45 protein-coding genes and 1 pseudogene (1 of these 46 only partly in view) are annotated in these 57,671 nt (G+C 71.7%); 23 read left to right on the top strand and 23 right to left on the bottom strand.

The features are described from left to right. Positions 1–376: 376 nt before the first annotated feature. Positions 377–931 (top strand): hypothetical protein, encoded by a 555-nt coding sequence (locus WME98_RS01385; RefSeq protein WP_437331781.1) that lies wholly within the window; start codon positions 377–379, stop codon positions 929–931. Positions 932–982: 51 nt separating this feature from the next. On the opposite strand, the gene WME98_RS01390 is transcribed toward WME98_RS01385, so the two are convergent. After that, positions 983–1,648 (bottom strand): pectate lyase, encoded by a 666-nt coding sequence (locus WME98_RS01390; RefSeq protein ID WP_437953945.1) that lies wholly within the window; start codon positions 1,646–1,648, stop codon positions 983–985. A 39-nt stretch (positions 1,649–1,687) separates the two neighbouring features. Continuing rightward, a pseudogene (locus WME98_RS01395) lies at positions 1,688–2,128 on the bottom strand (pectate lyase); the annotation flags it as partial. A 580-nt stretch (positions 2,129–2,708) separates the two neighbouring features. Between WME98_RS01395 and WME98_RS01400 the strand changes: the two are divergent. Then, complete coding sequence (locus WME98_RS01400) at positions 2,709–3,128, top strand: VOC family protein (protein WP_437949618.1); 420 nt, start codon at positions 2,709–2,711, stop codon at positions 3,126–3,128. A gap of 102 nt (positions 3,129–3,230) precedes the next feature. On the opposite strand, the gene asnB is transcribed toward WME98_RS01400, so the two are convergent. Then, positions 3,231–5,081, bottom strand: a complete 1,851-nt coding sequence (asnB, locus tag WME98_RS01405) for an asparagine synthase (glutamine-hydrolyzing) (RefSeq protein ID WP_437949619.1) — start codon at positions 5,079–5,081, stop codon at positions 3,231–3,233. 542 nt (positions 5,082–5,623) lie between these two features. Here asnB and WME98_RS01410 point away from each other — a divergent pair. From WME98_RS01410 to WME98_RS01420, 3 genes are all read left to right on the top strand, one after another. Beyond that, a complete protein-coding gene (locus WME98_RS01410) occupies positions 5,624–6,382 on the top strand; it encodes a hypothetical protein (RefSeq protein WP_437949620.1) in 759 nt (252 codons plus the stop codon). Positions 6,383–6,385: 3 nt separating this feature from the next. Then, on the top strand, positions 6,386–7,984 hold the full coding sequence (locus WME98_RS01415) for an aldehyde dehydrogenase family protein (protein ID WP_437949621.1): 1,599 nt from the start codon (positions 6,386–6,388) through the stop codon (positions 7,982–7,984). A gap of 257 nt (positions 7,985–8,241) precedes the next feature. Then, positions 8,242–8,646, top strand: a complete 405-nt coding sequence (locus WME98_RS01420; RefSeq protein ID WP_437949622.1) for a RidA family protein — start codon at positions 8,242–8,244, stop codon at positions 8,644–8,646. Positions 8,647–8,712: 66 nt separating this feature from the next. On the opposite strand, the gene WME98_RS01425 is transcribed toward WME98_RS01420, so the two are convergent. After that, positions 8,713–9,693: a LysR family transcriptional regulator gene (locus WME98_RS01425; RefSeq protein ID WP_437949623.1), complete on the bottom strand. Its 981-nt coding sequence runs from the start codon at positions 9,691–9,693 to the stop codon at positions 8,713–8,715. 77 nt (positions 9,694–9,770) lie between these two features. Between WME98_RS01425 and WME98_RS01430 the strand changes: the two genes are divergently transcribed. The 6 genes from WME98_RS01430 to WME98_RS01455 all read left to right on the top strand — a co-directional run bounded on the left by WME98_RS01430 (position 9,771) and on the right by WME98_RS01455 (position 15,485). Continuing rightward, positions 9,771–10,199: a DoxX family protein gene (locus tag WME98_RS01430; RefSeq protein ID WP_437949624.1), complete on the top strand. Its 429-nt coding sequence runs from the start codon at positions 9,771–9,773 to the stop codon at positions 10,197–10,199. 58 nt (positions 10,200–10,257) lie between these two features. Next, complete coding sequence (locus tag WME98_RS01435; protein WP_437949625.1) at positions 10,258–10,842, top strand: malonic semialdehyde reductase; 585 nt, start codon at positions 10,258–10,260, stop codon at positions 10,840–10,842. Between the two features lie 66 nt (positions 10,843–10,908). Next, positions 10,909–11,682 carry a glutathione S-transferase C-terminal domain-containing protein gene (locus tag WME98_RS01440; RefSeq protein WP_061627553.1) on the top strand — a complete coding sequence of 258 codons (774 nt, stop codon included), beginning with the start codon at positions 10,909–10,911 and terminating at the stop codon, positions 11,680–11,682. Positions 11,683–11,932: 250 nt separating this feature from the next. After that, positions 11,933–12,709, top strand: coding sequence for a hypothetical protein (locus WME98_RS01445; protein WP_437949626.1), 777 nt, complete (start codon positions 11,933–11,935; stop codon positions 12,707–12,709). Positions 12,710–12,751: 42 nt separating this feature from the next. After that, entirely contained in the window at positions 12,752–14,515 is a 1,764-nt protein-coding gene (locus WME98_RS01450; RefSeq protein WP_437949627.1) for a hypothetical protein, read from the top strand. Positions 14,516–14,558: 43 nt separating this feature from the next. Continuing rightward, positions 14,559–15,485 carry an RNA repair domain-containing protein gene (locus WME98_RS01455; protein WP_437949628.1) on the top strand — a complete coding sequence of 309 codons (927 nt, stop codon included), beginning with the start codon at positions 14,559–14,561 and terminating at the stop codon, positions 15,483–15,485. Positions 15,486–15,493: 8 nt separating this feature from the next. On the opposite strand, the gene WME98_RS01460 is transcribed toward WME98_RS01455, so the two are convergent. The 9 genes from WME98_RS01460 to WME98_RS01500 form a co-directional block, all read right to left on the bottom strand. Further along, entirely contained in the window at positions 15,494–16,519 is a 1,026-nt protein-coding gene (locus WME98_RS01460) for a hypothetical protein (protein WP_437949629.1), read from the bottom strand. Further along, positions 16,516–17,373, bottom strand: coding sequence for a hypothetical protein (locus WME98_RS01465; protein WP_437949630.1), 858 nt, complete (start codon positions 17,371–17,373; stop codon positions 16,516–16,518). The genes WME98_RS01460 and WME98_RS01465 overlap by 4 nt, the downstream gene beginning before the upstream one ends. A gap of 4 nt (positions 17,374–17,377) precedes the next feature. Next, a complete protein-coding gene (locus tag WME98_RS01470; protein WP_437949631.1) occupies positions 17,378–17,731 on the bottom strand; it encodes a PAAR-like domain-containing protein in 354 nt (117 codons plus the stop codon). A gap of 20 nt (positions 17,732–17,751) precedes the next feature. Beyond that, the gene (locus WME98_RS01475; RefSeq protein WP_437949632.1) at positions 17,752–19,053 is read right to left on the bottom strand and encodes a DUF2169 family type VI secretion system accessory protein; all 1,302 of its coding nucleotides are present in this window, start codon (positions 19,051–19,053) and stop codon (positions 17,752–17,754) included. Positions 19,054–19,170: 117 nt separating this feature from the next. Next, the gene (locus WME98_RS01480; protein WP_437949633.1) at positions 19,171–20,043 is read right to left on the bottom strand and encodes an alpha/beta hydrolase; all 873 of its coding nucleotides are present in this window, start codon (positions 20,041–20,043) and stop codon (positions 19,171–19,173) included. A gap of 118 nt (positions 20,044–20,161) precedes the next feature. Beyond that, positions 20,162–20,758 carry a TetR/AcrR family transcriptional regulator gene (locus WME98_RS01485; RefSeq protein ID WP_437949634.1) on the bottom strand — a complete coding sequence of 199 codons (597 nt, stop codon included), beginning with the start codon at positions 20,756–20,758 and terminating at the stop codon, positions 20,162–20,164. A 40-nt stretch (positions 20,759–20,798) separates the two neighbouring features. Continuing rightward, complete coding sequence (locus WME98_RS01490; protein WP_061627543.1) at positions 20,799–21,017, bottom strand: ferredoxin; 219 nt, start codon at positions 21,015–21,017, stop codon at positions 20,799–20,801. Positions 21,018–21,057: 40 nt separating this feature from the next. Next, a complete protein-coding gene (locus WME98_RS01495; RefSeq protein WP_437949635.1) occupies positions 21,058–22,272 on the bottom strand; it encodes a cytochrome P450 in 1,215 nt (404 codons plus the stop codon). Between the two features lie 382 nt (positions 22,273–22,654). Continuing rightward, on the bottom strand, positions 22,655–23,695 hold the full coding sequence (locus WME98_RS01500) for an SMP-30/gluconolactonase/LRE family protein (RefSeq protein WP_437949636.1): 1,041 nt from the start codon (positions 23,693–23,695) through the stop codon (positions 22,655–22,657). A gap of 247 nt (positions 23,696–23,942) precedes the next feature. Here WME98_RS01500 and WME98_RS01505 point away from each other — a divergent pair, with 247 nt between their 5' ends. Next, entirely contained in the window at positions 23,943–24,890 is a 948-nt protein-coding gene (locus WME98_RS01505; protein WP_437949637.1) for a LysR family transcriptional regulator, read from the top strand. 470 nt (positions 24,891–25,360) lie between these two features. After that, on the top strand, positions 25,361–26,266 hold the full coding sequence (locus WME98_RS01510; protein ID WP_437949638.1) for an SDR family oxidoreductase: 906 nt from the start codon (positions 25,361–25,363) through the stop codon (positions 26,264–26,266). 220 nt (positions 26,267–26,486) lie between these two features. On the opposite strand, the gene WME98_RS01515 is transcribed toward WME98_RS01510, so the two are convergent. After that, positions 26,487–32,783, bottom strand: a complete 6,297-nt coding sequence (locus WME98_RS01515) for a pentapeptide repeat-containing protein (RefSeq protein ID WP_437949639.1) — start codon at positions 32,781–32,783, stop codon at positions 26,487–26,489. 617 nt (positions 32,784–33,400) lie between these two features. Here WME98_RS01515 and WME98_RS01520 point away from each other — a divergent pair. After that, positions 33,401–34,897 carry a sigma 54-interacting transcriptional regulator gene (locus WME98_RS01520; protein WP_437949640.1) on the top strand — a complete coding sequence of 499 codons (1,497 nt, stop codon included), beginning with the start codon at positions 33,401–33,403 and terminating at the stop codon, positions 34,895–34,897. A 23-nt stretch (positions 34,898–34,920) separates the two neighbouring features. On the opposite strand, the gene WME98_RS01525 is transcribed toward WME98_RS01520, so the two are convergent. From WME98_RS01525 to WME98_RS01550, 6 genes are all read right to left on the bottom strand, one after another. Continuing rightward, positions 34,921–36,705, bottom strand: coding sequence for a protein kinase domain-containing protein (locus WME98_RS01525; RefSeq protein ID WP_437949641.1), 1,785 nt, complete (start codon positions 36,703–36,705; stop codon positions 34,921–34,923). Positions 36,706–36,942: 237 nt separating this feature from the next. Next, the gene (locus tag WME98_RS01530; protein WP_437949642.1) at positions 36,943–38,586 is read right to left on the bottom strand and encodes a flavin-containing monooxygenase; all 1,644 of its coding nucleotides are present in this window, start codon (positions 38,584–38,586) and stop codon (positions 36,943–36,945) included. A 103-nt stretch (positions 38,587–38,689) separates the two neighbouring features. Continuing rightward, positions 38,690–39,859 carry an MFS transporter gene (locus tag WME98_RS01535; protein WP_437949643.1) on the bottom strand — a complete coding sequence of 390 codons (1,170 nt, stop codon included), beginning with the start codon at positions 39,857–39,859 and terminating at the stop codon, positions 38,690–38,692. After that, positions 39,856–40,401, bottom strand: coding sequence for a glycine-rich domain-containing protein (locus WME98_RS01540; protein ID WP_437949644.1), 546 nt, complete (start codon positions 40,399–40,401; stop codon positions 39,856–39,858). Before WME98_RS01540 ends, WME98_RS01535 begins: the two co-directional genes overlap by 4 nt. Further along, entirely contained in the window at positions 40,398–41,669 is a 1,272-nt protein-coding gene (locus WME98_RS01545; protein WP_437949645.1) for a hypothetical protein, read from the bottom strand. Before WME98_RS01545 ends, WME98_RS01540 begins: the two co-directional genes overlap by 4 nt. A gap of 131 nt (positions 41,670–41,800) precedes the next feature. Continuing rightward, on the bottom strand, positions 41,801–42,010 hold the full coding sequence (locus WME98_RS01550) for a hypothetical protein (protein ID WP_437949646.1): 210 nt from the start codon (positions 42,008–42,010) through the stop codon (positions 41,801–41,803). 540 nt (positions 42,011–42,550) lie between these two features. Between WME98_RS01550 and WME98_RS01555 the strand changes: the two genes are divergently transcribed. Together WME98_RS01555 and WME98_RS01560 are read left to right on the top strand one after the other, a co-directional pair. Further along, a complete protein-coding gene (locus WME98_RS01555; RefSeq protein WP_437949647.1) occupies positions 42,551–43,684 on the top strand; it encodes a hypothetical protein in 1,134 nt (377 codons plus the stop codon). A gap of 409 nt (positions 43,685–44,093) precedes the next feature. After that, positions 44,094–44,654 carry a pyridoxamine 5'-phosphate oxidase family protein gene (locus WME98_RS01560; protein ID WP_061627086.1) on the top strand — a complete coding sequence of 187 codons (561 nt, stop codon included), beginning with the start codon at positions 44,094–44,096 and terminating at the stop codon, positions 44,652–44,654. A 111-nt stretch (positions 44,655–44,765) separates the two neighbouring features. On the opposite strand, the gene WME98_RS01565 is transcribed toward WME98_RS01560, so the two are convergent. Continuing rightward, complete coding sequence (locus tag WME98_RS01565; protein WP_437949648.1) at positions 44,766–45,458, bottom strand: hypothetical protein; 693 nt, start codon at positions 45,456–45,458, stop codon at positions 44,766–44,768. A gap of 315 nt (positions 45,459–45,773) precedes the next feature. Between WME98_RS01565 and WME98_RS01570 the strand changes: the two genes are divergently transcribed. From WME98_RS01570 to WME98_RS01590, 5 genes are all read left to right on the top strand, one after another. Next, positions 45,774–46,778 (top strand): VOC family protein, encoded by a 1,005-nt coding sequence (locus WME98_RS01570; protein ID WP_437949649.1) that lies wholly within the window; start codon positions 45,774–45,776, stop codon positions 46,776–46,778. A gap of 26 nt (positions 46,779–46,804) precedes the next feature. Further along, on the top strand, positions 46,805–47,014 hold the full coding sequence (locus WME98_RS01575) for a hypothetical protein (protein ID WP_437949650.1): 210 nt from the start codon (positions 46,805–46,807) through the stop codon (positions 47,012–47,014). Continuing rightward, positions 47,007–48,026, top strand: coding sequence for a sensor histidine kinase (locus WME98_RS01580; RefSeq protein WP_437949651.1), 1,020 nt, complete (start codon positions 47,007–47,009; stop codon positions 48,024–48,026). Before WME98_RS01575 ends, WME98_RS01580 begins: the two co-directional genes overlap by 8 nt. 526 nt (positions 48,027–48,552) lie before the next feature. Beyond that, positions 48,553–54,063, top strand: a complete 5,511-nt coding sequence (locus tag WME98_RS01585; RefSeq protein ID WP_437949652.1) for a DUF4215 domain-containing protein — start codon at positions 48,553–48,555, stop codon at positions 54,061–54,063. 259 nt (positions 54,064–54,322) lie between these two features. After that, on the top strand, positions 54,323–55,114 hold the full coding sequence (locus tag WME98_RS01590) for a hypothetical protein (protein ID WP_437949653.1): 792 nt from the start codon (positions 54,323–54,325) through the stop codon (positions 55,112–55,114). A gap of 66 nt (positions 55,115–55,180) precedes the next feature. Here the strand turns inward: WME98_RS01590 and WME98_RS01595 are convergent, their stop codons facing one another. After that, positions 55,181–55,726, bottom strand: coding sequence for a hypothetical protein (locus tag WME98_RS01595; RefSeq protein ID WP_437949654.1), 546 nt, complete (start codon positions 55,724–55,726; stop codon positions 55,181–55,183). 24 nt (positions 55,727–55,750) lie between these two features. Next, the gene (locus WME98_RS01600; RefSeq protein ID WP_437949655.1) at positions 55,751–56,269 is read right to left on the bottom strand and encodes an ABC transporter substrate-binding protein; all 519 of its coding nucleotides are present in this window, start codon (positions 56,267–56,269) and stop codon (positions 55,751–55,753) included. A 192-nt stretch (positions 56,270–56,461) separates the two neighbouring features. Between WME98_RS01600 and WME98_RS01605 the strand changes: the two genes are divergently transcribed. After that, a complete protein-coding gene (locus tag WME98_RS01605) occupies positions 56,462–57,247 on the top strand; it encodes a phosphotransferase (RefSeq protein WP_437949656.1) in 786 nt (261 codons plus the stop codon). Between the two features lie 158 nt (positions 57,248–57,405). After that, positions 57,406–57,671, top strand: partial view of a hybrid sensor histidine kinase/response regulator gene (locus WME98_RS01610; protein ID WP_437949657.1) — the start only. It continues 838 nt past the right edge of the window; the window shows 266 of its 1,104 coding nt (coding positions 1–266); it begins with the start codon at positions 57,406–57,408; its stop codon lies off the right edge, out of view.

Genomic DNA, 57,671 nt, shown 5'->3' on the forward strand with positions numbered 1-57,671 from the left:
CCGACCCTCGCGAGGGGCGTCCTCGACCGCCCGAACCCCCACCTTTTCGTACCGACGGCAGAGGTGCCAGATGCTCTCGCGCCTCTGCTCCACGTGCGTCGCCAGTTCCTCCACGACCGTCGCCGGGTCTGCCATGGCCAAGAGCACCCGAGCTCGGCGAGCCACGCGTTGCTCGGTCCGTCCATCGCGCACCAGCCGCTCCAGGTACGCCCGATCCTCCTGCGACAGCTCGATCTTCCTGGGTGGTCGTCCTCGCATGCCGAAGCTTACGCCACCCCGGGGAATATGTTAAAAAACTTATCGAACAGTCCACTAGATGCTCGCGGCGCCGTCCACGCCTGGTGTAGATCCCTGTTCCCCTTCCAAGGAGACAACCATGAAGGCTCGGATGTGGCTGATGGCGCTCGCGATGATCACGGCTGCTGGATGCGGGAGCGACCGCGAAGAGGCGGAGAGCGCGACGTGTACGGGCGCAGGATGTGCGTGCAGCGGGTTCGACTGCGAGTGCGTGGCGGGCGCGGATTGCAAGACCGACTGCGGCTCGGAGGCGTGCGCGCTCGACTGCTCGATGGGCTCCAAGTGCAACGGCAGCAGCGAGGAGGCGCTCGTGATCCAGTGCATCGACACGAGCGAGTGCAAGGGCGACGGCGGCGACGGCAGCGTGCTCACGTGCACGCAGCAGTCGAAGTGCGATTTGAAGGCCGACGTTCGCTCCACGGCGATTTGCCGGGACCAGGCCGCGTGCAAGTTCGACATGGGCTCGGGCTCCATGATCTTGTGCGAGGGCGAGAGCAGCTGCGATATCAAGTGCTTCGCGGATTGCACCGCGAGGTGCGCCGAGACGGCGACGTGCAAGGTGAGCTGCGGCGCTGACGGCTCGCCCGGCGTGACGTGCCCAGACGGAAGCACGGTATGCGGCGCGGCGTGTTGAGGAGCGCGCGGCCGCTGGGCGCCGCCGGGCGCCCGCGGCCGCGGGGGTCGATCAGTACTCCGTGTTGTTCGACGTCGAGATCTTCGAGGAGCTCACGCCCATGAAGAGCTGTTTGCCGATGTCGCTGTAGCGGGTGTTCGTCATCGTCACGGAGCTGCTGCTGCTGTCGGTCCTGAAGATCGACTCCTTCATCTTCGAGATGTCGCACCGGTCGATGAAGACGTCGACCTTGAAGGTGGTGCCGCCGTTCTGCCGGATGAACTTGCCGGCGTTCTCCGCCTTGAAGTTCGAGACCCTGAAGGTGCTGGGCGCGTTGATCTGGAACACCTTGTCCTCGCCGTTCTTCGCGGAGCCGCCGTTCAGGACCACGGTGCCGGACTCCTTGACCGTCATGGCGTCCTCGCCGATGTCCTCCCAGACGATGTTCTCGAGCGTGACGTTGCCGTAGGTGTGGATGCCGTCGGCGGCCGGCGCGCCGAGGACGACGTTCTTCAGCTTCGCGCCGTCCTCGAGCTTGAACACCGGCTTCTGCCCCTCCTTCTGGCTGCCGTCGCCGAGCTTGTCCTTGTCGGCGATGAAGCGCTTGCCGCCGCCGTCGAACGTCTCGCCTCTCTTCACGACGATGGTCGCGCTGACGACGCCGCCATCCCCCGTCGTCGTGGAGCCGCCCGAGCCGCCGCCGTCCGAGCCGCCGCCGTCCACGGGCACGAGCTCGATATAGTCGATCTTGAGGTCGTAGCCCGACGCGGACGAGCTCTTGCCCGTCACCTTGAAGGTGAACTCGACGTTCCCGGAGAGCGACTTCTCCGCGAGCTTCGCCGTCGTCCAGCTGTCGCCGGTGGAGGAGGTATATGCGTCGAAGGACTTCACCGAGGAGCCGTTCGCGAGCAGCTCGTACTTGCCGTACACGTTCCGCTTGGCGTACCGGAGGACGATCTCGTACTTGCCGGCCGCGACCGACGTGGAGAACTTGAAGGTGTCGCCGCTCTGGTTGGCGCGGAGCTTTACGTTGTCCGCGTTGTCCTCGATCCTGTCGCCCGAGGAGATGGCCCAGGACTGATCCTCCGCCTGGATCTTGACCGCGCTGAGCGCGTCGCTCATCGCGCCCATGTCCATCGCGGCCTCGTCCGCCGCGATGCAGCCGACGAGACCGAGCGAGAGCAGCGAACCCAAAGCACCGATCCATTTCAAGCTCATGATATCATCCCTCGTTGATTGGCCGTCCGCGCGACCGAGCAAGTAGTCAAGCCATCTCAGGAGATCTCACCGCTCGACGGTCCGGAGCTCTGCGCCCCTCGCCGCGATGCAGCGCCCCGCCGCACGCCTCGACAGCCCATCAAAGCAACGCTCGGGCCACGAAGCGGCTTTGCCCGAGGTCGTCCAAATGCATGCTATCCTTACATTTTTCTGCCGAAGGATCGCAGTCCGCCGCAATCCGACCGTGCCGGCGGAAAGGCACACACGCGGGCGTCGCGCGGGGTCGTCAACGACGTCAACCCGCGGTTGACGCCGGCGGGATCGAGCGCGGCTACATGGGATGACACGGTGGGAGCACCTCGCCCACGGCGCGGCTAGGGCAGCACCTGACCCATGCCGTCCACGTTGATCCTCCAAGCGCCGCGGGGCCGCGGCGGCGCCGGGCTCGGCGCGCCCACGCTTTTCCAGGGCAGGCGGACCTGGTAGACACGGGGCGGGTCGATTCTTTTTCGCCCGACCGATGAGCTCGACCCCCTGCGGGCGTCAGTAGCTTCGAACCCACCCCACCGTGGAGACGATCATGTCAACGAACCGTTCCCGTATGCTCTTCGTCAACCTGCCCATCCGTGACCTGAAGCGATCGGTCGAGTTCTTCACCAGGCTCGGCTTCTCGTTCAACCCGCAGTTCACCGACGACAAGGCGACCTGTATGATCGTCAGCGAGCAGGCGTTCGTGATGCTCCTCGTCGAGGAGCGCTTCAAGGACTTCACCAAGAAGCAGATCTGCGACACCGCCACGTCGACCGAGGGGATCTTCGCGCTGTCGGCCAACAGCCGGGCCGAGGTCGACGAGCTCGTGAACACCGCGATCGCGTCCGGCGGGACGGAGGCGGGCGAGCCGTCCGACATGGGCTTCATGTACTTCCGGCGCTTCTACGATCTCGACGGCCACCACTGGGAGGTGATGCACATGGACCCGAACGCCGCCCCGCCGCACTAGCACCGCGCCGCCAGGCTCGTTCGCGATGCGGCGCGGCGGGAAACCGCCGCGCCGCTCGTTCGCGATGGGGCGCGGCGGGAGGCCGCCGTCGGCGAGACACGCTCAGAGCGCGAGCGTCACCTCGTAGCGCGCGAGCCAGTCGTTGAGCAGGAGGACCTGCTCCACGCTCGACCGGGAGACCTCGTCCGAGGGCCCCCCGGCGCTCGACGCGGCGGCGCGGGCGCGCTCCGCGTCGAGCAGCGGCAGCACCGGAGCGTCCTTCTGGGCGAGGAGCCGGCCGAGCTGGCCCCGGAGCGCCTGCGCGTACGCGGGATCCTGCGTCGCCGGATACGGGCTCTTGCGCCGCTCCAGCACCGAGCGCGGCAGGAGATCGTCGGCCGCGGCGCGCAGCAGGCTCTTCTCGCGCCCGTCGAAGGTCTTCATCGACCACGGCGTGTTGAACACGTACTCCACGAGCCGGTGGTCGCAGAACGGGACGCGGACCTCGAGCCCGGTCGCCATGCTCATGCGATCCTTCCGGTCGAGCAAGAGCTGCAAGAAGCGCGTCAGGTGCAGATAGCAAATCTCGCGCATGCGCCGCTCCTTCCCGTCCTCGCCCGGCATGCGCGGGACCTCGGCGAGGGCCTCCGCGTAGCGCTCGGCGATGTAGCCCTGGACGTCGAGCCGCCCGAGGAGATCCGGGGCGAGCAGCGTCGCGACGGAGCTCGAGCTCCTCATCCGCGTGCGCATGGAGCTCCAGGGGAACGTCGCTGCCGCCACCGCCTCCGGGTCGTGGAACCAGAGATACCCGCCGAAGATCTCGTCGGCCGACTCGCCGGACAGGGCCACCGTGGAGCGCTCCCGGATGGCGCGGAAGAGCAGGTACAGCGAGGCATCCATGTCCCCGAAGCCGATCGGGATATCCCGGGCCCGGAGCACGATCGCGCGGACGGCGGGATCGGCGAGCTCGGCCGCGGAGAGCACGATGTCCGCGTGATCCGACCCGACGTACCGCTGGACCTCCGCGACGTAGGGCGCGTCCGGCGTGCTCCGCAGCTCGTCCGCCTTGAAGTTGTCGGCCTGGCCCACGAAATCGACGGAGAACGAGCGCACCGGCCCCGCGCCCGCCGCGCGCAGGGTCTTCTGGGCGAGCGAGGTGACGGCGCTGGAGTCCAGCCCTCCGGACAGCAGCGTGCACAGCGGCACGTCGGAGATGAGCTGGCGAGCGACGATGTCGTCGAGCAGCTCGCGGACGGTACGGATCGTCGTCGGGAGATCGTCGGTGTGCGGCCTCGACTCGAGCGCCCAGTAGCGGCGCTCGGTGACGCCTCCTCGCCGGACGCGCACGACGTGGCCGGGGCGCACCTCGCGCATGTCGCGGAAGACGGCGAGCCCCGGCGTCTTGACGAAGGCGAAGAGCTCGCGCAAGCCGGTCTCGTCCACGACCGGCGCGGCGAGCGGGTTCGCCAGGATGGCCTTGGGCTCCGAGCCGAAGAGCACGCCCGAGCCGGTCGACTGGTAGAACAGCGGCTTGATGCCCATGCGGTCCCGGACGAGCAGGAGCTCTTCTTCGCGGGCGTCCCAGAGGGCGAAGGCGTACATGCCGTTGAGGCGCTCGGGGAAGCTCGCGCCCCACTCGAGGTAGGCGCGGAGGACGACCTCGGTGTCGCTGCTCGTCCTGAATCGGTGTCCGAGGGCCTCGAGCTCGCCGCGCAGCTCGCGGAAGTTGTAGACCTCGCCGGTATAGACGAGGACGGCGGCCGGCGCGCCGTCTTCCTCGGCGATCATAGGCTGGCGCCCGCCCTCGAGATCGATGATGGCGAGGCGGCGGTGCCCGAGGCCCGCGCGCGGCGCGAGCCACAGCCCTTCGTCGTCCGGTCCGCGGTTCTTCATCGTCCTCGCCATCTTTTGCAGGACGTCGCGTTCCCGCGTCAGATCGCGGGCGTAATCCACCCATCCAGCAATGCCGCACATGGGATCATCGCCTCCTTCCAGCGCCGCCGCGCCGCCTCCGGCGGGCCCTTCGGCTCGCCGCGGCTCTCGCGGGCGCTCGTTGTTGAGCGCGAGCGTAGACAGCGCGGGCGCGTCGCGCAACCAGCCTGGCCAGCGCGGCATTCGCCGATCGCGCGGGAAGGCGCGGAGATCCGGGATACGAAGGCGATTGGCGGGAGCGCGGCGCGACAGGAGAGCTCACGCCTCCGGTGTCACGGCCAACGCCCAAGCACGCTCGAGCGGCCCGTCCGCACGGCGCGCGGTGGTGGCCCAATTTGCCCCGGAGTGATTCACATGAAGGCGGGAAGGCAGGAAGATCATTGATCTTTTCTTCCCGCCTTCCCGCCTTCATGTTCAAATCCGGCCCCCCCCCGGCGCGCCGGCCGCGAGCGCGGCTCCGCCTGGGTCGAGCGGGGCGCGCTCCGGCGCCCCACGCCACGTCACGACCGGCACGGTTGCTGCAGCCCGTCGCGGCGACCGAGGACTCGTGCGCTTGACGCACGCCGCCGGGAGCGCGGCCATCGATGATGAAACCTGATGACGAGAACGCCCCGATCGATGCGCCGGTGTCCTTCGGGTTCGAGAGCGACGCCGAGGCGGACGCCACGTGCCTCCTGATCACCTGGTTCGCCGTCGTGGAGTCGGCGGCGCTCGGGGTCCTGCCCGTCCTCCCGGCGCTCGATCTGGCGCGGGAGCGCGGCGACCTCGGCTATCTCGATTCGTTCTTTGCGCACGGCCTGAAGCACCTCCGGGACGAGCAGGCGCACGCGAATCTCTGGTGCGAGGCGCTCCTCGATTTCACCCGCGCCTACCCCGACGTCGTCGAACGCGCGCGCCTCCCGGGGTGGCTCATGAAATCGATGCTCCGCAGGGTCGCCGTCCCGCACGACGTGCTCGAGTTCGCGGTCGACTGCCTCGCGTTCGAGGTTGTCATGAGCGCGTTTTACGAGATCGCCGCGCCGCGCCTCTCGTATCCTCCGCTCGGGCCGGTGTTCCGGCGCCTCGCCATCGACGAGCGCGCGCACACGGCCTACGACCGCGCCTACCTGGAAGGCTTCTTGTCCCGAGCCAGCCTGCCGACGTACGTCCGCGCGATCTCGCGCTACTGGTGGCACACGGCTGGCGTGCTCGCGACGGTGGTGCCGCTGCTCCGGGCGCTCGATCGCCACAGGCCCCTTCCTCGCGGCGCCTTCCGCCGGACGCTCGCCGCGCACCTTCGAGGGTCAGGGATGCCGGGCTGCCGCCGCATCGCGCCCGCCCTGCTCGGCCAGCGAGCCGCCTAGTCCATGGGGTCGATCGTCGAGGAAGGATGGATTCATGGCACGTCGCCGCTCGACGGCGCGCCGCTGTCGTCCGTGCGGGTGACGGCCGCCGGCGACATCGCCGGGGTGGTCCACGCCGCCCGGCGGGCGCAGGCCGCCTGGGCACGGCGGCCGGTCGCGGAGCGGGCGCGCGCCCTCGCCGAGGCCGGGCGGCGCCTGCTGGGGAGGGCCGACGAAATCGCGCAGGCGCTCCACCGGGAGCTGGGCAAGCCCATGGCGGACGCGTACGGGGTCGATCTCGGCTCGACCCCCGAGGTATTTCGGTATTACACGACGCGCGGCGAGGCGTTCCTCGGGGACGAGGCGGTCGCCTTCAACCCAGTCATGTTTCCGCGCAAGAGGGCGCGCGTCGAGCGCCTGCCGCACGGGGTGGTCGGCCTCATCACGCCCTGGAACTATCCGGTGTCCGTCGCGATGCACAACCTCGTCCCGGCGCTCCTCGCGGGCAACGCGGTGGTGCTGAAGCCGTCCGAGCACGCCGCCCGGACCGGCGCCGCGCTCGCCGGCGCGCTTCGCGAGGCGCTGCCCGAGGCGCTGCTCGGCCTGGTGCAGGGCGGCGCCGAGGCGGGCGCGGCGCTCGTCGCCGAGGTCGATCACGTCGTCTTCGTCGGCGGCGCCGCGGTGGGGCGGGCGGTGGCGCGCGCGGCCGCGGATCGCCTCATCCCGGCGCAGATCGAGCTCGGCGGGAAGGACGCGGCCATCGTGCTGCGCGACGCGGATCTCGAGCGCGCCGCGCACGGCGTCGCGTGGGCGGGCTTCGTCAACGCCGGCCAGAGCTGCGCGGGGATCGAGCGCGTCTATGTCGAGGCGGAGGTGTTCGAGGCGTTCGTCGAGCGCCTCGTCGCCGTCGCGGAGCGGCTGCGCGCCGGCGACGACGGCGGCGCGCCGGGCACGGTGGAGATCGGCCCCTTGGTCACCGAAGCGCAGATGGCGCGCGTCGAGGCGCACGTGCGCGCGGCGGTCGCGGCCGGCGCGCGGGTGCGCTGCGGCGGGGCGCGCCGGGGCAACTTCTATCTTCCGACGGTGCTCACGGGGGTCGACCCGTCGCTCGACCTCCTGCGCGAGGAGACCTTCGGGCCCGTGCTCCCCGTCATCGCCGTTCCGGACGCGGGCGCGGCGGTCCGCGCGGCCAACGAGAGCGTCTATGGCCTCACGGGGAGCGTGTGGACACGAGACGTCGCGCGCGGCGAGGCGCTCGCCCGGGAGCTGCGGGTCGGGGTCGCCACGGTCAACAACCACATGTTCACCGGCGCGGCGCCGCAGGCCGTGTGGACGGGGCGCGGGCGCTCGGGCTACGGCGTGCAGAACGGCCCCGAGGCCCTGCGGGCGATGACGAGGCCGCGGCTCATCGCGGTCGACGAGAGCACCGCGTCGCGCGAGCTCTGGTGGTTCCCCTACGACCGCGCGTTCGTGGAGATGTCGCGGGGAATGGTGCGCTCCCTGGGCGCGAGCTCGGGGCTCGATCGGCTCTCGTCGGTGGGCCGGATGGTGCGCGGCGCCGCTCGGCGGTGGATCGGGGCGCGCGCGGCGTCGCGCGCCCGGCATGCGTGGGGGCGAGAATGAGGCGGGGCCGGTCCTCGTCGGGAAGATGGATAGGATAGAGTTCGCCGCTGGCTCGAACATCGCACCTGAGGGGATGAGGGGGTGGTGGCCCAATTTGCCCCGGAGTGATTCACATGAAGGCGGGAAGGCAGGAAGATCATTGATCTTTTCTTCCCGCCTTCCCGCCTTCATGTTCAAATCCGGCCACCACCGATGAGGGGAGCGTCGCAGAGCCGCCCTTGACATCCTCGAGTCATTTCGTTTTTCCTTCCCCCTCCATGCGCGTTGGCAAGCTCAATCCGCCCGACGTCCACGAAACTCCCGGCTATCACCATGTCACGATCGTCGAGGCGGGCCGGCTGGCCTTCCTCGCCGGCCAGTGCCCGCTCGATCTCGACGGCAACTTGGTCGGGGCGGGCGACCCCCTCGCGCAGGCCGACCAGGTGGCGGCGAACGCCCTGGCCGTCCTGGCCGCGGTCGGGGCGCAGCCCGCCGACGTGGTGCGCTCGGTGATCTACGTGGTCAGCGACGACCGCGAGGTGCTGGGCGCGGTGTGGCAGCGGCTGAACGACTCGGCGCTCGGCCCGGCCTTCGGTTCGGCTAGCACCCTGCTCGGGGTCGCTTCGCTCGGCTTCACCGGCCAGCTGGTCGAGGTGGACCTGACCGCCGCCCTCCCCGGTTGATCCACGTCCGCCGGGAGGCTCTCCTCGACGCGCACGCGGGACACGCTCGCATCGGGCCCTGCCAGGCTATCCGGAGGCGCGCCGGGCGCCGCCGGGCGATCTCGAGCGCGGGCCGCCCTTCGCCGGCCGCTTCGGCTTCGGCGCGCCCGCCCGCGGGAGGAGATCCCCCCCTCCCCACGCCACCACCGCGTCGACGAAGGCGCGGAGCTGCGGCGGCATGAACTCCCGCTCCGCGTAGATCACCGCGAAGTGAGATTCCCCCTGGATCGCGCCTTTCAGCACGTGCACGAGCGCGCCGCTCTCGAGGTGCGCGCGCGCGAGCGGCTCCGGCAAGAGCGCGATGCCGAGGCCCTTGAGCGCGGCGTCGCAGAGCAGGTGCACGTCGTTCGTGAAGAGCGCCCCCTCGACCTGGAGCTTGCCGCCGGAGGACGGCCAGTGCGTCTGCGGCAGCTCCCCCCGGGCGAAGCCCATGAGGCAGCGGTGGCCCCGCAGATCGCGGCGCGTGCGCGGCGCGCCGCGGGCCTCGAGGTACGCGGGCGAGGCGACCGCGAGGAGGGCGTGGCGCATCAGCGTCCGGGCGACGAGGCCGGGCTCGAGCGCGGCGCTCGCGCGGAGCGCGACGTCGTAGCCGCCGCGCCGGAGATCGACGAGCTGCGTCGTGCTGTGGACGTGGAGGCGGACCTCGGGGTAGCGCCGCGCGAAATCGCAGAGCATCGCGCTGAAGCTCTCGTCCGTCATCGGCGGCACCGAGACGCGCAGCTCGCCGCGCACGGCGTCGTCGGCCTGGCGCACGCTCGCCTCGGCGTGGTGGACGGCGTCGAGCACGATGCGGGCGTGGCGGTAGAGCGCCTCGCCCGCGTCGGTGAGGGCGAGGCTGCGCGTCGTCCGGCGGAGCAAGCGCACCCCGAGCCGCTCCTCCAGCCGCGCGAGTCGGCGGCTGATGGTGGCGCGCGGGACGCCGAGCTCGGCGGCGGCGCGGGACAGGGACCGGGCCTCCACGGTCTTCGAGAAGGCGAGGAGCTCGGAGGTCTCGAGGGGTTCGTCCATTTGGATCAAATCCTGGCAGGTGCTTCCAACTGTTGATGCATTGTTACAGGCGCGTCCACGGCCCAGAATGCTCGCTCATGAACGACAAGGCACGCACCATCGGTTACTGGATCTCGACGGGTCTCCTCGGCCTCGGCGTCGCCTCGGGCGGGGTCGCCGATCTCGCTGGCTCCCCCCAGGTCCTCGAGGGCATGGCGCACCTCGGCTACCCGGCCTACTTCGCCACCATCCTCGGCGTCTGGAAGGTCCTCGGCGCCGTCGCCCTCCTCGCCCCCCGCTTCCCGCGCCTCAAGGAGTGGGCGTACGCCGGCATCTTCTTCGATCTCACCGGCGCCGCCGCCTCGCACGCCGCCGTGGGCGACGCCGCCGGCCAGGTGATGACGCCCCTCGTCCTCGTCGCCGTCGCCGCCGCCTCCTGGGCGCTGCGCCTCGAGGGCCGCAGGCTCGCGGGCGCCCCGAGGCGCGAGGCCGGGGCCCGCGTCGGCGAGCCCGCGCTCGCGACCTGACGGGGAATCTCACGGAACGACTCGCCCCACCTCGACCACGTACCACGGAGCAAGCCTCATGAGCGACCAACTCCTCCAGCAGATCCTCCTCGAAGCCCGCACCCACAACGGCTGGCTCGCCGAGACCATCGACGACGCGACCCTGCGCCGCCTCTACGAGGCCCTGCGCCTCGGGCCGACCGCGGCCAACACCGTGCCGGCGCGGATCGTCTTCGTGAAGAGCCCCGAGGCCAAGGAGCGCCTGCGCCCCTGCCTCGCGCCGGGCAACGTCGAGAAGACCATGAGCGCGCCGGTCACCGCGATCATCGCCTATGACACGCGCTTTCACGAGAAGATGCCGAAGCTCTTCCCGGCGCGCCCGACGATGGGCGAGACCCTGGCCGCGATGCCGCCGGAGCAGCGCGACTTCTTTCTCCTGCAGAACGCCTCGCTCCAGGCCGGCTACCTGATCCTCGCGGCCCGCGCGCTCGGGCTCGATTGCGGGCCGATGGCCGGCTTCGACCGGGAGAAGGTCGACGCGGCGTTCTTCGCCGACGTGCCGTGGAGATCGATCCTCCTCATCAACCTGGGCCACGGCGACCCGGAGAAGCTCTACCCGCGCAACCCCCGCCTCGATTTCGAAGAGGCCTGCCGCATCGCGTAGCGATCGGCGCGGAATCGCGCCGGCGCGGCTTGCACGGCGAGGCCGGTCGGGGGCAGCATCGGGGGCATGAAACCTATCGAGTTCGTCGACGTCGCGACCGCGAAGGCGGCCCGCGGCGTCCGCATGGTCGCGTCGGGGATGGTGCCGAGCCCCTGGTCGGAGGCCGCGAAGGGGCTGTTCCGGCTTCAGGGCGTGCCGGTCCGCGTGGTGCGGTTCTCGCGGGAAGACGCGGAGCTCGCGGCGTGGATGCGCGCCGACAACGTGCCCGTCGTCTTCCACGACGACGAGCCCCCGCGCGTCCACTGGGCCGCGATCACGACCCTCGCCGCCCGCCTCGGCCCGCCGGGCGCGCTGCTCCCCGACGACCTCGATCACCGCGCCCGCACCGTCGGCCTGCTCCACGAGATCGCGGGCGAGGAGGGCATCGGCTGGAACGCGCGCCTCCTCATGATCCACGCCTCGGTGACGAGCGAGGGCAAGCGCGGCTTTCCGCCGCCCGTCGCGGGCTACCTCGCGGCGCGCTACGGCTACTCCCCGGCGTTCGATCTCGACCGCGTGCGCGCCCGCGTCGTCGCCGCGCTCTCCGCCCTCGCCGCCCGGCTCGACGGAGGCCGAGACTACCTCGACGGCGACCGCCCGAACGCGCTCGACGTCTACGCCGCCACCTTCCTGACCCCGCTCTGCCCGATCCCGGAGAGCGACTGTCCCCGCCTCCAACCGTTGCTCCGCCAGGCCTTCGGGACCGCGCGCGAGGAGCTCGGCGACGCGGTGCCGCGCGCCCTCGTCGAGCACCGGAGCCGGATGTACGAGCGCCACCTGGGCTGGCCGATCGAGCTCTGATGGCATGGGGACCCCTCCGAGGGTCGCCCTGCTGGCTTTCATGGCGAGCGCGCTCGTGGCCTGCGCACCCCCTCGCCGATCGCCCCGCGCGCCGTGACGCGAGGGGGCCCCCCTTCACGGATAGATACGTTGCTGAACCAATCTCGCCTTTCCAGGGGGACCGGATCGCATCGAAGAATGCTCTGTCCACCCAGGGCAGGTCCCGCGATTGGGCTTGACGTCTCCGAGACGTTTGGATTTCCTTCTCGCCATGAGCTTCGATCCGGCCGCGGCGCGCGATTACGTTCAGGCCCTGGACCTCGCGGGAATCCCTCGCAAGCTGGTCGCGCAGGACGCGGCGACCGACGCTGGCGACGTCTTCGATGCCGCGAAGAGCCAAGCTCGGGTCATAGGCTCGTCGCTCCTGTCGTTCGCGCAGGGCGTGGACGCGGGCGTCCGGGAGGCCATCTCGGACTCGGCGCTGCTCGCCCAGCTCGTCGCCAACAAGCACGCGTCCGCGCAGGCCGCGCCCCTCGACTGGTACGCGAAGTACGTGGAGGTGCTGCAGAACGTCGGCTGGGTGATGCAGGCCGGCGCCTGGTCCGACTACACGACGCAGGGGACGGGGGCCGAGGTCCACGAGAAGATCATCGAGGTCCTCTCGGTGGCGCTCGGGCCCAGCGCCGCCGCCGCGGCGATCGTGAAGTCGGCGATCGACGCGCTGGCGGCGATGAAGGAGGGCGGCTCCTGGTTCACCATCTTCAGCCGCGAGTCGCAGCACGCGAACATCGCGCGCTTCCAGGTCGGTATCGTCGAGACGGGCGCGAACGACGACGTGTTCGTCTCGCTGCTCGCCTGCCTGATCAAGGCGAACAGGGGCATCACCCAGGTGCTCTTCTTCAAGCTCCAAAAGGAGCAGGCGGCGTTCTCGGCCAGCAGCGCCAAGGTGTCGATCAACCGGCCGTCGCTCGTCGACCTCGGGCCGACGATCCGCAAGAAGGTGCGGGCGTACCAGGCCGATTACCTGAGCAGCATCCTCGATCTCTAGGCCGCATCGATGCCCAGCGACGCCGCGAGCGAAGGATCACCGGTGCCTCCGAATCAGCGCATGGTCGCCTTCGCGATCGGGGTGGGCGACGCGGAGCGCCTGCCGTTCCTCGCAGGGGCGCACAACGGAGCGCGCGGGTTCCACGCGTGGGCGGTCGCGAGCGGCTACGAGTCGCGCCTGGTGATCGACGACGAAGAGCCGGTCACGTTTCCGCGGCTGAAGGCCGAGCTGGAAGCGGTCCTCGCGCCCGGCTCGGGGCCGATCCACCGGATGCTGCTCTACTTCGCGGGGCACGGGCTGATCCGGGAGGCGGAGGAGGGGCTATGGCTCCTCTCGAACTGGTACTCCGAGCTGCGCGCGGTGGCCGTGGAGGTCCTCCGCCGCCGCCTCTACATGCACGGCATCCAGCAGATCGGCATCTTCGCGGACGCGTGCCGGTCGCTGCCCCCGGACGTCGACGCGCTCGACCTCACCGCCGACGCCGTGCTCGGGCGCGGTCCGAGGAAACCGGACGGGACACCCGCGCTCGACAAGTTCATCGCCGCGCAGGACGGCACCGCCACGTTCGCGGTGCCGGGCGCGTCGCCGGACGACGATCGGTGTCTCTTCTCCGGCGTGCTCCTGGAAGCGCTCTGGGGCACGAAGCCGTCCGCGTTCTCCCAGATCCTCCCGGGCAAGATCACGAGCAGCAGCCTGGGCAAATACCTCACGACGGAGGTGCCGGCGCTCTCGAACCGCTACGGCACGAAGGTCGTGCCGACGGCGGTGCCGGCGTTCCCCGAGGGCGACAATTACTATTTCGGCGTCGGGACCAAGCTGTCGCCCCCGGAGTTCCCGCCCTGGCCCCCTGCCCAAGAGCTCGGGGGCGTGCCACGGCAGGTGCTCAGGCTCGACAGCGTGGAGTCGGCGCGGAGCCTGTCGATGGAGGCGAATCCGTCGATGGAGGAGCGGCTGCGTCGCCTGCGCTCGCCGACGCATTTCGAGACCCGCGCCGGCTTCGCGGTCGAGGGCGCCCGGGTGGCGGCCCTCTGGACCCCGCCCGACACGTTCGCGGAGGTGCAGAACGGCGTGGCGCACTGGTGGCGCGTCGGAGAGCGCAACGGCTTCGTGCTGGACAAGCCGGTGCCCGTGCTCGTCGAGCTCGCCAACGGCACCTACGTCGCCACGACGGCGCTCCCCCGCTTCATCGGCTCCATCCTGTGCGACGACTTCGGCTCATCCGCCCTCGTGTACGGCACGGTCCGGGGCGGTTACTTCGCGAGCAAGGCGGCCATCGAGGCGCTCGGGCGCATGGAGCGCGGCGGGCTGCGGGCCAGCGATATCCTGGACGAGGCCGTCGACCTCCGGCATAAAAAGCACGTCGATCCCGTCCTCGGGGCCGTGAGCGCGTATCTCTACGACTCGATCGGGGACCTCGACAACATTCGTCGAATGGCGTCGGCCTATCACGAGAACGGCCAGCCGATCCCCTACGACGTCGCCCTCCTCGCGCAGCTCGAGGCGCACGTCGGCAGCGACGGCCTGATCCGCGTGGATATCCCCGCGGTGGCCGCGCGCGAGCCTCGGACGGAGAAGGAGAGCAGGTTCTCCTGGACGCATCGGGCCATGCCGCCGTCGCGCGCCGTGGTGGCAGGCTTCTGGCCGCTGCTGCGCCAGGGGTGGGCCTTCCTCGACGACCCCGTGCTCGCGACGCCGGAGCTGCTCGAGCTGACCTCGCACCTCACGCGGGCCCGCTTCTCGACGCTGGACCGCGAAGGCGCAGGGCGGCTCTCCACGTTGTTCGGGTTGCAGCGGCAAGCGCGCTGAGCAGCGCCCGACATCCCGAGAGGCTCGGCCCTGGAGCCGCATCATGGTGACGTGGCTCCCTGTCGCCATCGCCCTCGGCTGCTACCTTCCTGGCATGGCTCGACAAGAGAGCTCAGGACACGAAGGCGAGGCGCGGCAGAAGCTCCGGACCAGCCGGCAGGTGTACGACCAGATCCGCTGGGACCCGCGGCTCGACGCGGCCGCGTTCGTCATCGGCTACGAGACCCGCGCGTCGGGAACCGAGGAGATCGGCCTCCCGAGCTTCGACCCGGAGGGCGACATCCCCTGGCATCGAATCCAGTACATCCGCCGGGGCGCGACCACCGTCTGGGACCGCCGCCGGCGCGTGGACCTGCTCGAAGGCCAGCGCAGCGCGCCCGCGCCGCCGCCGCGATGCGGGCTCGACGCCCGGCCCGTTCACCGCAGCGCCCTCGCGCTGATCCCGCCCCGGGAAGCGTGGGCGCCGATCGAGGCGATCCGCCAGGCGCACGACAGGCACGTGCAGCGGTGGATGCCGCACATCAACCTGCTTTACGGGTTCTTGCCGGAGGCCGCCTTCGCCGAGGCGAGGAGCGTCATCGCCGCGGCGCTGCGCGACGTCGCGCCCTTCGAGGTGACCCTCGACGACGTGCGGCGCTTCCAGCACCGCGCCGGCGCCACGGTGTGGCTCCACCCGCGCTCCGAGCCGCCCGGCGCGCTGGAGGCCCTGCAGGCCAGGCTGGAAGCCCTCTTCCCCCAGTGCAGCGAGCAGAGCACGGTCTCCGCCAGCGGCTTCACCCCGCACCTGTCCATCGCGCAGCTCCGCGGCGAGGGCGGCGAGGCGCTCGTGGCCGAATGGCGGCGCATCCTGCCGATCACCTTCCAGGCCCGCGCGATCCACCTGATCAGCCGCCGTGGCGACGAGGCGTTCGCGATCCGCCACGCCATCCCGCTCGGCGAGCCGTCTCCCGACGAAGAGGGAGATCGGTAAGGCGCACGTCAGCCCGCGCCCTTCGGCGCCTCCGGGGGGTGGACGCGGGTCCACGTCTCGCCGTCGAAGCGCGCGACGTCCGTGGGGCCGACGCACCAGAGGACGCCGCCGGCCTGCTCGATCGTGTGGATGTAGCGCAGCTCCTGCTCGAGCCCGGTGCGCACCCGCAGGGCGCGCCGGCGCTCGAGGTCGTAGCGGAAGAGACCGAAGTTCGACCCGAGATAGAGGGTCTCCTGGTACATGGCGACGGCGTGGAAGAGGTGCGGGCTCCTCTCCCGCGACACGCTCCGGAAGCCGTCGCGGTGATTGCCGACCAGCAGCGCTCCCTCGTGCCCGCACACCCAGATGCGCTGCGCGCTCTCGACGTGAACCGCGTTGAGCCCGCCGACCGCCGGCACCTCGAGGCGGCGCCACCGCGGACTGCCCAGGTAATATAGGCTCCCTTCGAGCCCGCGCGGCCCAAGCTGCTGGGCGGCCAGGTAGAGGTCGTCCTCCGCCGGCCCCTGGAGGTCGACGGGCCTCACGAGGTCCTGGAAGTCCACGCCGGGCGCCTGGAGGAGGCCCGCGTCCGCGTGCGCCCACCGGCCGGGGCCGAGCCTCCGGTACACCTGCCCCGCGCTCCCGCAGGCGAACAGGCGCTCGCCGACGCGGCGCAGCGCCGTGAGGAAGCCGTACCCCTTCGACGTCGGCCGGCGGAGCCCGGCCTCCGGGATCTGCTCGAGCACCGCGCCCCGCGCGGAACTGAGCTCGACCTCGCCGTCCAGCGACAGCGCGCACAGCGCGAGATCTTCCCCGGGGGCGGCCTGCTTCTCCAGCCCGACCGTGAAGAAGCCGACGTCGTGCGCCGTCCACGGCGGCGCGCCGGCCTCGTCGTACAGGAAGAGCCTCGTATGCGGGGCATAATCCCCCGGCGCGGCGAACGTCGCCGAGAGATAGACGCTGGAGGCGCTCAGGGCGAGCGCGCCCGTGATCGTCATCGGGGTGTCGCTGGAATCGTCCGGCGTCGCCCGGGGATCCACGGCGATCGTGGTCATCTGATCTTCACTCGCTGGGTGGTGTCGATCCCTTGGAATGCCCTGTCGACCTCGCGGATGATCTGCGCAGTGCACTCCGGCTTGTACGCGACCGTGACGCGCAGCGACGATCCGATCACCTCGGAGAGCGGGAGGGTGCCGTCGGTCGACTCGCCGGCGGCGACCTTGTTGCTGAGGATTCTGTTCAGGTCCGCGTGAATGGCGTTGTGCAGCGTGCCCTTGACGAAGGCGTTTCCGGGGATGCAGATGGCGGCGCCGTCGTCCTCGGAGAGGATCCGGTACTGGGAGCCGTTGCGCGTGCCCGAGCGCACGAACTCGTCGGGGACGATGTGGTGCGACTGGGAGCCCTCGCCCGGCAGCAGCTTGCAGATCCTCTTGAGATCGCCGTGCCGCCCCACGAGGCACGGCGGGCGCCTGACCTGGACATTGCTGTCGAGCCTCGGGGCCGCGCGGAGGTCGAGGCCCATGTCCAGGCCGAGGAAGGGCGTGCGCATCGGCCGGTGAGCCGGATCGGTGAGCGCGTCCTGGGTGAGGGCATGCGTCCGCGAGATGCCGATCAGGCCGATTCCGCCGGCGAGCGCCCCCCACACCCCCGCGCCGACGGCCGCTCCGCCGGCCGCCGGGCCGAGGGTGGACAAGGCGCCCGGCGCCGCCTTCGTGGCGGCCTCCGCCGCCGCTCTCCTGGCGGCCTCCGCCGCGAGCTGCCTGGCGAGCTCCTCGTCGAGCAGCGCCACCTGCGTCCTCTCTTGCTGGGTCGTGTAGACGCGCCCGAGCGCGTTGGCGGGCGGGTTGCCGTCGCCGGGCGTCTCGCCTCGAACGGAGGTGTCGATCTGCGCGCTGGGAGGGAGGGCCACGGCGTCAGACCTTCACGTTCATCCAGCAGCGATCGCCCCTGCGCACGACGCGCCGGCCGTCGGCGCGGACGTTCTTCGACGCCTCGTGCGCCCACACCTTGCCGAGGTTCACGCCCGACTTCACGCCGCCCCCGGTGCCGGGCTCGTCGCCCCGGACGGTCGGCGCCAGGCTGTGATCGTAAACGTAGGTGGGCTTGCCGTTGAGATTCACGCCCTCGATGCATTTCATGCTGCCGTCGAAGCTGGCGTAAAGCATGTACGGGACCGGCACCATCGCGCCGCCCACCGGCGTCAAGCACACGTCCGGGGCGACGGTCACCGCGTAGAAGCTGCTGTCCTTTCGAGCGCCGATAGGCATGTTCTCTCTCCGTACCCCGATTAAGCCGCACCCGCCTGCTGCATGTACCCGAGCGAGAGGAGGGTCACGCCCTCGACCTCGAGCGACGCCGGGATGCGCGCGCGCCACACGAGCGACAGGTGCATCTGCTCGAGGTCGACGATGACCGTGTCGATGGGCACGGCGGCGAAGCTCGCCGCGTCGCCCTTGCCGGCGAGCCGGACGACCACGGCGGCCTCCGGCACGTGGAAGCGGCAGGCCGTGCCCGCGGCCTCGGGCGCCGCGCCCGGCGCGCTCGGCGGCAGCAGGTTCCACAGCTCGGCGAGCTCGCCGCCAAGCAGGTAATCGCATTGCATGTCGGGGTGCGCGCCGTTCCAGTAAGCCATGTCGAAATCGGGCGGCATGTACGGCCAGCGCTCGGCGAGCCAGCGATCGTCGAAGGTGCCTGCCAGCTTCAGCCGCGGCTGCCACGGCTTGGCGATGACGCCGAATCCGCGCGGCGACAGCTCCGGCGCCTCGCCGGCGCGCACCTCGCCCGCCACCATCCGCGCGAAGATCTCCGCCGTGATCCCGGCGCCGGGCGCCTCGATCCGCGGGGCCGGCCAGCGCTTCACCTCGGCCGCGTCGGCGTACCAGCCCTCGAGGAAGCCGACGCCGAACGGATTGTGCGCGCAGGTCGCGTGCGCCACCGGGGCCGCGTCCGCCTCCGGGTGCGCCCGGCGCGCCGCCTCGCTCAGCCGGTGCGCGCCGTCGAGCCGCCTCGCGGCCTCATCCTCGGCGTACACCTTGAGCTGGCCGCCGAAGGCGTGCTCGTAGCGCAGCGGCAGCGCCACGAAGGGCTCCGGATCCGTCAGCGCCCATCCATCGTCCTTGCGCTCGAACGCCCGCGCCCCGTGGACGGCCAGGCGGTGATCCAGCAGCGTGCCGGCCTCCGCGAGGCCGGGGATCGCGGCCAGGCGCCGGATGCGGACGCGCACGTCCACGCGCGCCGCCGCCTCGCCGGCCGGCGCGTGCGCGGCGCCGATCACGATGACGTCGCACCTCGGCTTGCTCTGCGCGAGATCGCTCTCGACCTTGACGCTGCTGCGGTTGATCTCGCCGTGATAGACGTCCGAGACCACGAGCTCGCCTTCGGCGATGGCGGCAACGTGGGTGATCCGCGCGCCGTCGCTCTCGCCCGCGCCCGGCGCGGCGCGCAGCTCGTAGCTGCCCCGCGCGACGACGACATGCGATTCGTCGCCCCGAGCATCGACGATGTCGTACTCCAGCACGGGAAACGGAGTGCGGTTCTCGAGCTCCATCGGGGCGGCGGCAGGATACCCGACCGCTTCGGCGCGGAGCAAGGCCGCTCGGGGGCGGCGCGCGCGGCATTTTCGGTGTCGCGTATCGCGTATCGCGTCGCGCGGCGCCTCAGGCGAGCCACCGCGGCGCCGGTCGCAATGCCGCAATGCCGGGGCCCCTCAGGCGACCCACCGCAGCTCTCGATGAAATAGCTCACCCTCGAGCGAATCCATGCTCAGGCCCGTGTCCGCCGCCGCCTCGGCGCCCGCGATGAAGCTCGCCACCTCCCGGATGACGTGGCTGTCGCGGAGCACGCGCCGGTGGCCCAGCCCCTGCGTCTCGTGGAGGCGCGCGCCCGGCCACGCGCCGGCCAGCGCGAGCCCTTCCTCGAACAGCACCTCCTGGTCCTGCCGATCGTGCACCACGAGCAGCTCCCCGCGCATCCGAGGGGCGAGCAAGCGCCCGTCGAGCTCGCGCAGCGCGATGCCCGTCCGCGCCTCGATGCGCTCCTTCAGGCGGCGCTCGACGCGCGGATCCAGCCCGAAGAACGATACGAACGCCCCGGTGAAGCGGTGCGGGTTGAGCGGCGGCGCGACGAACGCATAGCGCTTCGCGCCCACGCCGCCCCGCTGCGCCAGGACCGCCGCCACGCCCCCGAGCGAGTGCGCCACGACCCCTTCGACGGGGCCGGCCGCGCGCGCGACGTGCGCGAGCGCGTCGGCGAGGTCGACAACCGTGGCGTCGGGCGCGGGGTGGTCGCCGTGACCGGGCGCGTCGAACGCCACGACCCGGAGCCCCGCCGCGAGCAGCCGCGGGACGAAGGCCGACAGCTGGCTCCCGCGCCCCTCCCACCCGTGCACCAGCAGCACCGCAGGATCGCCGGACCGCGGCCGCGGCGGGTTGAACGTCCACACCGGGATCGCGCCCGCGCCGCTCGCCACGCGCGACGGCGCCGCCCCGGCGAGCGCTTCACGCTCCCACGCCGGCCGCGCGTGGCGCCGGGGCGTCCTGTAGATCCGCTCGGCCCACTGCGCCGCCGCCTCCGGGGACAAGGCCCCCACCGCGCGCAGGCCGGCGCGCACCGCGAAGAGGCGCAGATCAAACGATCGAACGTTCGTACTATTTTTTGGTCCGAGGGTCGCTTTGCTCATGGTACCTCCGGTTGTCTCGTCAGCGCGTCGCCGCCGCGTCGCCGACCAGCCGCTCGAACGCGGCGCGGGCGCGCTCCTCTGCTTTAGGGTCGCGCAGCAGCCTGCCCAGGATGTGAAAGCCGTACGCGATCGAGAACACCTCGAACGCGAGCTGATGCACGTCGAGGTCCTTCCGGAAGTGCCCCTCCTCGACGGCGATGCGCGCGGCGTGCGCGAGGGTCTCGATCCAGTCCTTCTGGGAGGCGACGAGCCTGTCGCGGGCCGGCCCGGGTTTGTCGTCGAGCTCGACGCTCGCGTGCAGGAACACGCAGCCGCCGGGCATGAACGGCTGCTCGGTCCAGCGCAGCCAGCGCTCGAAGAGCGCCCGGACACGCGGGAGCCCGCGCGGCTCGCGGAGGGCGGGGCTCACGACCACGTCCACGAAGCGGCTCGTCGCCTCGTCGAGCACGGCGACCTGCATGTCCTCCTTGGAGCCGAAATGCGCGAACAGGCCGCTCTTCGACATGCCCACCCGCTCGGCGAGCAGCCCGATGCTCAGGCCGTCGAGGCCGACCTCGCTGGCGAGCGACAGCGCCTCCGCCAGGATCGCCCTGCGGGTGTCCTCTCCCTTGGTCACGAGGCTACGATAGCACGACCGTTCGCTTTGGCGAGCGTCGTCATCGTGCGCCCTCGCTCAGCCGGAGGGCGGCGCCGGGGCACACGGCGACCGCTTCCCGGACGGCCGCGTGCTGCTCCTCCGGCGGCTCGGCGTCGCGCACGATCACGATCCCGTCCTCCCGCTGATCGAAGACCGCGGGCGCGACCATCACGCATTGGCCCGCGCCGCAGCACTTTTCGACGTCCGCGATCACCCTGAGCTTCGAACCGGTTTCCATGTGTCTCTCCGCTCCCGTCTCACGTCGCGGCCGGCCATCGTCACCAGCGGACCAGGAGCCTCTCGATCCCGCCGACGAGCAGGCCCTCGCGGCGCGGCAGGTCCTGGGGCGCCACCGCGAGATCGAGCGAGGGCAAGCGGCGCAGGAGCACGCTCAGCACGGTCTGCAGCTCGGTCCGCGCGAGCGCCTGGCCCACGCACGAATGGCCGCCCGCGCCGAACGCGAGGTGCGGGTTCGGCGCGCGGCTCAGCACCATGTCGTCGGCCCGCTCGAACGCCTTCTCGTCCCGGTTCGCCGCGGCCATGTTGCAGATGATCGTCGTGCCGCGCGGCACCTTCGTGCCCGACAGCTCGATGTCCTCGGTGATGAAGCGCGGCAGCCCAAAGCCCGCGTTGGCGTCGAAGCGGAGCGCCTCCTCCACCGCGGTGCGGACGAGGGAGGGCTCGGCCAGGAGCCGCTCCCAGCGCTTCCGATCCGAGAGCAGCATGGCGACCATCTTGGCGATCATGTTCGAGGTGGTCTCGTGCCCGGCCACCAGGACGCCCTGCGCCGTGAGCATGAGGACCTTTTCGCTGATCTGCTCTCCCTGGTCGGCGGCCCTGATCAGATCGCTGAGCAGGTCGTCCCCGGGCTGCGCGCGCTTCTTCGCGATATGGCCCATCAGGTACTCGGTGAACTCCGCCTGGGCCGTGTCGACCTCCTCCTGCGTGAACTGCGTCAGGGTGAGCATGGCATTCGACCAGGTGGCGAGCTTGTCGCGCTCATCCACGGAGATGCCGAGGATCTCGGCGATCACCCAGACCGGCAAGGGGAAGGCGAGCTCGCTCACGAGGTCGGCGGGCGGGCCCTTCGCGACCATCGTGTCGATGAGCTGGTTCGCCATCGCCTCGATGCTCTGCTGCATCGCGGAGATGCGCTTGACGGTGAACCAGCGGCTGATGAAGCGCCGCCATTTCTCGTGCTGCTCGCCGGACGAGATCTCGGCCGCGGCCTCGCTCTCGAAGGCGCTGCCCCCCTCGTTGGCCGTGATCCTCGCCGCGCCTTCCTGGCTCAGGTTGCGGGTGAACCGCGGATCCGAGAGCACATGGCGCACGTCGTCATACCGCGTGACCAGCACCGCCTCGTCCCCGCTCGGCAAGCGAACATGGGCGACCGGACACCCCTTCCGGAGCTTCGCCCACTCCTCCGGAGGCTCCACGGCGTTCGGGGCGCGGAACGGATACTCCAGGACCTGATCGCTGCTGTCAGTGCTCATCGAGACCTCCCGCCAGGGGTCTAAGGCAGACGACTTATGAAGTCAACTGACTTAATCCTGATTCCACGGTCAGGAGCCGCTGATGGCCGGGCGGAGCACCCCCACACAAATGTATGTCAAGTTTCATACTTCTAAATTTTCCAGTAACCGGCTGAGGGGATAGCGAAGGGGTGGAGCCGATCAGGTCACGTACCGGACCCAGCACGACTGCAGCCCACGCACGGTCGACGAGACGCTTCACTCGGGCGCTCTCCCCGCCGCTCCCCCCATCCCTGTCAACCGTGGGCTGCACCGGTTGACGGCAGCGGTTGCATCGGCGGCGCGCCGCCTGCCTCCGTACCTAAAGCGGGCGTTCGCGGCTACCTGCGCTGCGGAGCAGCGGTCACGGGAGCGGGCCGTAGGAGAGCAGGCCCACCTTCGGGGTCTCCATCGACAGCAGCGTGATGAGCCCGAAGTTGGTGAGGAGGGCGTGCCTCGTCGAGCCCGACGTCGCGAGCGCGACGCTCGCGGGCCCATCGAACAAGCCGCCTCTGGCGAGCACGGTCGCTTTGCCGTCCGTCCCGACCCGGACGAGCGCGTTGCCCCCGTTGCCCGCGACAAGGATGCTCCCATCCGCGTCTGCGGTGATGCCGTCGGCGCCCTGGAGCGGCAGGCATGTCGCCGGATCCGACGTGGAGAACTCGACCGCGACATCCGGTGTCCCGTCGGCGTTGATCGGGATCTTGATGAGCGCCGCCTTGTCCGTATTGGCCACGTAGAAGGCGCCGCGCGAAAGCGCGACGCCGTTGGCGCCAAACGGGATGCCGAGGACCGTCTTGCAGGGGTTCGTCGCAGCGACGTCCCCCTTGAGCAGAGGATCGGTGAGCCAGTTGGTCACCGTCTTGCCGTCGGGGCTTATCTTGAAGATCGCGCCCAGGGCCGAGTCCGTGACGAAGAGGTTGCCGTCCTCGTCGAAGACGAGCCCATTGGGCAGGTTCATGGCCGCGTCGGTGGCGAAGGCCGTGGTCACCGGACCGCCCCCCGCCGGGATCTTGTAGATGCCGGGCGCGTACGCGGCCGGGTCGAGTGACGCGGCGGCCACGTAGAGATCGCCGGCGGCAGACTGGGTGATGCCGGTCACGAAGCCCGTGTTCGCGGGCGGCGCCGGCACGGTGGCGAAGGCAGACACCTTGTTGTCGGCGAGCGAGACGGCGACGATCTCGCCGGTCAGGGCATAGCCCATATACGCCGTCTCGCTGTCGGCGGTGACCCAGAGCCCCTCGGGGAGCTGGGACTTCGCTGCATCGAGCTCGGCGAGAAACTCGAGCTCTGGCGTCGAGACGCTGTCGCCGCTGCTGCTGCTCGTGGTGTTGTCTTCGCCGCATGCGACGAGAGATGCGCTGAGCCCCAGCGCCGTCAGGAGGATCGAGCGGGAGAGTGCCATGGTCGATTTCATGAGAATTCCTTCGGTAACAGGTCTCTATTGCCAGGGCGGCTGCCGCCCCTCGGTGGGACGTGAAGGACCGTGAAAGGTCGTGCCCGCGCAAACGAGCTTCTGCCCTTGCGCCGCAAGGGCTCGCCGGTGACCGCGTCATGCGGTAGCGCCGCGAGCTGTGGAGGCCTGAACATGACGCGACCTTCGTCCTTGCGGTAGAGTCCTCCGCCGGTTAAACTGTTCTGCCTGGAGGACAATGCTGACCACCTCCCTGGACGACCTCCTCTCGATGGCGATCTTCGCGCGCGTGGTGGAGCGCAAGTCCTTCACCGGCGCGGCGAGCGTGCTCGGGCTCTCGAAGTCGGTCGTCAGCGCGCGGCTCGCGGCGCTCGAGGAGCGGCTCGGCGTACGGCTGCTCCACCGCTCGACGCGGCGCCTCGCGCTGACGGAGGACGGCCTACGGCTCTACGAGAGCTGCGAGCGTATCCTCACGGCCGCCGACGAGGCCGCGTCCGCGATGCACGGCGTGAGCCGGGTCCCCGAGGGGCTCTTGCGCGTGTCGGCGCCCGTCTCGTTCGGCATACTGAAGATCGCGCCCTTGATAGGTGACTTCGCAGCGCGCTGCCCGCAGGTGCGCCTCGATCTCTCCCTCTCCGACAGCCTCGTGGATGTCGTCGGCGGGGGCTTCGACGTCGTGGTGCGCTTTGCGCGGCAGCTCGATGAGGCGCGCGTCGCGCGCAAGATCGGGTCTTACCGTCGTATGGTCTATACCTCGCCCGGCTACCTCGCGCGCCACGGCGCGCCGCAGGTGCCCGGCGATCTCGTGAGGCACAACTGCCTCCGTCTCTCGGGGCAGTCGGGCGAGTGGATCTTCGAATCCGGCGCGGAGACGCTCGCCGTGACGGTCAGGGGCAATCTGGTCGTGGATAATGTCGTCGTGCTCAGGCAAGCGCTCGTAGACGGGCTCGGCCTCGCGATGCTGCCGTACTTCGCCGTCGCAGCGGATGTGGCGGCCGGCCGGCTCCAGCCTGTGCTCTTGGGCCATGTCGGGCAAGAGATCTCGATCTTCGTCGTCTTCCCTCACCACCTCCACCAGCCCACCAAGGTGCGCGCGTTCGTGGAGCTCCTCGTCGAGCACCTCGGGAGCGAGCCAGGGGCGGGCGCCGCGCCGGCGAGAAGGAAACCCAGAGCAGCTCGGACATGATATCCTTGAATCGTTTTGTGTTTTGCGTTTTGCGTTCCCCTCCTCCGAGAGGTGCTGTGGGCCATGTGGCGCGACGGCACGGTTCTACGATGCGCAGAGCGCAGCGGTCGCTTCGGCCAAGGGTTTGCGGCTGCAAGCACCGTCGATCGAGCAGCAGGCGCAAGGGATGAAGGAGGCCGCGGTCAAGGCGCGCCGCCGGCAGCGCTCGATCGACAAGCGACAAGGGACTCGGCGCCGCTGCGGCACCGGCTCGGTCGAGGCCAGCCACAGCTCGCTCCTGCGGACGCGACGAGGTGCTCAAGCACAAGCGGAACGACGCGTCTCCTTCGCGTTGACACGCTCCGCGTTCCGTGCTCTCGAATACGGACGGATCGTCTTCGCGCTATCGTCGCCCGGGCTCGGCGCTCCGCACGACAGGGATCGTATAGACCCTCAAACAGTATAGCAACACAAGGAACGCAAGGAGTCTCATGTCTTCTCTTCGAACACAGTCTCTCGACATCAAGGCGCATCACTCGCTATACCCTGCCATCGATCCCAAGACCACATTGAGCGGTAGCGCATCGGACAAAGTCATTTTTATCACCGGTGCATCGCAGGGTATTGGTCAGGCTACCGCGGTGGCTTTCGCTCACGCGGGCGCCAAAGCGATCTACATCACCGCGAGGTCAGAAAAGGGGCTCGAGGCAACAAAAAGACGAGTGAGCGAGGCGAATCCAGAGACGCAGTGTGAGTGTTCGACCTGCGACGTAACAGACGAAGAGCAGGTCAAGGCGTCCATCATGGATTGCGTGGCCAAATTTGGCGGCATCGATGCGGTCGATTCGAATGCCGGTTATCTCGATCAGTGGAAGAAGATTGGCGAATCTGACCCAGCCAGCTGGTGGAAGACATGGGAAGTCAACCTAAAAGGCACATACCACGTGATTCGATTTTCCATCCCCTATCTCATCGAGTCGGCCAGGAAGCATTTTGCCGCAGGATCGACAGGTGGACATCTGATCCTCGTCTCCTCTATCGGCGCTCAATTGGTAACGCCTGCGGCGTCGGACTATCAGACATCCAAGCACGCGATCAACCGCCTTTGCGAGTTCGTCAACGTTGATCACGGCGAGGAGGGCGTCAAATGCTTTGCCATCCATCCAGGAGGTGTTTCCACCGCGCTCGCAAAGAACATGCCCAAGGAAATTCACGCCGGCCTTATCGACGAACCTGATTTGCCAGCCGGGTTCGCTGTTTGGCTTTGCTCCGGCAACGCTGATTGGGCCAAGGGCCGATACTTGAGCTGCAACTGGGACGTTGATGAGTTGACGCAAATCAAAGACCAAATCATTCAGGACGATTTGCTGGTTAATCGTTTGCGCACAAAAGCTTGAGGGCGAGCGCAAATTGCGGGTGCTGGCGCGCGATATCGGCAACCCGTCGCTAGGGACGTGCAGGGGATGACGCGATAGCTTGGCACGCGACTTCCCTGACGCTGCCCAACAAGAGCGTCAGCCGCGGCCCCCTTGGTCTTGCCGAGGGGGCTCGTGCGTCCGGGCCCTCCGCAGGCGTGAGCGATGCGTCGGGCACGCGCGCGGCGCGCCGTCCCCCGCCCTACCGCCCCGCCCCGTTCGCGGGCAGGGCCACCGGCCGCGGGTGCGCGACGAGCGGCGCCTCGCCCGGGATGCGCAGGGGGCTCGGCAGGTACGGATCCAGCTCGCCCGGCTCGAAGCGGCACAGGCCGATGACGTGCCAGAACGACCCGCCGATGTCGCCGCCGAGCTTGTAACGGCCGTCGGGGCTGAACGCCGCCCAGCCCTCGGGACAGGGCAGCAAGATCGCGAGACACCCGCCCGTGGCCACGTCCCAGAGGCGCAGGGTGCCGTCGGCGGACGCCGACGCGAGGCGCGCGCCGTCGGGGCTGAAGGCGATCCCCTGCACCGACGCCTTGTGGCCCTCCAGGGTGCGCAGGACGCGGCCCCGCTTCACGTCCCAGAGCCGCACCGTCTTGTCCGACGACCCCGACGCGAGCATCTGGCTGGCCGGGTTGAACGCGACCCCGCGCACCCCGCGCGTGTGCCCCTCCAGGCAGCCCAGGGCACGGCCGCTCCCCACGTCCCAGAGCCGCACCGTCCGGTCGTCCGACCCCGACACCAGCAGGACCCCATCCGGGCTGAACGCCACCCCGCGGATCCCGTCCGTATGCCCCTCGAACGTGCGGATCGCCCGGCTCCGGCCCACCTCCCACAGGCGCAGCGTCCGGTCGTCCGAGCCCGACGCCAGCGTCAGGCCCGCCGGGCTCCACGCGACGCTGCACACCCGGTGCGCGTGGCCCTCCAGCGTGCGGACCGCGCCGCCGCTCACGACCTCCCAGAGCCGCACCGTCCGGTCGTCCGAGCCCGACGCCAGCATCTCGCCATCCGGGCTGAACGCCACGCTGCGGATCGCCTGCGCGTGCCCCTCGAACGAGCGCAGGAGCCGACCCCGGGCGACCTCCCAGAGCCGCACTGTCTTGTCGTCCGAGCCCGACGCCAGCGTCACCCCATCCGGGCCGAACGCCACGCTGCGCACCCCGAGCGTGTGCCCCTTGAACGTGTGGATCGCCCGGCCGCTCCCCACGTCCCAGAGCCGCACCGTCTTGTCGTCCGACCCCGACGCGAGCGCCTGACCATCCGGGCTGCACGCCACCCCGAGCACCCAGTCGGTGTGGCCCTCGAAGCTGCGCAGCGCATGACCCCGGGCGACCTCCCAGAGCCGCACCGTCTTGTCGCGCGAGCCCGACGCCAGCGTCTGGCCGCTCGGGCTGAACGCCACGCTGCACACCCCCTTCCTGTGGCCCTCGAGCCTGCGGATCGCCCGGCCGGTCCCGACCTCCCAGAGCCGCACCGTCCGGTCCAGCGACCCCGACGCCAGCGTGCGGCCGTCGGCGCTCCAGGCGACGCCGAACACCCAGTCGGTGTGGCCCACGAATGTGCGCAGCGCGCGGCCGCCCCCCGCGTCCCACAGCCGCGCCGTCCGATCCGACGAGCCCGACGCGAGCGCCTGGCCGTCCGGGCTCCACGCCACGGCGAGGATCCAGTCGGTGTGCCCCTCGAACGTGCGCAGCGCGTGGCCGCTCCGGACCCGCCACAGGCGCACCGTCTTGTCCGACGAGCCCGACGCGAGCGTCTGCCCATCCGGGCTGAACGCCACGCTGCGCACCCCGAGCGTGTGCCCCTTGAACGTGCGCAGCACGCGGCCCGTCCCGGCCTCCCAGAGGCGCACCGTCTTGTCCGACGAGCCCGACGCGAGCGTCTGGCCGTCCGGGCTCCACGCGACGCTGCGCACCCCGAGCGTGTGCCCCTCGAACGCGCGCACCGCGCGGCCCGTCCGGACCTCCCAGAGGCGCACCGTGTTGTCCGACGCGCCCGACGCGAGCCAGAGCCCATCCGGGCTGAACGCCACGCTCATCGCCGCGCCGAGGTGCCCGTGCATCGCCCGGATCGGCTGCCCGGTCACCGCGTCCCAGAGCCGCACCGAGCCGTCCTCGTGGCCCGCCGCCAGGAGATCGCCGAGCCGGCTCCACGCCACCGCGTTGCACGGCGAGACCGGCGCCCACATCGCGTCGGCCTCGCGCGGCCGGGGCGGCGCCGCGCCGTCCGCCGACAGCGGCGCGGCAGGCACCCCCCGCGCGCCGACGAGCTTCGCGCCGCGCAGCTGCGCGCCCGCGAGCTCCGCGCCCCGCAGATCCGCGCCGACCAGCCGCGCGAACGAGAGATCCGCGCCCCGCAGATCCGCGCCGGCGAGGTCGGCGCCGGTGAGATCCGCCCTCGAGAGCTGCGCCCCGCCGAGCGACGCGCCGGCGAGCCGGGCCTCGACGAGCGTGGCGCTCCAGAGGTTCGCCTGCGTGAGATCGGCCTTCCGCAGGTCGGCGCAGGCGAGGTTGCACCCGCTCAGGTCCTGCCCCGCCAGGTTGACGCCGGCCACGTCGCGCTCGGCCCCGTCCCCGTCCTCCCGGGCCCCGTCGTCCTTGGCCAGCCAGCGCGCGACGCGCAGCGCGTTGTCCTTGGCGTTCCCCTCGGCCGCCCCGCGGAGGATCCGCTGCGCCCACGCCGCCGCCGCCCCGCGCCCCGCGAGGGACACGAAGAAGTCGACCATGAGCTCGCTCATCTCGTCGGCCCCGAGCGCCGCGCTGTCGCCCGTCTCCTTCACCTCGCGCGCCGCCGCCTCGGCCACCAGCCACTCCAGCGCCGAGCGGTGCACGAACGAGAACGACCCCTCCGCGTCCCGCACGAGCAGCGAGCCCGAGCCGAGCAGGTGCTCGACGATCCCCCGCTCGAGCGGCGGCGCGTCGGCCGGCTGCGCGCCCCGGATCAGGCTCTCCGGCAGCTCGCCGAGCCCGACCGACCGCGCGCTCCGCTCCCAGAGCAGCCGCGAAAGCGCCGTCATCGCCGCCCGCAGCGCGTCGCGCGGGATGCCCCGCGGCGCGCCCGGCGGGTTCGCGCGCGCGTGCTCGTGATCGAGCCACTGCTCGACCAGCACCTCGTACAGCTTCGCCGCCGTGATCGTCCCGGTCCGCGCCTTCGCCTGCCGCAGCTTGTCCGGCTCGATCTTCGCGATGAACCCCAGCATGCGCGGGTTCTCGGACAGCCCGAGCAGGTCCTTGACCTCGTGGAGCAGCCGGTAGCGCGCCTCGGCCTCGGCGGGCTCCGGGCTCAGGTTGCCGAGAAATCGGCGGATCTGCTTCTCCCCGAACCCCTGGAGCTGCACCAGGCGGTAGCCCTGCAGCTGCTCGGCCCGCCGGGCGAGCTCCCGCTTGATCGGCGGATCGGTGAGGAAATGCTGCGTCCGGCTGGTCACGACGACCTTGGCGATCCCCTCCGCCGCCTGGACCACGGTGTCGAAGTGCTCGAGCGCGCGGTCGTAGGTGAGCCGCAGGGCGAGCTCGTCGAAGCCGTCGAAGAGGAGCGCGATCCGCCCCTCGGCGAGCATGTACCGGAAGGCCCGCAGGTCGACCGGCTCGTTCGCGAGGGCGAAGTGCTGCGCGAGGAGCGAGTCGAGCGAGCGCTGCTTCTCGATGCGGCCGAGCTCGATGAGCACCGGCACGAGCGGGTGCCGGTCCCGCGCCATCCGCCGGGCGAGCTCGCGCAGGAGGAACGTCTTGCCGGCGCCGAAGTCGCCGAGCACCAGCGCGAAGCGGCGGTGGGGCGCGTCGAGCATCTTCCAGAGCGCGTCGACCGCGCTCTCGGTCGCGCTCTTCTCGCGATCGCCGAGGCTCACCACCGCCGGCTGCTCGACATAGAGCCATGGCGGGTACGACGGGTCGGCCTCGACGCGCTCGGTCTGCCACGCGAGGTAGCGGCCGAAGTCGATGAGCCCCTGGACCTCGGAGAAGCTCTTCAGCACGACGCCGCGGCGCGCCGCGCTCCGGGCGAGATCGGGCGGCGCCGGCGGGTCGGTGTGGACGAGCGTGGAGCGCAGGTACGGGTCCCGCTGCCGGAAGCGGTGCTCGACCTCGGTGACGTACCGCGTGACGAGCTCCTCGGTGATCGACCGGTCGAGGACGCCGATCACGCGGACGTCGACGCGCCGGCCGTCCGGCACCGCGATCTCGAGCGCGCCCGCGAACGGCGGCGGCGCGCGGTGCCTGGTCACGGTCGCGCCGGGATCGCGCAGGAGCGCCACGCGCTCGACGCGGTCGAGGAAGCTGTCCCGCCGGTCGTCGAACACGGGCTCCCGCTCGCCCTGGGGGCGCTCGCCGTCCTCGGCCGGCTCGCGCAGGTCCGGCGCGGAGGCGCGCTCGATCCGCGGCTCGGGCGCGAGGTGCTGCTGCAAAAAGGCGAAAAGCGCGGCCGCCGAGGCGCCGCAGGCGAAGGCGCGCAGGCCGTCTTCACCGTCGCGCCCGTCGCGCCCGGCGGGGTCGGCCACCGCCCGCATGAGGATCGAGCGCCGCTGGAAGCGCGCCGCGAGGTCGCCGAGGGCCGCGCCCCCGGCCAGGAGGCCGAGCGTGCCCGGCACGACCCGCTGGAGCCGGTCCCAGATGTCCGGGTCGTCGAGCGCCGCCGAGAAGCTGGCGATCGCGCCGACGTGCACGCGGAGCGGCGGATCCGCCGGCAGCGCGTCGGGGTAGAGCAGCCGCTCCTCGAGCACCTTCTCGCGCCCCGCGGCGGTGAGGGCGAGGGCGCCGCCCTTCATCGAGACGAGGCCGTCCTCGAGGGCCTCCTTGAGCCGCGAGGTCCACCCCGGGCAGGCGCGCCGCCGGTCCGGGTGCGCCACGGGCGTCGGCCCGCCCTCGGTCTCGTGCGCGTACAGCGCGTGCAGGAGCCAGCGCCGCGCGGCCGACCGGGAGGGCGGGCGCGCGCGGGAGAGCGCCGAGAGGTCGAGCTCGCGCGCGAGGTAGGCGGCGTCCATCTTCCACGCGGCCTGGAGGTTGAAGGTGCAGAGGTCGTGGAAGAGCCCGGCCTCGCCGCCCGGCGGCGCGGCCCGCTTGCCGTGGTCGAAGCTGTAGAGCTGGTCGGCGACGATCACGTCGCCCGGCGACACCTTCCTCGGATCGCCGGCGCAGGCGCCGCACATCGCGAGGCAGGCGGGATCGAGCTCGGCGAGCAGGTGCTGCCCGCGGATGACGGCGGTGCGCTGCCCCGCCGCGCCGATCCACGCGGCGGCCACGACGAGCAGGCCGCCGCGCGCGCTCGGGAGCGTGCGCCGGTAGTAGCGGAGGCCACCGAGGTCCCGGAGCTCGCGCCACCCCCGGTCGCCGGCCTCGCCGTCGCCGGCCGCGCCCTCGGCGAGGACCGCGTCGAGCTCGTCCTTCTGCGCCGTGACGACGAGCACGTCCACGTGCCCGACGTCCCGCTCGGCGTCCGGGCCCCCGCCGGGGGCCGCGTCCTTCTGCGGGTCCGCGGCGTAGAGGGCCTTGGCCTCCGAGATGCGCTCGCGGCCCTTCTGGGCGTCGTGCCGGCCGGTCGCGGCGAGCGCCTGGGCGGCCACGGCGGACGCCTCGAGGGCGCGGTCGCCGAGCCGCTCGGCGATGGCGCGCGCCTCGGCGAGCGGCGCCTCGGCCTCGGCGGCGCGGCCGGTGCGCGCGGCGATCCCGAAGGCGCCGATCAGGGCGCGGGCCTCGGCCTCGCGGTCCTCGACCTGGCGCGAGAGCGCGAGCGCCTCGCGGTAGCTCGCCTCGGCGGCCGCGAGGTCGCCGCCGTCCTCGAGCAGGCCGGCCATCTCGAGCTGGGCGCGCAGGCGCAGGACCGGCGCGGCGCCGGGCCGCGCCAGCAGGGCGCCGAGGGTCGCCGCCGCGGCGACGGCGTGGCCGCGGCGGCGCTCGGCGGTGGCCTGACGGAGGAGCAGCTCCGCGGCGGGCTCGGCCGCGCCGTGCGGCGCGGCGCGCAGCGAGCAGGCGGCGCTGCCCGCGCGGTGGGCGGCCATCTCCAGGGCGCGCGGCTCGGGGGCGCCGGGCGAGGGCTCGTCGGCGAGGCGGATCTCGGGGGTGCGGATGGCCCAGAAGTCGGGCGCCTCCTCGCGGCAGAGGGCGAGGAAGGCCGGCGGGCCGCACCAGAGCAGGGGGCAGCCGAGGCGGCTCGACAGCGTGTCGTGCCGCTGGTGCAGGTTGAGGAGGCGGAGGCCCTCGCGCGCGGCCGCCGGCGGGGGGTCGGAGCCGACGAGGACGACGACGCCGCGCGGCTCGGGCTCCGCCTTGTAGAGCGCGGAGACGAGGTCCTTCCAGGTGGCCTCGTCGCGGCGCGGCTCGATGATCAGCGCCCGGCGCCCCTCGCGGGTGAGGAAGTCGCCGAGCGCGCGGGCCACGTCCGGGCCGGGGATCTCGACGGGGAGCAGGACGAAGCCGGGGGTGCGCTGGAGGACGCGGAGCACCTCGCGGAAGCTGCTGAGGAACGGGGCCATCGAGGCCGGGAGCGGCGGGGTGGAGGCGGTCATGATCCCGCGACGAGGCGCCCGGCCGGCGCGGGCGCGCGGCCGTGGAGGGACGAGGTGGTCACGGAGCTCCTCGAAGGGACCGTCGTCGCCGAGATCAACAAGATTGCCTTACCCCCCGCGATGCCGGGCAGCGCTGCGCTGCGCCGCGCCGTGCCTCTCCCCAGGCCACATCACGCATGGTGCGGCCAAAGCGTGGGGCCCTGCAATAGGCTCCGGAGAGGGCGCCGGCGTGGGTGCGGCGCGGGGCGCGTGGGCGGCGCGGGGCGGGCCGGGTGCCTGGCACGCCTTCGCTGTGCCCTGGCACGCACGTCGCCGTGCCAGGCACGCATTCACGGTGACATCCACCGACGTCGCTGAGCCGCTGTCCCGCAGGACGGCGCGTCGCCGCAGCCTGCGCCGCAGTCCTCTGTCGCATCGAGCACTGCAGAGGTCACCGACGTTTCTTCCGCCATCGCGAGCGCCAGCCCTGCGGTCACGAGAATGGCAGGCTCGCTGCCTGAGCGGCGATCGACAAGAGAGCCTGCCGCGGTGTCGCACAGGAACGACGCTGTGAGCGCGTGATCCGGACGGAACAAAGCGCGCGCGCGGGGAGGAGCTTTGATAGCATCGTCCTCGCAATGCCCGGCGAACGCTGGCCGTCGACGAAGAGCCTCGGCACCACAGCCTCGATGCAAATTTGCACGCCGGTCGCCGGACCCGTGGGCTCGGGGGCGGGCATCGTGCTGCTCTATGCGCCCAATTACGAGCAGTTTCGCCCGGCGTACGCCCTGCCCGAGTCGGGCTCGGTCCTCGGCCGCGATCCGAGCGCGGACATCTGCGTACCGACGCGCACCGCGTCGCGCCAACACGCCCGCATCGAGCGGCGCGGGGGCGTCTGGCGGCTCGTCGATCTCGGCGGCCGCAACGGCACGCTGCATAACGGCGAGTTCGTCGCCGAGGCCGTCCTCGCGCACCTCGACGAGATCCGGATCGGCGACGCCATCTTCAAGTTCGTCGAGAGCGACGCCGAGAGCTACGCGCACTACCGCATCGACGGCGCCTATCTCGACGATCCGGACGCGCCGGCGAAGCCCCGGCCGCGCGCCTCGACGAGCCGGATCGTCGGCGGTTACCAGAGCCAGCGCCTCGCCGGGAGCCTGCGCGAGATCGCGCGCAGCGAGCTGTCGGTGCTGATCCTCGGCGAGAGCGGGACCGGAAAGGAGATCTTCGCCGAGCAGCTCCACGATTGGAGCGGCAGGCGCGGGCCGCTCCATGTCGTCAACTGCGCGGCGATCCCCGCCGCGCTCATCGAGGGGGAGCTCTTCGGACACCGGCGCGGCGCCTTCTCGGGCGCCGACCGCGACCGGGTGGGCATCCTCCGCGCGGCCCACCAGGGCACGCTCCTGCTCGACGAGATCGGGGATATGCCGCTCGAAGCCCAGGCGAAGCTCCTCCGGGTGATCCAGTCGAAGGAGGTCATGCCGCTCGGCGCGTCGCAGCCCGAGCAGGTCGATGTGCGGATCGTCGCCGCCACCCACCGCGACCTCGACGCGCTCCAGCAGGCGGGCGCCTTCCGCGCCGACCTGTTCGCTCGCCTGAACGAGCTCAGCATCACGCTGCCCCCCCTGCGCGAGCGCAAGGAAGACATCTTCTCGCTGTGCGTCGCGCTCGCGAGGCGCCACGGTCGGCCCGAGGCGCGCCCCGGCATGGCGTTCATGGCGGGCCTGCTCCACCACGATTTCCCCTACAACGTGCGGGAGCTCGAGGCGCTCATCAAGCGCTGGGCCGCCAGGGCGCGCAGCGCCGAGCTCGACGTCGAGGACCTCAGCGACGAGATCCGGGACCGGATGCGGGGCTACGGCGCCCGGAGCTCGGCGTCGCAGCCGCCGCCCGCGGACGAGGCCCGCGCCACGCTGGCCCCGGAGGACGAGGCGGCGCCCTCGGCCCGCGAGGGCGCCGACGCGCCGAGGGGGACGCTGCCCCCGCGGGCCTGCCCGGACGAGAAGGCGCTGCGGGAGCTCCTGGTGCAGCAGCGGGGCAACGTCGCCGCGGTGGCGCGCGAGCTCGGGAGGGATCGCGCGCAGGTGCACCGGTGGATCCGGCGGTACAACATGAACGTCGACGACTTCCGCTGACCCGACGCGGCGGTCGACGCCGGCTATTCGAAGCGCTGGGGGAGGAGCGGGTCGCTCGCGTCCGCGGGGGGCGGCGCCGCGGCAGGCGCCGCGCTCGCCGCCGCGGGCCGAGGTTTGCGCGCCGGGCTCCCGGAAGCCCGGCGCGACACCTGCTTCCGCTTCGCCGCGGCGGCGCCGGCGTCGGCGACGATGACCTCGGTCTCCCCATCGCCCTCCAGGACGTCGCGGACCTCCCCCGGGATCCCGGGCAGCGCCGCCATGCCGTCGTTCCGCGCCGCGGGCGCCCGGTCGATCTCCGCCGGGGCCTCCCCGGGGGCGATCGCCCGCCCGATCCGGCGCGCGGACGGGGACGCCTCGGGCATCGGCGAGGGCGCCGGGCGCTCGACCGAGGGCGCCTCCAGCGCGCCGTGGATCGCGCGCAGCACCCCGGCGGACGCCGCGCCGGGCGCGTCGGCCGGCCAGGGCATCGCGGCCCCGCCGAAGCCCGCGGCGAGCAGCGCGAAGGCGGAGAGCCGCAACCTGGTCCAGTCCCGGTGCGGCGGCCGCGCGGGCTCGCTCGGCGGTCGCTCCGGTCGCTCGTCGGGGCGGTGGTCCCGTCCGAGCGTCCGCTCGCCGTGCGCGCCGCGGTCCAGGCCGGGCGTCCGTTCGCCGAGGGCGCCGTAGTCCCGGCTGGGCGTCCGTTCGCCGAGGGCGCCGTAGTCCCGGCTGAGCGTCGGCTCGCCGAGGGCGCCGTAGTCCCGGCTGAGCGTCCGCTCGTCCGGGGTCGCGGTCCCGCTGTCCAGCGGGAGGTCCCTCCACCGCTGCGCGCCGCCCGCGCCGCTCATCGGCCGCCGGGGGGCGCGCGCCCTCACCCGCGGCTCGAACCGCGGGGCGACCGTGAGGCGCTCGGACGGCGCCAGGGGGACGAACAGGCTCTCGTCCAGCGAGAGAGGGTCCTCGCCGAGCAGCGGCAGGAGGGCGTCGCGCATCGCGGAGGCGCTCGGATACCGGTCGGCCGGCTGGTACTGGAGCGCGCCGTCGATGACCGCGGCGACCTCGGGCGGGACCCACGGCGCGAAGTCCTGGACCGGCGCGGGCAGGTCGGCGACCAGGGAGGTGATGAGCTCGCCGACCGACTTGACGTCCTCGGTCGGCGTTCGACCGGCCAGCGCGCGGTAGAGCACGACCCCGAGCGACCAGAGGTCGGTCCGATGATCGATGTCCTTGATGCCCCGCGCCTGCTCGGGGGACATGTAGCGCGGCGTCCCGAGCACGTGTCCGGACCACGTGAGCCCCGTGGTATCCCGGCGAGGATCGTGGGCTGGCCGGATCTTCGCGACGCCGAAGTCGAGCAGCTTGACGACGAGCCCGCCGCCCCCCTCGCGCCGCGCGAGGAACAGGTTGGCCGGCTTGATGTCCCGGTGCACGACCCCGGCTTCGTGCGCCCTCTGCAGGCCGACGCACGCCTGGGCCACGATCCGGAGCGCGAGCCGGGGGGGCAGCGGGCCGAGGCGGTCGAGGAGGTGCGCGAGGTCCTCGCCGCGGAGCAGCTCCATGACCAGGAACGGCGAGCCCGTCGCCCGATCCACGCCGGCGTCGAGCACGCGGACGATGTGCTCGGTCCGGATGGCGCTCGCGGCCCGCGCCTCGCGCTCGAACCGGCCCAGGGCGGACCGGCCGCGGGCGAGCTCCGGGGAGAGGACCTTCACGGCGACGCGGCGCTGCAGCGCGACGTCATCGGCCTCGTAAACGGCCCCCATCCCCCCTTTGCCGATCAGCCGGCCAAGGGTGTACCTGCCGTTCATCGTCGTAGCGTCCACGAGCAGCATGTCCAATCAGGCGCGTTGGGCCCTGGCTCGAGCCCGGGTCGGTGGCAGCGCTTGCATTTTCGATGCCAGGCTCATGCGGGGGAGCGCCCGGTCGTGGCGGCTCCGGTGCGCGGCGCTCGCGCGACATTCACTTTCTCGTGAGCCCAGCAGGAGGGGTGCTTTCACCCGTTGATTTCCTGCTCGTTTGCAGGCGGCGCACCCGTGGCCGGGGCTCCGCCGAGCCCACGCCGCCGCCGTTCACCCCGCCTTCGCCAGCGCGAACCCCGCGTACCCCTGGGCCGCGACCTCCTCGCACCGCTTCCTGTAGGCCCCGACGCCGCCGGCATACGGCATGAGGACGCGCGGCTTGCCGGGGATGTTGGCCCCGATGTACCAGGAATGGGCCAGGGGATAGAGCGTGCCGTCGGCCACCTCCTTGACGTGCGCGACCCACCGGTCCTCCGCCTCGGCGATGGCCTCGATGCGCTCGAGGCCGCGCGCGCGCAGGTACGCGAGGCAGTCGGCGATCCACTCCACGTGCTGCTCGATGGAGACGATCGCGTTGCTGAACACCGACGGGCTGCCCGGGCCGGTGATGGTGAACAGGTTCGGGAATCCGGCGACGGCGAGGCCGAGGTACGTGCGCGGGCCGTCGGCCCACACCTGCTTCAGCGACGCGCCGCCCCTGCCCCGGAGGTCGATGCGGGTCAGGGCGCCCGTCATCGCGTCGAAGCCCGTCGCGAACACGAGGCAATCCAGCGCGTGCTCCGCGCTCCGCGTCCGGAGCCCCCGCTCGGTGATCTCCTCGATCGGCGACGCGTTCAGGTCGACCAGGGTGACGTTGTCTCGATTGAACGTCTCGTAATAGCGGGTATCGACGCAGAGGCGCCGGGTGCCGAGCGGGTATTCTCGCGGGCACAGCGCCTCGGCGACCGCGGGGTCGCGGACCGTCGCGCGGATCTGGGACCGGACGAACTCGGCGGCCGTCTCGTTGGCCTCGCGGGAGCGCATCACGTCCGAGAACGTGACGAGGAAGGACGTGCCGCCCTGCTCCCATCGCGCCTTGTACGCGCGCTCCCGCTCCTCGGGCGACACCTCCAGCGCGGACTTCGGGTTGACCTCCATAACGACCCCGGCGCGCGTCTCGCGGGCCTTGCGCCGGTACTCGGCGTAGTTCGCCTTCATCCACGCTTCGTAGGCCGGATCCAGGGGCGCGTTACGCGCCGGCACGCTGAAGCAGGGGGTCCGCTGGAACACGAAGAGCCGGGCCGCCTGCTCGGCGATGATGGGGATGACCTGGACGCCGGACGAGCCGGTGCCGAGGACGCCGACGCGCTTGCCGCGGAGGTCGACGCCTCCGTGCGGCCAGCGGCTCGTGTGGTACCGCGCGCCCTGGAAGCGCTCGATCCCGGGGAGATCGGGCGTCTTCGCCGCGGACAAGCAGCCCGTGGCCATGATCAGGAACCCGGCGGACACGCTCGCGCCGTCGTCGGTCCGGACGAGCCACCGGCCCGTCCCGTCGTCGAAGGCGGCCGCGGTCACGCGCGTCCCGAGCTGGATGTCCCGGCGGAGCTCGAACCTGTCCGCGACGTGCTCGAGATAGCGCAGGATCTCCGGCTGGGTAGCGTAACGCTCGGTCCACTTCCACTCTTGCTGGAGCTCGGACGAGAACGAATAGGAGTAGTCCATGCTGGGGATATCGCAGCGCGCGCCCGGGTAGCGGTTCCAGAACCACGTGCCGCCCACCCCGCTGCCCGCCTCGTAGACCCGCGCCGAGAGGCCGAGCTGGCGCAGGCGGTAAAGCATGTACAGCCCCGCGAACCCGGCGCCGACCACGACCGCATCGAAGCGGCCCACCGGCGCCGCGCCGCCCACCGAACGATTCGACTCCACCTCGGACATGATGTTCGCCTCCCTCCGGACACGGATGTGCGCGCGGCGCTGCTCGCCCCGCGCGGCGTTTGCGGTGATGCGTGCGGCGCGGCGCCGCCCGGGGCGATGGCCTTCAGGCCCGGTGGACGTTCCAGGCGAGCGCCATCAAGCTCACGACCAGCAGCACGCCGAGGTGCAACAGGCCGCTCCAGCCCAGCGCCGACAGGAGCGCTCCGGACGAGAGCGAGGCCGCGCCGCTTCCGGCAAACACGCACAGATCGTTGACGCCCTGCGCGCGAAAGCGCTCGGCGCCCGAGCGGCTGCGCGCGACCAGGGTCGTCGCGGTCACGAACACGTAACACCACCCGATCCCGACCAACGAAAGGCCGACCAGGTGCCCTTCGAACCCCGGAATCCAGCTGAGCATGAAGCCCACGAGCAGGAACCCGAGCCCGACGCCCTGGAGCGCCGCGATCGACATCCGCTTGAGCAAGGCGCCGACCGAGAGCGACGGCAGGTACATGCTCAGGAGGTGCACCTCGATCACCCAGCTCGCCTCCTTGACCGAGCGCTGCTCGACGCCGCACATCTGCAAGGGCGTCGGCACCATGATCAGGCTCATCACCAGGAAGGCGCCTGCGCCCATGGCGACCATCGGCCAGTACAGGGCGCGCGCGCGCGCGTCGGGCGCGGCGGAGGCCCCGGCGGCGAGCGCCTCCTGCGGCCGGTACGCCGCGAACGAGAGCGCCGAGATCGCCTGGAGCGCCGCCAGGATCAGCAGGGTAGTCGGCATGCTGCTGGACGTCCGCCCCTCCAGCAGGCCGAAGAGCGAGATGCCGGGGACGATGCCCGCCGCGCTGGCGAGCTGGATCATCGTCAGCAGGCGCGGCGCGCGACCGCTCGGCTGCCCTTCGAGGATCGCGAAGCGATACTGCTGCACGAAGGCGCCGTGCAGCCCGACGCCGAGGACCGCCGTGCAGAACAGCGCGAAGTCCGAGGTCTCCACCCCGCGCGCGGCGAGCGCGAGGCAGCCGGCGGACAGGAGCGCCGCGGCGATGAAGCAGGGCCGGCGCCCGAAGCGCCGCATCAGCTGGCTCGCCGGCCAGGTGCCCAGCGCCGAGGACAGCACCAGCACGGCCACCGGCACGGTCGCGAGCCGCATGTCCCCCGCGAGCCGCTCGCCCACCACGCTGCCGACGAACTGGATCGAGACCACGCCGGCGATCCCGGCGACCTGGCACAGCAGCAGGACCGCCGTGTTGACGGACGCGGCCGGCGCGGCGGCGAGCGCGCGGCGGATCAACGGGAGCGCTCCGCGCCGGGCCGCGCGGGCTCGCCTTCCGCATCCAGCGCCGCGATGGCGCCCAGGGACAGGCCGAGGCGCTCGCTCAGGAAACGCACCATCGTCCAGTGGGGCAGCGCGCCCTCGTCGAAGGGGCCGAACTCCTCGCGGTAGAGCGGAAGCCAGCGCAGCGCCTCCTCGAGCGCCTGCTCCCGGCTGGGCTGCGTCTCCTGGTAATCCTCGTACGGCAAGCTGCGGTGATGGATGAAGAAGCGCCCCGGCAGGCGCTCCTCGCAGAGCTCGCGGTACTCCCGCGTCTGCAAGATCAGGTAGTGCCAGACCTCGTCGATCGCCTGCTCCACGGGCAGGAACAGCCCGGCCAGCCGCTCCGGGTAGCGCGACACCAGGTACAGGTACCTCAGGCACTCGATGACCTGGCGCTCGACGTACGCGGGCTCCTCGCCGGTGGTCCGCGCGAAGTGCCGCACGACCCCGGAGAAGAAGGCGTCGTCGAGCAACGCCTTCAGCGCGGCGGCCGTCACCCTGGGTTGTTCCGTCTTCATACGCCACCTCGCTCCGCGGCCTCGGTCTCGTGCACCAGCCATGCGTATTTGCCGGACTTGCCGATCGCGATGTGCTCGCGGTGCTCGAGAGCGCAGTCGAGCGCGGCGCCGTCCGAGATCGCCTGTCGCAGCGCGCGCGCCGCGGCCGCTCCGATGGGCCTGCCGTCGAACGTGGTGTACAGGAGCCGCGCCTCGTGCGGGCCGCTCGGGCGGAGCTGGTAGACGAAGATGGACGGCGCGGACGCGGCGATCCAGTCGTCGAGGTGGGCCTGGGAGAGCAGGCCGCCGCGCCCGAGCCGCAGCAGCTCGCGCTCGCGCCCGCAGAACCGCCGGATGCGGAGCGGGTCGGGCGAGCCGTCGACCGTCTCGGCGCAGTCGCCCGAGCGATAGCGGATCAGCGGCATGTGGGGGTTGCGCACGCTCGACACGATGAGGCTGTAGATAGCGCTGCCTTCCTCGACCGGGATCAGCTCGAGGTGCATCTTGTCGAGATAGGGCCAGTATCGCCCGTGACGATCGCTGAAATACAGATACCCGAGCTCGGTGCTGCCGAACAGGTCGACGATCGGGCAGTCGAAGCGCTGCTGGAGCAGCCGCCGCACGTTCCTCGGCGTGTACTCGTAGGCGTGGACGATGCTGGCCGGCCTCGGGAAGCGCTGCCACGCGCCAGAAGAGAGGGCCTTTTGCACGAGGTGAGCGAGGTGGTAGCTGTCGCAGTCGAGGTGGTATAAGCCTCGCGGATGTGCCGTTTGTACGGCGGTCATCTCGCCCAGCATGCGCTCCACGTCGCTGCGCTCCCAGAGCGCCGGGTCGAGCTGCAGGTTGAGGTAGAGCGTCCGCTCGTCGAGCCGGCGCTCCTCGAGGCTCGGATGCGCCGGCGCCGGGGCGCCGCGCCGCTTCGCGCTGAGCCGCGCCACGTGCTCGGTCGCCAGCACGGTGGTGAGCGAGACGCGCTGGCAGCCCTGCTGCCAGGTGATGGCGATGTCGGGGTGCTCGCTCCACAGCCGGTAATAGGACTTGAGCAGGAAGAAGGGCGGGCGGATGATCTGCATCCGCGCGTGGTTGGTCCCGGTCGAGAGCACGAGCTCCGCCTCGCCGGCCTCGAGCGCCGCGGCGAGCCTCGGGGTCATCCAGTTGTCCGGGAAGCCCCTGGCGATCTCCGGCTTCTCGAGGATCGGGAACGAGCCCGCCTCGATGGACGTGCGGTAGATGGGGATGTCCCTGACCTCTTCGATCATCGCGGCGAGCGTCTGTCGTTGGGCGTCCATCGGTCGACTCCGGGAGACGGCCGGGCGGGCCGTCGAGAAGCGTTGTTCCCCAGGGTCCGGGCGGCCGCGAGCGAGGCAGAAGCCCGCAAATGCGATGGCGCTCCGCCTCGCTCGCCGCCCGGGTGGCCCTGTCAGCTGATGCAGCCGGCCTTCTTCGAGATACAGCCCGCCTTCTTCGAGATGCAGCCGGCCTTCTTCGAGATGCAGCCGGCCTTCCTCGAGATGCAGCCGTCCTTCCTCGAGATGCAGCCGGCGTCGAGGGTCGCTTCACCGGCCGAGTTGGCCGCGACCCACTGGTTCCAGAGACGGTCCTGAGCGATCTGCCGAATCAGGTGTTCCATTCGAGCCTCCTAGATTGTGATGATGGTCGATGCGTGAACAGCGCACACGTCCACGACCCGCGCGCTGCCGCGGTCGCGTGCTCGACGGCACGGCAGACACGGATTGTGTGCAGCCCGACCGTCCAGCTGACTATATGGGTCCAGGAATGGGGGTCAAGGAGCGGAGCCCGGGGCTGGATCGCGTTGTCCGGACATCGATCGAGAGGGGCGGCCCATGGGCAGCGCAGCTATCCCGACGCATCACGCAGCGAGCGCGCCATTCAACCGACACGATACGATTGCGGCGCGGGCGTCTGCGATCACACCCGGATCGCGTCATGGCAGATGAACCGATTCGTCCGGGGAGCGCTCCCCTATCTCGTCGGCCGACCCGGCACGGACCGTTCAGGCTGCCGGACGAACGGCACGGGCTCCGGTTTTCGTGTAGATCGATGCAGGAGCGCGTGCGTAGGTGGGGGATGCGGCGGCTCCGCTCCGCCGCGCGAACGGTGAGGGACAGCGATGGCCAACGCAGATCGAGACAGCGAAACGAGCGCGCGCGTGTGGACCGGAGCCGGCGGGGGCAACATCGACGCGCCGCCGCGGCAGCGGCGCCCGGTCCGGCGGTGGCGCCCGACCGCATGGGCCCTGACGGGGGTGCTCGCGGCCGGCGCGCTCGGGCTGGGGGCCGCGGGCTGCGCGCGCGCCGCTCCGGACCGGTCAGGGACGGCCGCTGTCGAGGCCAGGCCGGTCGCCAGCGCCGCGCCCGCCGCCAGCGCCGCGGCGAGCGCCGGCGCCGCGCCCACCGCCGGCGCCGCGCCCACGGCCAGCGCCGCGCCGGCCGCGACGCCGCCACCGGCGGCCGCCGCGGGGTGGCGGTTCGAGAGCTCCCTCGGCGTGCAGATCGAGGTCCCGGCCGACTGGGCCGTCAACGACTACGGCTGCAACATGAGCGACAGGCCCACCGTCGTCCGGGCACAGATGCTCCAGCTCGGGTGCCTGACGCCGGAGAAGCCGACGAAGCAGGTCGCGCAGATCGGCGCCGATGCGCCGGAAGAGGTGAAGAAGGGCCCGGAGTTCACGCGCCGCGACGTGTCGCTCGGCGGCGTGAGCGCCGAGCGCACGGAGGGGCGGGGCGCGGACGGCCGCCATTTCGGCTGGCTGAGGATCCCGTCGCGGCAGATCCTGATCTCGGTCCGGACCCACGATCCCGAGATCACCCGCCGGATCCTCGACAGCGCGCAGCTCGTCAGCGTCGATCACAACGGCTGCCCTGACAGGCGCCCTCCCAAGGCGGCGCACCCCGGCGCGCGCTCGGCCCTGGCGCCTCGCGACCCGTCGTCGCTCTCCATCTGCTACTACGGCCCGAGGGGCGATGTGCTGCGGACCTCCGCGCGCCTGTCCGGGCGAGAGGCGGCCGCGCTGGCCGCCGCCCTCAATGCGTCGAGGCCCGGGCCCAACCCCGATGTCGATCCCAAGCAGTGCCTGCACCCGCCTGCGCCGCCCCCTGCAGATGCGGTGTTGCTCGTGGAGGACGCCGCCGGCAAGGGCGCGATCCATGTCGCGTTCTCCGCCTGCACGGGGCGTGGCCTGGACAACGGCGCTCTGCGCGCCCACGTCAACCTGCCGATCATCCAGCGCATCATGATCCCGCTGGGCACCGGCTTCTCGTACAGCGGCGATCTGAACCCCTGAACGGCGCACGGCGCGGCTCCCGGCGCGATGGCGGGCGCGCGAACCGGTGATGAGGGACGAGGCGAGCCCGCGATCGCCTGAACGATCGCGGAGCTCGGATTTCAACGCAAAGGCGCAAAGGCGCAAAGGCGCAAAAAGACAAGATGGAGTAGACAAGCGCCGCATGACCAGGCTCGTCCGCTTCACATGGGAGGGAACCAGGCACGGAGCTCCTTGCCCCTCCTCACCCTCTTCTTTTTGCGCCTTTGCGCCTTTGCGCCTTTGCGTCAGAATCTCTCTCGCCAGGACCAACAGCCTCGCTCCAGTGGCGCCTCGCGCGGCCCGACCGCACGCCACGGCTCCGATCACCCCGCGCACGGACGCGCCCCCCACGAGCGCCCTCGCGCGCCCCTGTCCCCCCCGAGGATCCATGGGAAAGACCTTCTCCGAGCTGGACGACGACCTCACCGGCTTCATCGCCGAGCAACACCTCTTCTTCGTCGCCTCCGCCCCCTCGGGCAGCGGCGGGCACGTCAACCTGTCGCCGAAGGGGCACGACACCTTCCGCGTCCTCGACCCCCGGACCGTGGCCTACCTCGACCTCACCGGCAGCGGCGTCGAGACCGTCGCGCACCTCCGCGACAACGGCCGCATCACGCTGATGTTCTGCGCGTTCTCCGGCCCGCCCCGCATCGTGCGCCTGTACGGCCGCGGCGAGCCGGTCTTCCCCGGCGATCCGCGCTTCGACGCGCTCGCGGGCCTCTTTCCGCAGCTCCCGGGCGTCCGGTCGGTGATCCGCGTCGCGCTCGAGCGCGTCGCCACGTCGTGCGGATACGCCGTGCCGCGCATGGCCTACGAGGGAGAGCGAGACACGCTGTCGAAATGGGCGGAGCGCAAGGGGAACGAGGGCCTCTCGCGGTACCGGCGGGAGAAGAACGCGGCGAGCATCGACGGCCTGCCAGGCCTGCCCGATCCACCCGCAAACGAGTGATCCGGCGGAGCCGGCGCGGCCCCGCCCGACGCTCGCCGGCGGGCGACCTGGCCCCGCGCACGCTGGCCAGGCCCGTCCCGTGGCCGGGAATAGGACGACCAAGCGCCGGGACTACGGATCTTCCGGGATGGTCACGGCGATGCTCTCGGTCGGCAGGGTGAAGGGCACGGTGATGACCGGGAGCGGCGACGTTGCGATCCTCGTTTCCTCGTCGCGCTCCAGGAAGACCGTGGCCTTCAGCTCGTGGTCTCCGTCGCCGACGAGCTCGAAGCGGTCGCACGTGTCGTGCTCTCCTTCGAGCGACGGGCTGACGCAGCCGGCGACCACAGGCGCCGACTCGGCGAGACGCCCGTGCCAGTCGATCGTGACCGACGCGCCGGGCGCGATCTCGTCGAACGCCACCCCGACCAAGTTGCCGCCGGGCTCGCCCATGAGCAGGCCCTCGCAGGTCGGAATCCTGGAACCGAGCAGGTTCGTGCCGTCGATCCACCAATCGATCGAGCCGAATGGGCCCGCGGAGTAGTACACCGGAGTGCTCCGCTCGTTCGTCACGACGATCGAGATCGGCTCTTCGAGCGCTTCGTCATCGCGCATGGCATCGCAGCTCGCCTCGCCGCCGGCGCCGCCGCCGCCGGTCTCGTCGCCGCCGGAGCCGCCGGAGCCGCCGGTGCCGCCGGTGCCGCCGGTGCCGCCGGAGGCACCGGAGCCGCCGGGGTCGGCGTCATTCCCCGAGCAGGCCACGAGGAATGCGCTCACCAGGAACGCGAGCAGCGAGGAACCTCTCGAGATCGAGAAAGAAGGCATGGTGTTCTCCCGGGAGCCTCTGGCACTCGGCGACAAAAATGTGCCGTAGGCGAGGTATGGCTTCCGCTGGCACTGATGAATCACAGGTCGTGCCGGCCACCAAAACGAGCCTGTTCCGCGACTCGGCGCACGTTTCCCTGGCACATTTGTGCCACAAAGCGCCGCAGCAAGTGAGCTCGAATGTGCCGTGACACAGATCGCGTCGGCGATCGCGGCCTGGGCCGCCGCGACCTCGGCTAGGCTCCTCGGGCGTACCGCCGATGCCTCCTGCGGCGGTCTCGCCCCCCAGCGCTCGAGGAGGCGGAGGTGACCTGAATGGGTCGTGACATCGATCACCTGCACCACGTCGGCCACGTCGTGAGCGATATGAAGGAAGGGCTCGAGCTCTACCGCCGGCTCGGCTTCCGCCTGTCGCCGCCCGCCTACCCCATGCTGTCGCCCAGGGAGGGCGAGCCGCCCAGGCCGTTCGGCGCCGCGAACACCCACGCCAACTTCCGACGCAACTTCGTCGAGCTCGTGAGCTGCGTCCGGGACGACGACCCCGGCGGGATCCCGAGCGACGCCAAGCTCGTCCCCATCCAGGCGCCTCCCGAGCACCTGCCGCGGCTCACCGAGGCCATCCGCAGCACCGTCGCCAAGATCGCCGCGTGCCTCGCGCGCTTCCAGGGCCTGCACATCCTCGTGTTCAAGACCCCCGACGCCGACGCCGCGGCCGGCAGGCTGAGCGCGGAGGGCATCCGCCACGGGGGCGTCAGCGCGGTCCGGCGGCCGGTGGACACCGCACAAGGACCGCGGGTGGAGGCGCTCCGCTTCATCGAGCTCGACAGCGACGCTCCGGAGGGCGCCGGGGCGGGCCGCGCGCCCGAGGGGAGGCTCGCGATCGCGGAGAACCCGCCCGCGGAGCTGCTCGAGGCGCAGCTCCACATGGATCATCCGAACGGCGCGGTGGACCTCGTCGACGCCGTGCTCTGCGTCGCCCGGGCGGCGCTGCCGGAGGTCGAGCGCCGCTACGCGACGTACCTCGGCCGCGCGGCGCGCGCCGACGGCCCGGCGCGCGTCTTCGATCTCGACGGCGCCCGCGTCACCCTCGTCGCCGACGCCGAACTGGAGGCGCTCCTGCCGGGCGAGCGAGCCCCGGCGCTCCCGGCCTTCGTCGCCTACACGGTCGCGGTGCGCGACGCCTCCGCCGCGCGGCAGCTCCTGGAAGGGAACGGCTTCCCGCTGAGGGCGTCGGCCTCCGGCGACCGCTTCGTCCCCGCCGCGGCGGCGCTCGGCGCCGCGATCGTGTTCCGGCAGGCCGAGGGTGTGAAAGCGGGCTGAACCGTGCGACCATCGGGGAGCGCGGCATGGCACGCATCCTCCTCGTCGACGACGACGCCTCCCTGGTCGAGGTGCTCGCGCTCGCGTTCCAGGAGGCGGGGCACGCGGCGCTCTCCGCGCGCGGCGGGACGGCCGCGCTCGCCGTCCTCCGCCAGATCGAGCAGGTCGACACCACCTCCGATCGCGTCGAGACCGTGATCGGCGCCGGCGACCGATTCCGGGCCTTCCGTGGATGACGGGAGGGCGCGGCGCGGCCCGCTCCCCTTCTTCCGCTCACTGCGCTTCCGGGTGACGGCGCTCGTCGTCGCCGTCGTGTTCGCGCCCACGCTCCTCTCCCTGTACCTGCGCATCGAGCTCCCGCGCCTCGTCGCGATCACCCTGCCGCTGTCGCTGCTGCTCGCCCTCTGGCTCACGCGCCGGTTCGTCCGCCCGCTCGAGGCGCTCCGCCGGCGCGCGCTCGCAAAGATCCGCGAGCCCACCCCGAGCGCCGACCTCCCCCTCCAGGGGCCGGCCGAGATGCAGGACGTGGCCGCGGCGTTCAACGCCTTGCTCGCGGCGCTCGCGGAGCGCCGCAAGGCGAACGAGGCGTTCGTCGCGGACCTCGCGCGCGAGTTCAAGGACCCCGTGGCCACGATCCGCGGCTGCGCCGACGCGCTCGCCGAGGCGCCGGCCGAGCGCGAGCAGGCCGCCCGGCTCTCGCGGCTGCTCAAGGAGTCGAGCCACCGGCTCGACACGCTGGTGAGCCAGTTCCTGGAGCTCGCCCGCGCCGAGGCCGGGATGCTCCACGAGGCGCGCGAGCGGGTCGACGTCGCGGCGCTCGCGCGGGGGCTCGTCGTGGCCATGGCCGACGACGAGCGCTTCGCCAAGGTCCGCTTCACCGTCTCCGGCGCCTCGAGCGCCCGGGTCGTCGGCGTCGCCTCTCGGTTCGAGTCCGTCCTCCGCAACCTGCTCGAGAGCGCGGCGTCGTTCTCGGGCGACGGCGGCAAGGTGCACGCGAGCGTCGACGTGGTCGAGGGCAGGCGCGTCGAGATCCGCGTCTCCGACACCGGCCCCGGCATCTCGGCAGAAGATCTCCCGCGGGTGTTCGATCGCTTCTTCACGACGCGCGGGCGCGAGCAGGGCAACGGGCTCGGGCTCGCGCTGGTCCGCGCCATCGTCGAGGCGCACGGCGGCGCCGTGAGCGCCGCGTCGAACCCGGGGCGGGGCGCCACCTTCGCGGTCGATCTGCCGCTCGCGCCGGCCGGGTGACCGCGTTCACGCCGTTTTCACGAGGGTCCCTCGACTCGGCATCTTCGCCTCGCTCGGCGACCACGAGTACCTCGGAAACATCGAGCGCACGCGGCCGATGTACGAGGCGAGCCGGGTGCAGCTGCTCGTGGACCGCGGCGCGACCATCGAGGCCGGGAGCCTTTGGTTTGTACATCAACGAGATCGCGACCTCCGGTCGGAGCGCAAATGTCAAGCGCGAACCAGGTTGCGAAGCCGCGCGGTCGCTCGTGCCACAGCAGCAGAAAGAAAGCACCGCCCCCACCCGGCGCTGCGTCGCGCAACGCGCGTCAATCGTCAGCGGAGCTCTCGTAGCGTCCACCGAGAACGGGACGCCGCGCAGATGTGGCCGAGTGGGGGAGGATGAAGTGATTTTCGTCTAGAGGTGTGAAGGGCGCCCGGGCTACCCTGGAACAGGGTCGTCGACTTTCTGCCCGAGCGCATCCGCTCGTGTTCGTCGAGGTGTGTCGTGAGTTTGAGAACGTCTTATCTGGCTTTGGCGGTGGGATTGCTGCAAGTCGCTGCCGCCTGCGGCGGGGGAGCGCCCTCCACGGGCGATCCCGGCGCAGGCGGCGCAGGGACCGGCACGAACTCGAGTGGTTCCGGCGAGAGCGGCGGCGGCGGCAGCGACTTCGGCGTGGGCGTCGGCCAGGGAGGCAGCGGCGGAGAGCGGCCGGATCCCTGCGCCGGCGACGACCCGCCCCCCGAGTGCGAGCTGCCTCAGGAGCCCGCCTGCGGCGACGGCATGATCAACCAGGCCAGCGAGGCGTGCGACGACGGCAACAGCCTGCCCGGCGACTGCTGTTCCGGGCTGTGCGAGATCGAGCCCTACTGCGAGTGTCCCGCGCCCGGCCAGCCGTGCGTGCTGACCATCGCGTGCGGCGACGGCGTGGTCGACCCGGGCGAGTTCTGCGACGACGGCAACACCGCGGACGGCGACGGCTGTAGCGCCGACTGCTACTTCGTCGACCCCTCGTACGTCTGTCCGACGCCGGGCGAGCCCTGCAAGCTGCTCTACGACTGCGGCGACGGCCGGGTGAACGGCTCGGAGACGTGCGACGACCGCAACGAGGTGTCCGGCGACGGCTGCAGCGCCGACTGCAAGCGCGAGCCGGGCTTCGTGTGCCCTCGGCCCGGGCAGCCCTGCGAGCTCGTCCCGGTCTGCGGCAACGGGGTCAAGGAGGCCGGCGAGATCTGCGACGACGGCAACGCGGTGGGCGGCGACGGCTGCTCGAGCCTGTGCCGGCAAGAGTCCTTCTACAACTGTCCCACGCCGGGCGAGCCGTGCGAGCTGCTCATCCGGTGCGGCGACGGCAGGGTGGACCCCGGCGAGCTCTGCGACGACGGCAACACGTCGGGCGGCGACGGCTGCAGCGCCGACTGCAAGGTGCTCGACCCGCTTTACGTGTGTCCCACGCCGGGCGTGCCCTGCACCCTCCTCTATCGCTGCGGCGACGGCCGCGTGAACAACGGCGAGCAGTGCGAGGACGGCGACGACCCGCCCGTGTCCGGCGACGGCTGCAGCGCCACGTGCATGCGCGAGCCGGGCTACGTGTGCCGGCGGCCCGGGCAGCCCTGCGAGCTCCTGCCGGTCTGCGGCAACGGGCTCCTCGAGAGCGGCGAGCAGTGCGACGACGGCAACACGGCGGGCGGCGACGGCTGCTCGAGCCTGTGCCGGCAGGAGGCGTTCTACGCCTGTCCGAACCCGGGGCAGCCGTGCGAGCTGCTGATCTGGTGCGGCGACGGCGCGCTCAACCCGGGCGAGGTCTGCGACGACGGCAACAACGTGAGCGGCGACGGCTGCAGCGCCGACTGCAAGACGGTGGAGCCGATCTACACGTGCCCCACGCCGGGCGTGCCCTGCACCCTCCAGTACTGGTGCGGCGACGGCCGCGTGAACGGCTCGGAGGAGTGCGAGGACGGCGACAGCCCGCCCGCGTCCGGCGACGGCTGCAGCGCCACGTGCATGCGCGAGGAGGGGTATCAGTGCAGCCGGCCCGGCCAGCCGTGCACGCGCCTGCCCGTCTGCGGCAACGGCCTCAAGGAGACCGGCGAGGTGTGCGACGACGGCAACACCGCGAGCGGCGACGGCTGCTCGAGCCTGTGCCGGCAGGAGGCGTTCTACACCTGCCCGACGCCGGGGCAGCCCTGCGAGCTCCTGATCCGCTGCGGCGACGGCGTGGTGGACCCGGGCGAGATCTGCGACGACGGCAACACGGCGAGCGGCGACGGCTGCAGCGCGGACTGCAAGGCGGTGGACCCGGCGTACGTGTGCCCCGAGCCGGGCGAGCCGTGCATCCTCGTCTACCGGTGCGGCGACGGCCGCGTGAACGGCGGGGAGCAGTGCGACGACGGCGAGGATCCGCCGGTGTCCGGCGACGGCTGCACGGCCGATTGCCGGCTCGAGGAGGGCTGGAACTGCCGGCCGGGCCAGCCCTGCACCGAGAGGACCTTCTGCGGCGACGGCGTGGTGCAGCTCGGCGAGCAGTGCGACGACGGCGGCGGGGTGAGCCCCGTCGGCGGAGACGGCTGCACCCCGCAGTGCAAGATCGAGGTGGGCTGGACGTGCCCGCCGGCCGGCGGCCCCTGCACCCCGCCCCCGCCGCCCGTGTGCGGCGACGGCGTGATCGGCGGCGATGAGCAGTGCGACGACGGCGAGGAGCCGGCCGACGGCGACGGCTGCAGCGCCGACTGCGAGACCATCGAGGACGGGTGGGACTGCTCGCGCGTCGGGTTCCGGTGCAAGACCCTCTGCGGCGACGGGATCAAGGTCGGCGCCGAGCAGTGCGACGACGGCAATCTCGACGACCGCGACGGCTGCGATGAGACCTGCCGGATCGAGCCCGGCCGGGTGTGCGACGACGGCGAGCCCCAGGACTGCACGGGCCGCTCCGTGTGCGGCGACGGCGTCCGCGAGGGCACCGAGGTCTGCGACGACGGCAACGGCAACTGGCGCGACAACTGCACGCCGGACTGCAAGCGCGAGCCCGACTGCAGGGCCGGCGCGTGCCTCTCGATCTGCGGCGACGGCATCCTCCTGCCCGGCGACGCCACCGAGCAGTGCGACGACGGCAACACCGAGAGCGGCGACGGCTGCTCCGCCACGTGCCGGATCGAGCCGGGCTACGTCTGCACCGTGGCGCCCACCGAGATGCGGTTGCCGATGGTGATCCGCGACTTCATCGGCTGGTGCCCGGACACCTACAACCGCAACACGAGCAACGCTCAGTGCGACGCCCGCCTGAACGCCAACCCCATCGGGCACTTCGACTTCGAGATCACCCCCTCGGACGGCGCGCAGCTCGACGGCACCGTCCAGACGACGCTCGACGCCGACGGCAAGCCCGTGAACGCGCACGGCCTCGGCTACTTCGATCCGGCCCGCAACAACGGCTATACCTCGGGGCAAACCAACTTCCAGTGGTGGTACCGGGACAACGCGCAGTTCAACCGGACGCTCCTCACCACGATCGAGCTGACCCCGCAGGGCCCCGGCAGCTTCGTGTACGAGCGGAGCCCGTTCTGGCCGGTGGACATCGACCCCCCCGGCAACGATCCCGCGCTCAACAGCCTCCTCGTCACCGGGGACGAGAACCCGCGCAACGACGGGCACAACTTCTACTTCACGAGCGAGGTCCGGTACTGGTTCCAGTTCAACCCGAACACCGCCGCGGCCGACCCGGTGCTCACCTTCTACGGTGACGACGACGTCTGGGTGTTCATCAAGAACACGCTGACCGTCGACATCGGCGGCATCCACGAGCGCATCCAGGAGAGCGTGACCATCCGGGACGACGGCAGCGCCCTCGTGACCCCCTGCACCGGCGCCAACTGCCCGAACCGCGCCCCCTACCCCGTCAACCTCAACCTCGAGGCGGGCAAGGTCTACGAGATCGCGGTGTTCCAGGCCGAGCGCCACGTCGTCGGATCGAACTACCAGCTCACGCTTTCGGGCTTCAGCGCCGGAACGTCGGTGTGCACGCCGCAGTGCGGGGTCGACCCGCCGGTCGTCACGCCGGGCGAGGAGTGCGACGACGGCCGCGCGAACGGGACCGGCTATGGCCAGTGCAACAACTGCCAGCTCGGCGCGTACTGCGGCGACGGCGTGAAGAACGGCCCCGAGGCCTGCGACAACGGCGTCAACAACAGCACCTATGCCAACGCCTCGAACGCCTGCGCGCCGGGGTGCGTGGCCCCGCCCCGCTGCGGCGACGGCAATGTCAACGCGCCGTACGAGGCGTGCGATCTCGGCTCCGGCAACACCGCGAGCGGCTACGGCGGCTGCACGACGGAGTGCGAGATCGGGCCGTCCTGCGGCGACGGCGTGGTCAACGGCGGCGAGGGGTGCGACGACGGCGTCAACGACGGCTTCTACGACACCTGCAACCCGGACTGCACGCCTGCGCCGAAGTGCGGCGACGGCCACGTCGACGCGGAGTGGGGCGAGGAGTGCGACAGCAGCGACCCGAGCTGCGTGCGCTGCCAGCTCGGCGAGCACTGCGGCGACGGCGTGCTGCAGGCGGAGCTCGGCGAGCAGTGCGACGACGGCATCAACGACGGCGGGTACGGCCAGTGCGCGCCCTCGTGCGTCCTCGGGCCGCGCTGCGGCGACGGCATCGTCCTGCAGGAGGAGGAGGACTGCGATCTTGGCGAGGGGATGAACACTGGCGCCTACGGCGGGTGCGACGCCTCCTGCCACTACGGTCCGTACTGCGGCGACGGCGTAAAGAACGGCGCCGAGGCGTGCGACGACGGCGTGAACGACGGCACCTACGGCACCTGCGGCCAGGGCTGCACGCCGGCGCCGAGGTGCGGCGACCGCAACGTCGACCGGGACTGGGGCGAGGAGTGCGACAGCAGCGACCCGACCTGCGTGAACTGCCGGCTCGCCGCGCAGTGCGGCAACGGGATCGTGCAGCCGGAGCTCGGCGAGCAGTGCGACGACGGCGTGAACGACGGCGGGTACGAGCAGTGCGGCCCCGCGTGCCTGCTCGGGCCGCGCTGCGGCGACGGCATCGTCCTCGACGCGGAGGAGGACTGCGATCTCGGCGACGGGCTGAACAACGGCGCTTACGGCGGGTGCACCGCGTCCTGCGACTACGCGCCGTACTGCGGCGACGGCGTGGTGAACGGCGCCGAGGCGTGCGACGACGGCGTGAACGACGGCACCTACGGCACCTGCGCCCCGGGCTGCACGCCGGCGCCGAAGTGCGGCGACAACCACGTCGACGCGGAGTGGGGCGAGGAGTGCGACAGCGAGACCGACTCGAACTGCGAGAGCTGCCGGCTCGGCGCGCACTGCGGCGACGGCGTGCCGCAGCCGGAGTTCGGCGAGGAGTGCGACGACGGCATCAACGACGGCGGGTACGGCGAGTGCGCGCCCTCGTGCGTGTACGGGCCGCGCTGCGGCGACGGCATCGTCCAGCCCGCGGACGAGGACTGCGACCTCGGCGCCGCCGGGAACGGCGGCGAGTACGGCGGGTGCACCGCGCTCTGCCAGTACGGGCCGTACTGCGGCGATGGCCTCGTCAACGGGACGGAGACCTGCGATGACGGCGTGAACGACGGCGTCTACGGCAGCTGCCTCCCCGACTGCACGCCGGCGGCCAAGTGCGGCGACAACGAGGTCGACGAGGAGTGGGGCGAGCAGTGCGATCCGCCGAACGAGGCCACGGGCTGCAGCAAGAACTGCCGCCTCGGCGCCCAGTGCGGCGACGGGGTCGTTCAGGCCGGCGAGAAGTGCGACGACGGCAAGAACGACGGCGGTTACGGCGAGTGCGGCCCGGGCTGCGTGTTCGGCCCGCGCTGCGGCGACGGCATCCGCAACGGCGACGAGAAGTGCGACGACGGCGACGGCAACAACACCGGCGGCTACGGCAAGTGCGCGCCGGGCTGCGTCTACGGTCCGTACTGCGGCGACGGCATCCGCCAGACCGCCCACGAGGAGTGCGACGACGGCAACAAGGTGAGCGGCGACGGCTGCAGCCTGACCTGCCAGAACGACGGCATTCCGAACTAGCCCGTCGCGACCGGGCGCGCGGGGCGCAGGCAGAGGCCGAGGCCTGCCCCCGCGAGCCCGAGCGGCCCCGTCCCGGGGGCCGCCGCGCTGCCCCATCCCCTCCCTGAACCTGCCCTTCGAGCTCGACGCGGAGCAGCGCCAGCAGCCTGCGCCGCGCCATCGGAGAGCTCCTGGCATTGTCTCTGCTGGAACGTGGCCCTACAGGGGCCCGGCGACTCATGCGCGTCCTGCAGCGCCATCGACGGAGGCCTGGGCCGGCGTGCTGCTGAAGCTCGCGCTGGTGGGCGCATCGGTGCTGCTGTCCTCGCTGGCGGCGCGGCGCTTCGGCCACGCGGTCGGCGGCACGATCGCTGGGCTGCCGATGATCGTCGGCCCGATCATGGGCTTCGTGCTGCTGCAGGAGACGCCCGCTCAGGCGAGCGCGATCGCGCTCGCGACGCTGGTGTGCTTGCCGGCCACCATCGTTCATGGGGTCGTCTTTGCCTGGTGCGCGACGCGCCTCCGCTGGGGCGCGGCGCTGCTGGCGGCGAACGTGGCGTTCCTGTCGCTGGGGGCAGCGCTGCTCGCGCTGCGGTTGCCCCCGCCGTGGGCCTGCGCCGCGGCGCTGCTGTCGCCTGCCCTGGGCGCGCTGGCCTTGCCGCGCCTCGGTCATGCGCCTGCCTCGACGGCCATTCCGCGCGCCGAGCTCGCCTGTCGCGTGGTGGCCGCGATGGCCATGGCCTGGTGCATCATGCGCGGCGCCGGCGTCGCGCCCGCGGGGTTCAGCGGCCTGCTGCTCGCCGTCCCGATCACCGGCAACGTCCTTCCGTGCTTCACCCTGCCCAGGCACGGCGCGGCTGCCGCGGTGGCCTTGCTCGCGGGCTTCGCGCGCGGCCTGTTCGGGTTCGCGGCGTTCTTCGTCGCGCTGCTCGCGGCGCTCGGCGCGATGCCTCCGGCGGCCGCCTACGGCCTCGCGTGGCTCGTTGCGCTGCTCGCGGCGCTTTCGCTGCGCGGGCTCGCGCAGCGCGCGCGGCCTGCGGGGCTCTCGTCGACCTCGTCGACGGCCGCCTGACCCCCTGTTCCAACCCCGACACCCCTTCGACCCGGGCGGCGATCTCGTTCCCAGCGGACGGAGCGCCTACGGCAGCCCGAGCGCTTCCTTCATCACGCTGTCGTCGACCAGCGGGGCGAGCTCGGCGCGGGTTCGCGGGGCGCGGCCGGTCTGCGCGGCGACCCAGGGCTCCTCTTCCTCGAGCACGTCGAGGATGTCGGGCACCAGCGTGCCCAGGAACCGCTCGTCGTCCCAGACCGCCTCGAGCACGGATGGCTCGATGCCGATCGCCTCCGAGATCCTCGGCCAGACGGCCTCCGGGTCCGTGCGATAGAGCTCTTGCGCTCTCGCGAGCGCCCGCACGAGCTCGACGATACCGCGCCGCTTCTCGGGGTCTGCAAGCTTCTCGGCGGTGCTGTGGAGGTTCACGATCTCGCGGTAGAGGGAGCGATCCTGGAACACGATGGCGTCGCTGCCGAGCGCCTCCTTCGCGAGCTCGGAGGAGGGCTCCCAGAGCGCGACGGCGTCCACGTCGCCCCGCTCCATCAGGGAGGGCAGCGTGTTCGCCCCGCAAGGCGTGGAGATGCAGATACCTCCGGGGACAATCGTGTAGTCGTCCGCCGTGAGGCCCACGGTGCCCAGGTACTTGTTGACGAACTATGCCGCGGACGTGTTCGGGATGGTCCCGATCCGCTTCCCGCGGAGATCCGCGAGCGCGCTGATCCCCGCCGCGCGGTTCGCGACGATTCGATAGAACGTCTCCGTCATCGTGAAGATGATACGCAGGTTCGGATGAGCCACCGATTGTCTCAGCGTCTGCGTCTCCGCGTTGGTGCCGAGGTCGATGCTATCGTCATTGAGCAGGCTCACGATGCCGCCGGAGTCGACGGTCGCCTCGCCCGGATAGAAGTCCTGCGAGGCGACCAGCACGGGCGTGAACTCGATGGACGCCGTGTCGCTCGTGATCTTGAGCGAGGGGAAGGGCGCCGCTCCCCCCTGACCGCCCGCGCCCGCGTCGCCGCCCGCACCAGCATTGCCGCCGGCGTCCGCGCCTCCGCCCGTGCCCGCGCTCGCCTTGCCACCACCGCCGCTGCTCGCGCCGGCAGCGCCGGAGCCGCCCGCGCCGCTCAGCGAGAACCCAATCGCGCTCAGCAGTACACCGGCATCTCCAATCAAAGGATCTCATCCCTCAGGATCTCCATGTGACCGAGGGTGCCACCGCCAGCATTGCTGTCGATCCTCGCGAGGGGTCGTCGTGAATTGCCCGCAGGCTGAGCGGATGAGGCCGCCGTGCTGCAAATCGCGTGTTCTCGGCCCCAGGAATGCGCTACGACGGCGCGGGCGCGCATGGATCCCGGAGGACGGAGCATGGTCGAGGAGACGGTATTCCAGGGCGGGGTCAACACCGTGCGCCGGCGCGGGGACCGGGTCCACCGGCCCGCGACGGCGGCGGCGCCGGCCATCCACCGGTTGCTGCGGCACCTGCGCGCGGCGGGGTTCGACGCGGCGCCGGAGCCGTTCGGCTACGACGACGAGGGGAACGAGGTGCTGTCGTACCTCGAGGGCGACGTGCACAACGCGCTCCCGGCCGAGCTGCGCACGCCCGAGCTCCTCACGTCCGCCGCCGCCTTGCTGCGCCGGTTCCACGACGCGAGCGCGACCTTCGCGCCGGGGCCGGACGACCGATGGCAGCTGCCGGCCCGGTCGCCGGCCGAGGTGGTCTGTCACGGCGATCTCGCGCCCTACAACTGCGTCGTCCGCGCCGGCCGCGTGGTCGGCTTCATCGATTTCGACAACGCCCACCCGGGGCCGCGCGCGTGGGATCTGGCCTACGCCGTCTACCGGTTCGCGCCGCTGCACGCGCCGACCAACCCGGACAGCGCCGGCAGCCCCGAGGAGCAGGCGCGGCGGGCCGCCGCGTTTTGCCGCGCTTACGGCGTCGCGCCCGGGGCGGAGCTGCTCGACACGGTGGTCGACCGGCTGGCGGCCCTCCTCGCCACCATGCGAAAGCGGGCCGAGGCCGGCGAAGCCGCGTCCCAGGCGCACATCGCAGCCGGCCACCCCGCGCTGTACGAAGAGGACATCCGCTACCTGCGAGCGCAGCGCGAGCGGCTGCTGCGGGGCTTCGCCGCGCCCCACGGCGACCCGGGGTGATCGCGGAGCCGCAGGCCACCCGCGGTGCGCGCGGCCTGCGCGGCGCACCGGCACCGCCGCTCGGCTGAAGGGCGGGCGCTATGGTGGCCCCGCTGCCCCTCGTGTACCCTCGCGCCCGCAACCGGGGGCCCATGGAGCAGCCAGAGCCGAGATCCAGGGTGCTCGTCGTCGATGACAACGAGCAGAACCGCGCCCTGGCCCAGGCCACGCTCGAGGACGAGGGACACGAGGTCGTGCTCGCCGTCACGGGCGAGGAGGGGATCCAGCAGTTCGAGCGCCACAGGCCGGATTGCGTGCTGCTCGACGTGCGGATGCCGGGCATGGACGGCTTCGCCGTGTGCGCCCGGATCCGCGCCCTCCCCGGGGGCGAGAGCACGCCGATCGTGTTCCTGACGGCGCTGCGCGACGTCGACACGTTCGACAG

The organism is Sorangium sp. So ce296 (assembly GCF_051529605.1).
Classification (GTDB): Bacteria; Myxococcota_A; Polyangia; order Polyangiales; family Polyangiaceae; genus Sorangium; species Sorangium cellulosum_D.

What these genes read in the sequence shown, in the direction of transcription:
- WME98_RS01570 (WP_437949649.1), top strand. Translation starts at nt 45,774, where the DNA reads ATGGGTCGTGACATCGATCACCTGCACCACGTCGGCCACGTCGTGAGC.
- WME98_RS01505 (WP_437949637.1), top strand. Translation starts at nt 23,943, where the DNA reads ATGCTGACCACCTCCCTGGACGACCTCCTCTCGATGGCGATCTTCGCG.
- WME98_RS01385 (WP_437331781.1), top strand. Translation starts at nt 377, where the DNA reads ATGAAGGCTCGGATGTGGCTGATGGCGCTCGCGATGATCACGGCTGCT.
- WME98_RS01500 (WP_437949636.1), bottom strand. Translation starts at nt 23,695, where the DNA reads ATGGCACTCTCCCGCTCGATCCTCCTGACGGCGCTGGGGCTCAGCGCA.
- WME98_RS01425 (WP_437949623.1), bottom strand. Translation starts at nt 9,693, where the DNA reads ATGGACGAACCCCTCGAGACCTCCGAGCTCCTCGCCTTCTCGAAGACC.
- WME98_RS01540 (WP_437949644.1), bottom strand. Translation starts at nt 40,401, where the DNA reads ATGAAGACGGAACAACCCAGGGTGACGGCCGCCGCGCTGAAGGCGTTG.
- WME98_RS01455 (WP_437949628.1), top strand. Translation starts at nt 14,559, where the DNA reads ATGGTGACGTGGCTCCCTGTCGCCATCGCCCTCGGCTGCTACCTTCCT.
- WME98_RS01525 (WP_437949641.1), bottom strand. Translation starts at nt 36,705, where the DNA reads ATGCTGCTCGTGGACGCTACGACGATGAACGGCAGGTACACCCTTGGC.
- WME98_RS01490 (WP_061627543.1), bottom strand. Translation starts at nt 21,017, where the DNA reads ATGGAAACCGGTTCGAAGCTCAGGGTGATCGCGGACGTCGAAAAGTGC.
- WME98_RS01515 (WP_437949639.1), bottom strand. Translation starts at nt 32,783, where the DNA reads ATGACCGCCTCCACCCCGCCGCTCCCGGCCTCGATGGCCCCGTTCCTC.
- WME98_RS01435 (WP_437949625.1), top strand. Translation starts at nt 10,258, where the DNA reads ATGAGCGACCAACTCCTCCAGCAGATCCTCCTCGAAGCCCGCACCCAC.
- WME98_RS01565 (WP_437949648.1), bottom strand. Translation starts at nt 45,458, where the DNA reads ATGCCTTCTTTCTCGATCTCGAGAGGTTCCTCGCTGCTCGCGTTCCTG.
- WME98_RS01445 (WP_437949626.1), top strand. Translation starts at nt 11,933, where the DNA reads ATGAGCTTCGATCCGGCCGCGGCGCGCGATTACGTTCAGGCCCTGGAC.
- WME98_RS01410 (WP_437949620.1), top strand. Translation starts at nt 5,624, where the DNA reads ATGATGAAACCTGATGACGAGAACGCCCCGATCGATGCGCCGGTGTCC.
- WME98_RS01520 (WP_437949640.1), top strand. Translation starts at nt 33,401, where the DNA reads ATGCCCGGCGAACGCTGGCCGTCGACGAAGAGCCTCGGCACCACAGCC.
- WME98_RS01420 (WP_437949622.1), top strand. Translation starts at nt 8,242, where the DNA reads ATGCGCGTTGGCAAGCTCAATCCGCCCGACGTCCACGAAACTCCCGGC.
- WME98_RS01605 (WP_437949656.1), top strand. Translation starts at nt 56,462, where the DNA reads ATGGTCGAGGAGACGGTATTCCAGGGCGGGGTCAACACCGTGCGCCGG.
- WME98_RS01545 (WP_437949645.1), bottom strand. Translation starts at nt 41,669, where the DNA reads ATGGACGCCCAACGACAGACGCTCGCCGCGATGATCGAAGAGGTCAGG.
- WME98_RS01495 (WP_437949635.1), bottom strand. Translation starts at nt 22,272, where the DNA reads ATGAGCACTGACAGCAGCGATCAGGTCCTGGAGTATCCGTTCCGCGCC.
- WME98_RS01470 (WP_437949631.1), bottom strand. Translation starts at nt 17,731, where the DNA reads ATGCCTATCGGCGCTCGAAAGGACAGCAGCTTCTACGCGGTGACCGTC.
- WME98_RS01430 (WP_437949624.1), top strand. Translation starts at nt 9,771, where the DNA reads ATGAACGACAAGGCACGCACCATCGGTTACTGGATCTCGACGGGTCTC.
- WME98_RS01460 (WP_437949629.1), bottom strand. Translation starts at nt 16,519, where the DNA reads ATGACCACGATCGCCGTGGATCCCCGGGCGACGCCGGACGATTCCAGC.
- asnB (WP_437949619.1), bottom strand. Translation starts at nt 5,081, where the DNA reads ATGTGCGGCATTGCTGGATGGGTGGATTACGCCCGCGATCTGACGCGG.
- WME98_RS01530 (WP_437949642.1), bottom strand. Translation starts at nt 38,586, where the DNA reads ATGTCCGAGGTGGAGTCGAATCGTTCGGTGGGCGGCGCGGCGCCGGTG.
- WME98_RS01440 (WP_061627553.1), top strand. Translation starts at nt 10,909, where the DNA reads ATGAAACCTATCGAGTTCGTCGACGTCGCGACCGCGAAGGCGGCCCGC.
- WME98_RS01575 (WP_437949650.1), top strand. Translation starts at nt 46,805, where the DNA reads ATGGCACGCATCCTCCTCGTCGACGACGACGCCTCCCTGGTCGAGGTG.
- WME98_RS01510 (WP_437949638.1), top strand. Translation starts at nt 25,361, where the DNA reads ATGTCTTCTCTTCGAACACAGTCTCTCGACATCAAGGCGCATCACTCG.
- WME98_RS01560 (WP_061627086.1), top strand. Translation starts at nt 44,094, where the DNA reads ATGGGAAAGACCTTCTCCGAGCTGGACGACGACCTCACCGGCTTCATC.
- WME98_RS01550 (WP_437949646.1), bottom strand. Translation starts at nt 42,010, where the DNA reads ATGGAACACCTGATTCGGCAGATCGCTCAGGACCGTCTCTGGAACCAG.
- WME98_RS01400 (WP_437949618.1), top strand. Translation starts at nt 2,709, where the DNA reads ATGTCAACGAACCGTTCCCGTATGCTCTTCGTCAACCTGCCCATCCGT.
- WME98_RS01415 (WP_437949621.1), top strand. Translation starts at nt 6,386, where the DNA reads ATGGGGTCGATCGTCGAGGAAGGATGGATTCATGGCACGTCGCCGCTC.